Genomic DNA, 54,611 nt, shown 5'->3' with positions numbered 1-54,611 from the left:
TGCAGCGCGCCCGGGTGCAGCACCACGCCGTTGCCGATCAGGCACAGCGCGTCGGGGCGCAGGATGCCGGACGGAATCAGGTGCAGCACGGTCTTCTTGCCGCCGATCACGAGCGTGTGGCCGGCGTTGTGGCCGCCCTGGAAGCGCACGACCGCGCCGATTTCCTCGGTCAGCAGGTCGACGATCTTGCCCTTGCCCTCGTCGCCCCACTGCGCGCCCAGCACCACCACCGACTGACCCATTGCCGCCTCTCCGTTTTCGCTGCAGTTGCGTAGGTTGCGCCCGGCCGCGTGGACGCGCGGCATCGGGGGAGGCGCGGCAGCACGCGCGGTACCGCGTCGCTACGACGCGGACTCCTCCGGCCGGCCCGCCGTGGCGGACCGCAGACACGAGAAAAGCCGGCGGGTGTCCCCGTCCGGCTTTTGTGCATTATCCGGGTTTCCGCGGGCCCCGGCCACCCCGTCCGTCGATCAGAGGCGTACGAGCCACAGCGATCCGAGTCCGGCCAGCACGACGATGGCGCCGAACAGGCGCAGCTGGCCAACGCTGAGCGCGTACAGCCGCTCCGCCGTCCGCTTCCAGCCCTCGGGCGTGAGGAAGAGGAACAGCCCTTCCAGCACCGCCACCAGGCAGAGCGCGGACAGCAGGTCCCGCGCCATCAACGATCGGACTTGAGGTACTGGAGGAACGGGTCGCCCTTGTCGACGACGATCACCGTCTGCCCGTTGCCGAAGGCGCGCCGGTAGGCCTCCAGGCTGCGCTGGAAGGCGAAGAAGCCCGGATCCTTCTGCGCGGCCTCGGCGTAGAGCCGCGCGGCCTCCGCATCGCCCTCGCCGCGCAGCTGCTGCGCGTCGCGCTCGGCCTCGGCGACGATCACGGCGCTGTCGCGATCGGCGTCCGCACGGATGCGCTGGGCCTGCTCCGCACCTTCCGCACGCAGCTGGCTCGCCACCTGCTGGCGCTGCGCCCGCATGCGGCTGTAGACGTCGCCGATCACCCGGCTGTCCGTCGGCAGGTCGAGCTGCTTGATGCGCAGGTCGAAAATCCGCACGCCGAGCGTCGAAGCGCCCTTGTTGATGGTGGCCAACTGCTTGGCGACGATCCGGCTGCGGTCGCCCGACACCACTTCCGACAGCGTGCGCGCGTTGATCTCGTTGCGCAGCGCGTCCTTGATGATCGGCGCGAGGCGGTCGATCGCGACGCTCTCGTCGCCACCGGTCGCGCGATAGAAGGCGCGCAGGTTCTCGATCCGGCCGACCGCGAAGAAGTCGACGCTCACGTCCTTGCGCTCGGACGTGAAGTAGCGCTCGGGCTCGGCGGGCAGCACGTCGAGGCGGCGGTCGAAGACGCGCGCGGACTCGACGAGCGGGAACTTGAAGTGCAGGCCGGGGCCGAGGTCGGTGCGCACGAGGCGGCCGAGGTTGAGCACGATGGCGCTGTGGCCTTCGGGCACGACGAAGACCGAGCCCGTCAGCGCGATCAGGGTCGCGACCACCAGGGCGATCAGGGCGGGAAATCTCATCGTTCGTCTCCTCCGCTACGCGGCGCACGCGGCCCGCGCGGCCCGCGACCGCTCGACTCGGTCGCACTGACGGTGGGCAGCAGGTCCGGCACCAGCGCCGGTGCGGCCTGCGGCTGCGCCGGCGACAGCAGAGGCGGCGCCGCAGTGCCCGCCGCGGCCTGCGGCGGCCCCATCGGCACGTAGATCAGCTGGCGCGAGTCGCCGCCGACGATCGTGCGGTTCTCGGCGAGCACCTGCTGCACGGTCTCCAGCCACAGGCGCTTGCGGGTGACGTCCGGGGCGGCCTTGTACTGCTCGACGAGCAGCGAGAACCGCTGCGCGTCGCCGGTCGCACGCGCGATCGCCGTCGCGCGCTCGCCCTCGGCGGTCGCACGGATGCGCGAGGCCCGGCCACGCGCTTCCGGCACCACCTTCGCGGCGTCCGCGCGTGCCTCGCTGATCAGGCGGTCCTTGTCCTGCTGCGCGCTGTTGAAGTCGTCGAACGCGGGCTTCACCTCTTCGGGCGGGCGCGCGTTCGGCAGGTTGAGCTCGGTGACCGACAGGCCGGTGCTGTAGGCGTCGAGCAGGCGTTGCAGCTCGACCTTCGCCTGGTCGGCCAGTCGGCTGCGCGCACCCAGCACGGTGTCGAGCTTGGAGCGGCCCACCATCTCGCGCACCGTCGACAGCGACGCCTCCTTCAGCACCTCGTCCGCATTGCGCGTGCCGAACAGGTATTTCTCCGGGTCGGAAACGCGGTACTGCACGTTGAGCTCGACCGAGACGATGTTCTCGTCCGCGGTGAGCACGGGCACCGTCGTCGCGTAGTTCTCGATCCGCGTGGCGTTGACCTTGATGACGCGCTCGAACGGCCACGGCATCTTGAGGTTCGGACCCGGGGTCAGCACGCGCACGAACTGGCCGAAGCGCAGCACGACGCCCCGCTGCTGCTCGGACACCAGGACGAACGAGGTGAACACCAGCCAGAGGCCGAGGAGGAGCGGGATCCAGCGCAGCGGGCTGCCGCCGTCGAGCATGTTGCGGAGGCGGTCGACGAGATCGGCGGGGCCGAAGCCGCGTCCTCCCTTGCGGGGGCGGCGGTCGCCGTCGCCGTTGTCACTGCCGGGCGTGTTCCAGGCCATGCGGGCTCCTGAGGGGGCGCGGTGCCACCGCCGCCGGGCGCGCGCGAGCGGCCTTCGCGGGTCGGCGTCGCCGGCGCGGGATTGTCCGGATTCTAGGTGGGGGGTCCTGCCGCCTCAACCAAGGGGCGCAGGCTCATCCGGCGGCAAGAGCGGTGCGAGGACGTGGCCACCGGCGCCCGCCGCCATGCGATAGGCGTCGGAGCGGGCCAGGTCGAGGTCCAGCCACCAGCCGTCCTCTTCCGCCCGCTCGGCGCGGATCGCGCCGATTTCGTAGAGCCGGCCCCGCAGGCGCGCGGCCTCGCTCGGCAGGTGGATGCGTCCGGTCACGCGCTCCAGCCCCAGCATCTGGCCCAGCGCCTCGCGCAGCAGGTCGAGGCCCGTGCCGTCGCGTGCCGAGAGCCAGACGCGCGGGCGCTCCTCCACGAAGCGATCGTGGCGGGGCGCGGTGTCTTCCAGGCGGTCGATCTTGTTGAAGACCAGCAGCTGCGGGATCTCGCTCGCGCCGATGTCCTTGAGCACGGCATCGACCTGCGCGATCCGGTCGGTACGGAGCGGATCGGCGGCGTCGACGACATGCAGCAGCAGGTCCGCCTCGCGCGCTTCCGACAGCGTCGATCGGAACGCGGCGACGAGCTCGTGCGGCAGGTCGCGCACGAAGCCGACGGTATCGGCCAGCACGACGCCGCCGCCCGGCAGGTCGATGCGGCGGACGGTGGGATCGAGCGTTGCGAACAACTGGTCGGCGGCGTAGGCCGCGGCACCGGTCAGCGCATTGAACAGCGTCGACTTGCCGGCATTGGTGTAACCCACCAGCGCGACGCGCGGCAGCTCGCCCTTCAGGCGCGCGCGGCGCATCTGAGTGCGCTGCACCTCGACCTTGTCGAGCTTCTTCGACAGCTGCTCGAGGCGCTTCTGCAACAGGCGACGGTCGGTCTCGAGCTGCGTTTCGCCGGGGCCGCGCAGGCCGATCGCACCGCCGCGCTGGCGCTCGAGGTGCGTCCAGCCGCGCACGAGGCGCGTCGCCATGTGCTTGAGCTGCGCGAGCTCGACCTGCAGCTTGCCTTCGTGCGACCGCGCGCGCTGCGCGAAGATGTCGAGGATCAGGCCCGTGCGATCGACGACGCGGCGCTTGAGCACGCGCTCGAGGTTGCGCTCCTGGCCGGGCGACAGAGGATGGTTGACGAGGATCAGGTCGGCGCCGCTGGCTTCGGCGGCGGCCTGCACTTCCTCGAGCTTGCCGCTGCCGATCAGCGTGGCGGCATTCGGACGATCGATGCGTGCGGTGAGCACGGTGGCGACGGTCGCGCCCGCCGAGCGCGCGAGTTCCTGGAACTCCTCCAGCACCGTCTCGTCGAGCGGGCCGGCATGCGGCTGGATCAGGAGCGCGTGTTCGCCCTTGCGGGAGCGTTCAAACACCGTGCACCTCCCGCCGCGGGCGCATCATTCGGGAGCGACCTCCGCCCCACCCTCGCCGTCGGCCGGCTGCACGAAGCCGCCGCCCGGTCCCACGCGCACGTTGCGCGCCGGCACCACGGTGGAGATCGCGTGCTTGTAGACCATCTGGCTCACGGTGTTGCGCAGCAGGACCACGAACTGGTCGAAGGACTCGATCGTGCCCTGCAGCTTGATGCCGTTGACGAGATAGACCGACACCGGCACGCGCTCGCGGCGCAGTGCGTTCAGGAAAGGATCCTGCAGAGATTGCCCCTTCGACATCGCGTGTTCCCCACCTTTGCTCTTGTTCTCGTTATGGGCGGCCACGGGCATGCCGGGCCGTGTCGCCGCGGCTGTCCCCACGGCAGCGACGGCCCGATGGTATCGCAAAGTGGCTGATTTCCCGTGGTCGCGGCGTGCAGGCCGGGATCAACGCGGGCCTGCGAAACCCGTCACGATCCGTTCGAGACGATCGCGTTCCGAGAGCGGATCGGCGCCGATCGCATCGAGCTCGCCACGCAGCCACGTGATCTGCCGCTTCGCCAGTTGGCGCGTCGCATGGATGCCCCGTGCGCGGAACGTGGCCGCGTCGGTCGCCCCGTCGAGATGCTCCCACGCCTGCCGGTAGCCGACCGCCCGGATCGCCGGCAGGTCGAGCGGGCGCGGATGCCCGGCGAGTTCCGGCCGCGCGCGCAGCCGGCGCACCTCGTCGAGGAAGCCCGCCTCGAGCATCGCGTCGAACCGACGCTCGATGCGCGCATGGAGTTCCGCTCGGGACGTCGGCGCGAGGACGAGCCTGAGCACGCGGCACGGGAAGCGGTGCGCCGGGCGTTCGCGCCGCCAATCGCTGATCGTGCGTCCGCTGATGCGCCAGACCTCGAGCGCGCGCTGGATGCGCTGCGCGTCGGTGGCGTGGACGCGCGCTGCAGCCTCGGGGTCGACGCGTGCGAGTTCGACGTGCAGCGACGCCCAGCCGCGCTCGCGGGCTTCGGCCTCGATCGCGGCTCGCACGTCGGCATCCGCTTCGGGCATCGGCGCCAGGCCCTGCAGCAGCGCGCGGAAATACAGCCCCGTGCCGCCGGCGAGGATGGGCATCCGCCCCCGCGAGAGGATGGCGTCGACCGCCACGCGCGCGTCCACGGCGAATTCGGCGGCGGAGTACCGCTGCCACGGCTCGCGGATATCGATGAGGTGATGCGGCACGCCGTCGCGCTCGGCGGCATCGGGCTTGGCGGCGCCGATGTCGAGCCCGCGATAGACGAGCGCGGAGTCGACGCTGAGGACCTCGCCGCCGTAGCGCTTGGCCCACTCGACCGCGAGCGCCGTCTTGCCCGACGCGGTCGGGCCCATCAACGCGATCGCGACGGGGCGGCTATCCGCCGACACGCCTCAGTAGCCGTTGGCGTCGAGCGCGGCCCGCACCTGCAGGTGGCGTGCGTGCATCGCCTGCGACGGCGCGCGGTCGAGCAGGCTCGCCACCACGATCGCCACCAGGCTCACGGCGAAGCCCGGCACCATCGAATACAGCCCGGTGGGCGCGGAGAGGAACATCTCCCACAGGATGACGGTGACGGCGCCGGCGACCATGCCTGCCAGCGCGCCGTTGCGCGTCATGCGCGCCCAGACCAGCGACACCAGGACCACCGGGCCGAAGGCGGCGCCGAAACCGGCCCAGGCGTAGGACACGAGCCCGAGCACGCGGCTCTCCGGGTCGCGTGCGATGGCGATGGCCAGCAGTGCGACGCCGAGTACCGCGGCGCGCCCCACCCAGACGAGCTCGCGCTGCCCCGCGCGCGGACGCAGGAACCCGCGATAGAGGTCCTCGGTCAGCGCGCTGGAGCAGACCAGCAACTGGCAGGACAGCGTGCTCATCACCGCGGCGAGGATGGCCGACAGCAGTACGCCCGCGATCCACGGATTGAAGAGCTGCTGCGCGAGCGCGATGAACACGCGCTCGGGGTTTTCGGTCACGGGCCCGACCAGCGCCGGATGCTGCGCGTAGTAGGCATTGGCGAAGAAGCCCACCGCCATCGCGCCGCCCAGGCAGAGGACCATCCAGGTCATGCCGATCCGGCGCGCCTTGGGAATCGTCTGCAGGCCGTCCGCCGCCATGAAGCGCGCGAGGATGTGCGGCTGCCCGAAGTAGCCGAGGCCCCAGGCGAGCAGCGAGACGATGCCGACCGCGCCGAGCGAGCCGCCACGGAACGGATCGAGCTTCGCCGCGTCCATCTGCTCGACCAGCGCGAGGCTCGCCTGCGCGCCACCGGTCGCGAGCACGACCACGACGGGCGTCAGCACCAGCGCGAAGATCATCAGCGAGGCCTGGACCGTATCGGTCCAGCTCACCGCGAGGAAACCACCCACCAGCGTGTAGAGGATCGTGGCCGCCGCGCCCCACCACAGCGCCTGCGCGTAGGGAACACCGAAGACGCTCTCGAACAGGCGCGCGCCTGCGACGATGCCGCTCGCGCAGTAGACGGCGAAGAAGACGAGGATCACCAGCGACGCCAGCACGCGCAGTACGCGGCGCTGATCCTCGAAGCGATGGGTGAAGTAGTCGGGCAGCGTCAGCGCGTTCTGCGTGCGCTCGGTGTAGACGCGAAGCGGGCCCGCCACGTACTTCCAGTTGGCCCACGCGCCGGCGACCAGCCCGAGTGCGATCCACCCCTCCGACACGCCGCCCAGGTAGAGCGCGCCCGGCAGGCCCATCAGCAGCCAGCCGCTCATGTCGGACGCGCCGGCCGACAGCGCGGTGACCAGGCTGCCGAGCGAGCGGCCGCCCAGGATGTAGTCGTCGAAGCTGCGCGTGGCGCGCCATGCCAGGAAGCCGATCAGCACCATGGCGGCGAGATAGAGCCCGAACGTGACGACGAGCGGCGTACTGGCGGTCATGCGCGATCCTGCGTGGAGTCCCCGCCGCACTTTACCTGTCCGGGCGGTCGAGGCCGGCGGCGAAATTTTCGCCAGACCGACGGCCGCGCCCGGCGGGCCGTGTCCGCCGGGAGTTATCCACACCTCCACCCGCGCGGTTATCCACAGCACCTGTCGATAACCGCCGGACGGCCGCCGGTCCTCCGCCACGCACGGTAGATTGCCCCGATGCCGCTCTGGAAACGCCTCGGCTTCCTCTTCGTCTTCGTGGTCCCGGCCCTGATGCCGGTCGCCGCGGCGCTCGGTCGTGCCAGCGGCCATGCCGATGCGATGGCGTGGTTCCCGCTCGCATTCCTGTTCGTGCTGCTGCCCCTCGCCGACTACGCGCTCGGGCACGATCCCGACAATCCGGCCGAGCCGGCGCGCCTGGAGCAGGACCGGTGGTTCCCCGCGCTCACCCTGCTCGCCCTGCCCGTGCAGATCGTGCTGCTCGCCTGGTCGGCACGCTGGTTCGCGCAGGCCCCGCTCGCACCCGTCGGGATGCTGGGCTGGCTGCTGTCGCAGGGCGTAGTCAGCGGCGTGCTCGCGATCAACACGGCGCACGAGCTGATCCACAAGGACACGCGGCTCGAACGCGCCGCGGGCGGAGTCCTGCTCGCGAGCGTCGGCTACCACGGCTTCAAGATCGAGCACGTGCGCGGCCACCACGTGCATGTCTCGACGCCGGAAGACGCGTCGAGCGCACGCTACGGGCAATCGCTGTGGCATTTCCTGCCGCGCGCACTGGTGCGCAATACGGCCAATGCATGGCGGCTCGAGGCCGCGCGGCTGCGACGGCTTGGGCGGCCCGCGCTGTCGGCATCGAACGAGATGCTCGGCTGGACGCTCGCCTGGCTCGCGTCCGCAGTCGCCGCGTGGCTCTGGGCGGGCACGGTCGGGCTCGCCTTCTTCCTGCTGCAGGGGCTGTTCGCTGCGGGTTCGCTCGAGATCATCAACTACATCGAGCACTACGGCCTGGAGCGCCGACGCCTGCCCGACGGTCGCTACGAGCGCACCACGCACCTGCACTCGTGGAACTCCGACTATCGGCTGTCGAATCTGTTCCTGTTCCACCTGCAGCGCCACTCCGACCACCACGAGACGCCACGCCGGCGCTACGCCGCGCTGCTGCACCACCCCGATAGCCCGCAACTGCCGGGCGGTTACGCCTCGATGTTCGTGCTCGCCCTGTGCCCGCCGCTGTGGTTCCGCATCGTGCATCCCGTGCTGGGCCGGTGGCGCTCCAACGTCGGATGACACGCCGCCAGGACGGCGGGGCCGCGTCGTACCTCGCACGGATCGAACCGACGTCGCTCGCACATTGACCGCAGCGCCGCCGACCCGGAGCATGGCGCCTCCGTCGACCATTGGGGAATGGCCGTGTCGCAACACGTCCGTACGTTCGTCGCAGCACTCCTCCTGGGCCTCGCGGCCCCGTCGCACGCGGCGACGCTGGCGACGCAGCAACTCGTGACGCCGCTCATCCCGGGCGCCCACCACAGTGCAACGATCGGCGTGCCGGGCATGGATCCGTCCAGGCCGGTATGGGTCGCATATCGCGTCGTCGGGCTGTCGTCGTCGAAGTCTCCGACGGGCGCGGTGCATTTCTCCAACAGCTTCGACGGCATCGCGCTGCCGGCCACCGACATGATGTGGCGCATGGACGCCACCGACATGCGCAGTGGCGACACCGACTCGCTGCGCACGCAACTGCAGGCACTCGCCGCGCAGCGCAGCGAGCCACAGCTCGCCGCGACACTCGGGCCCGGCATGCACGCTGCCTACAAGGCCGTACTGACCGGCGATGCGTCGAGCGTCGACGGGCGCGCGGTACGCGTGCTGCCGGCACCCGGTCGAAGCGACACCGCACTGGACGTGAGCGTGGAAGGCGCGGAGGGCGTGCAGCCCGTGCTGGTCGCCGTCACGGTGGGCCAGGGCGACGTGCCCGCGGAGTTCGCCACTGCGACGCCCGGCGCGTCGGCCGCATTCGGTCTCGGCAAGGTGCTCTTCGTCCTCATGCTCGCCGGCGCCTTGCTGTGGTGGTGGCGCCGCCGCTAGTCCTCGTCGGGCCAGCGGAGGGCCGGTGCGGCCTCGCGGGCCTTCGGCACGGGCTGGGCGGCCACCGCGTTCCACACCTTGAGCGCGTCGACCGTGGCCGCGACGTCGTGCACGCGGACCAGCATCGCGCCGCGCTGCACGGCAATGAGGTGCGCCGCCACCGAACCCGCGGCGCGGTCGGCGGGCGCCTCGCGGCCCGTGATGTCGCCAATGGTGCGCTTTCGCGACAGCCCGGCGAGCACCGGCACGCCGAGGTCGGTGAACCGGTCGAAGCGCGCGAGCAGTTGCAGGTTGTGCTCGCGGGTCTTGCCGAAACCGAAGCCGGGGTCGACGACGATGCGCTTCTTGTCGATGCCCGCCATTTCGGCGGAGAAGATGCGCTCGGCGAGGAAGCGGTGCACGTCGGCGACGACGTCGTCGTAGCGCGGGTCGGCCTGCATCGAACGCGGCTCGCCGAGCATGTGCATCAACACCACGGGCACGCGCAGGGACGCAGCCGCGTCCAGTGCGCCGTCGCGGCGCAGCCCGTAGACGTCGTTGATCATGCCGGCGCCGGCCGCGACGGCCGCGCGCATCACGTCGGGCTTGGAGGTATCGATCGACACAGGCAGCGACGTCCGCGCCACGAGCGCCTCGATCACCGGGATCACGCGGCGCAGCTCCTCGTCGGCGGACACCTCGTCCGCGCCGGGCCGTGTCGATTCGCCGCCGACGTCGAGCACGTCCGCGCCTTCTTCGGCGAGTCGCAGGCCGTGTGCGATCGCGGCATCGGCGTCGAAGTGATCGCCGCCGTCGGCGAACGAATCGGGCGTGACGTTGACGATGCCCATGACGCGGGGCACGTCCAGCACGAGCCGGCGCCCGGCGCAGTCGAGCACGGGGGAGAGGTCGAACATCAGCGTCGCTCCCGCTTGGCCGCGATCGCCGCGAGCACGAGGCCGAAGGCGACGCCCAGGGCGACACCGACGGCGATGTTGCGCGTCGCGACGCCGATCGCGACACCCGCGCCCGCGCCGATCGCGAGAAACGCCCCTGCCCGATTGCGACGTTGCATGGGAATGCTCCGGAAACGAAAAAGGCCAGAGCAGACTCTGGCCTTCCCGTGTTTCGCTGGCAATGCGCCGATCAGGTGCCGCTGGGCTGCGGCCCGCCGAGCGTGAGGCGCTTCGGCTCCTCGGTCGCGGGGCCACCACGGCTCCAGCCGCTGGGCGGCGGCGGATCGCGGCCTTCCATGATCGCGTCGATCTGCGTCGCGTCGATGGTCTCGTACTCGAGCAGCGCCTTCGCCATCGCGTGCAGCTTGTCGATGTTCTCGGTCAGCAGCTGCGTCGAGCGCGCATACGCACGGTCGAGGATGCTGCGGACGACTTCGTCGATCTTGCGCGCGGTCTCGTCGGACACGTTCTTGTGCTGCGTGACCGAGCGACCGAGGAAGACCTCGTCCTCCTCCTCGCCGAATGTGATCGGCCCGAGTTCCGACAGGCCCCACTTGGTGACCATGTTGCGGGCCATTTTCGTCGCCCGCTCGATGTCGTTCGACGCGCCGGTGGTGACCTTGCCGTCGCCGAAGATCAGCTGCTCGGCCACGCGGCCGCCGTACAGCGAGCACAGCTGCGATTCGATGATCGTGCGGTTGTAGCTGTAGCGGTCGCCCTCGGGCAGGTACATGGTCACGCCCAGCGCGCGCCCGCGCGGGATGATCGTCACCTTGTAGACCGGGTCGTGCTCGGGCACCAGGCGACCGACGATCGCGTGGCCGGCCTCGTGGTAGGCGGTGTTGGTCTTCTCTTCCAGGCTCATCGCCATGGAACGACGCTCGGCGCCCATCAGGATCTTGTCGCGCGCCTTGTCGAACTGCTCCATGTGGACCTGCTTGGCGTTGTCGCGCGCGGCGAACAGCGCGGCCTCGTTGCAGAGGTTCGCGAGGTCGGCGCCCGAGAAGCCCGGCGTGCCGCGTGCCACCACCATCGCGTCGACGTCATCGCCGAGCGGCAGCTTGCGCATGTGCACCTTGAGGATCTGCTCGCGGCCGCGGACGTCCGGCAGACCGACGGTGACCTGGCGATCGAAACGGCCCGGCCGCAGCAGCGCCGGATCGAGCACGTCGGGACGGTTGGTCGCCGCGATGACGATCACGCCCTCGCCGCCCTCGAAGCCGTCCATCTCGACGAGCAGCTGGTTGAGCGTCTGCTCGCGTTCGTCATGACCGCCGCCGAGGCCCGCGCCGCGATGGCGACCGACCGCGTCGATCTCGTCGATGAAGATGATGCAGGGCGCGTGCTTCTTGGCCTGGTCGAACATGTCGCGCACGCGGCTCGCGCCGACGCCGACGAACATCTCGACGAAGTCCGAACCGGAGATCGAGAAGAACGGCACCTTGGCTTCGCCGGCGATCGCGCGGGCGAGCAGCGTCTTGCCCGTACCGGGCGGGCCGACCATCAGCACGCCGCGCGGGATCTTGCCGCCGAGCTTCTGGAAGCGCGACGGGTCGCGGAGGAACTCGACGAGCTCGCCGACTTCCTGCTTGGCTTCGTCGCAGCCGGCGACGTCGGCGAGCGTGACCTTGACCTGGTCCTCGCCCTGCATCTTGGCGCGCGACTTGCCGAAACTCATGGCGCCCTTGCTGCCACCCTGCTGCATCTGCCGCATGACGAAGATCCATGCGCCGACGATAAGGAGGATCGGGAGGAAGTTCAGCAGGATCGCCCAGAACGACGGACCGCCCTGCGGCGGGCGCTGCACGACCGACACCTTGTGGTGCATGAGGTCGTACATCATTCCCTGGTCGTCGGGCGCGTAGGTCACGAACTCGGAGCCGTCCTTGCGCTTGCCGCTGATCGTCGTCTTGTCGTTCTCGATCACGACGTTCTGCACGCGGTCGGACTGCACCTGCTGGATGAACTGGTCGTAGGCCAGCGTTTCCGTGGGCGCACTGCGCGGCCCGAAGGCCTGGAAGACCACCATCAGCACGACGGCGACCACCACCCACAGCAAAAGATTCTTGGCCAAGTCGTTCATCTTCATACCTTGTGACCCCATTGAAGCACGTACAGCCTGTACGACCCTTCAAGAAGCGTGCCGGAATCCGGCGCACCGATGCGACGGCCGCTTCGCGGCGCCGCACCTGCCGCCCGGGCGGGGCGGACCCGGCCCGCCACCGGCTGGTGGCGGCAGGCCGTTACTTCGTTTCGGCCCGACGTCCCAGCGCGAGCGCATAGACCTCGGGGGACCGCTTGCGGGACGCCGCCGGCTTGCGGATGACGACCTTGTCGTAGTGCCGACGCAGCTCCTTCACGTACTCGTCGAAGCCGACGCCCTGGAACAGCTTGATCAGCATGGTGCCGCCGACCCGCAGATGGCGGTCCGCGAAATCCATCGCGAGCTCCGCCAGGTGCATCGCACGCGGCAGGTCCACCGCGTCCATCCCACTCATGTTGGGGGCCATGTCGGACAGCACAAGGTCCACGTGCTGGTCGCCGAGCGCGGCTTCCAGTTGCGATAGGACGGCATCCTCCCTGAAATCGCCATGAAGGAATTCGACGCCGGCGAGCGGGGGCATCTCGAGGATGTCGAGGGCGATGACGCGACCGGAGCTCCCCAGCGCCTGCCGGACCCACTGCGACCAGCCGCCGGGCGCGGCGCCGAGGTCGACGACGACCATGCCGGGCTTGAGCAGGCGGTCGCGCTCGACGAGTTCCTCGAGCTTGTACGCGGCCCGCGAGCGCAGGCCCTCGGCCTTCGCCTTCTTCACGTAGGGATCGGCGAAATGTTCCTTGAGCCAGCGTTGGCTGGACTGGCTGCGCTTGGGCATCGGCATCTGTGCACGCACCGGGAAAGGCGGCGCGGACCTGCATGGTAACCTGCGCCTCCCCACGCTCCCCGGACATCCGCTTGACCGCGCCCAGCCTCACCAACGCCCAGATCCGTTTCCTCCGGGGCCAGGCCCACGGGCTCAAGGCGATGCTGCAGGTGGGCGGCAAGGGCGTGACGCCGGCGCTGGTCACCGAGGTCGGCCAGGCGCTGGAAGACCACGAGCTGATCAAGGTGAAGGTCGCGGCCGACGATCGCGAGGCGCGCAATGCGCTGATCGACGAGCTCGCGGCGCAGGCCGGCGCGGCGCTGGTGCAGCGCATCGGCCACACGGCGGTGTTCTACCGCCCGAGCCGCGACAAGCGGCAGATCGTCCTGCCCCGCCCCTGAGTCCGTCGTCCGCGAGGCCGGCATGCAGCTCACGCTCGAAAACCCGGGACACGCCTACGTGCTGCGCGGTGCCGACGGCGCGTCCGCGCTGGTCAACGATCGACGCCTGACCCGCAGCTTCGTCGTCTCCACCGATGCGCTGGTCGAGGACTGGGCGGCGACCGACGTCCGTACGCTGACCCCCGAACTGCTCGCCCCGTTGCTGGCGCTCGAACCGGACGTCGTGCTCATCGGCAGCGGCGCGAAGCAGGCGTTCGCACCCGCGGCGACGCAGGCCGCCTGCCTGCAGGCCGGCGTCGGCTTCGAAGTGATGGCGAACGATGCGGCGGCGCGCACCTTCAGCGTGCTCGCGGGCGAAGGCCGGCGCGTGGCGGCGGGCTTCATCCTCGGCTGAGGTCCCGTCCGGCGCGCGTGTGCACGCGGCCGATCGACGCGGGCCTTTCTCAGCGCGACGGCAGGTACAGCAAGGGGTCGACCGGCCGGCCCGCGTAGCGGATCTCGAAGTGCAGCATGTCGCGCGGCGCGCCGCTGTGGCCCATCTCGGCGATGGCATCGCCGGCCTTGACCACCTGCCCTTCGTTCACGAGCCGCTTGCGGTTGTGGCCGTAGGCCGAGAGCCACTGGTCGCTGTGCTTGACGATCACGAGCTCGCCGTAGCCGACGAGGCCCGAACCCGAATAGACGACGGTGCCGTCGGCGGCCGCGCGCACCGGCGCGCCCTCGCTGCCGGCAATGTCGATGCCCTGTTTGGTCGGCTCGCCGGAGACAAAGCGGCCGATTACCGCGCCGTCCGCCGGCCAGCGCCAGGCGAAGCTGCTCACCGGCGGCGCGACCACGACGGGCGGTGGCGCGGGGCGACTGTCGCGCGGCGCGGGCGTCGACGGGGTGGACGGTCGCGCCACGCGCGGCGGTGGCGGTGCAGGCCGCGCGCCGCCCGGATACAGCCGCAGGCGCTGCCCCGGGTAGATCGTGTACGGCGGCGCCAGTCCGTTCCACTGCGCAAGGTCGAGCACGCTGATGCCGTTGCGCGTCGCGAGCGAATACAGCGTGTCGCCGCGCGCGACGGCGACGGTGGCGCCCGGCCGCGGCGTCGACGGGCGCGAGGCAGACGGCCGCGCCGGCCCGGGCTCGCGCACGACGGTGCTCGAACAGCCCGCGAGGATCGCCGAGGCCGTGCAGGCCGATACGACGAGCGTCCGGAGCGTGGGCCGCGTCATGCGCCGTGCGACCTCAGCACGAGCCACGCCACCACGCCGGCGACGAGGAACATCGCGACCCAGCCGATCGGCTCGATGTAGCGTCGAAGCGCCGCCTCGGCGCGCTCGCCGCCCGCGCGGATCACCGCCGCCAGCAAGTAGACGCGTTTGCCGCGCCCGACCGCCATGGCTAGAAAGTACGGCAGCAGCGGCACGCCGACGATGCCCGACGCCCAGGTGAAGATCTTCATCGGGATCGGCATGAAACCGCCGAGCACGAGGAACCAGAACACCGCCCACGGCGACTCGGCCATCTTCGACTGCACGGTGGCGATACCCGACTCGATGCCCGGAAGCATGCCCATCGCCGCGAACATCGGCTTGAGCGCTTCGAAGGCGAAATGGCCGAGCGCGTAGCCGACGAGCGAGCCCAGCATCGAGAACGCGAGGCTCACCGAGGCGAAGCGGAACGCCCGGCGCGGCTGCGCGACGCACATCGGCGCGAGCATCACCTCAGGCATCACCGGGAAGATAATCGCCTCGACGAAGCTCAGCCCGGCGAGGATCCGTTCGGCATGCCGGTGGCGGGCCCAGCCGATGGCGCGGTCGTACAGCGGGGCGAAAAGCTTCAAGCCGATCTCCGGTTAATCGAGGATGCCCGACAGCAGCGGCACGAAGACGACGGGCGCGAGCACCGCCTCGTCGAATCCGCCGTCCTCGCGCTGCGAGAGTCGCACGAGCGACTGCGCGTTCGCCGGCCCGACCGGCGCGATCAGCACGCCACCGGGCGCGAGCTGCGCCTTCAGCGCATCGACGAGCGCCGGCGCGGCCGCGGTGACGAGGATCGCATCGAACGGCCCGTTCTCGGCCCAGCCCGCGCGGCCGTCGTCGTGCTTGGTGCGCACCGTGAGCCCGAGCGTGCGGAAGCGCTTGCGGGCGATGCGGAGCAGCTCCCCGATGCGCTCGACCGTGTGGACCTCGAGGCCGAGTGCGGCGAGCACCGCGCCCTGGTAACCCGAGCCCGTGCCGATCTCCAGCACCTTCTTCGGTTCCGAGGCCATCAGCGCCTCGGTCATGCGCGCAACGACCCACGGCTGCGAGATCGTCTGGCCGTGGCCGATCGGCAACGCGGTGTCCTCGTAGGCGCGCGAGGCGAGCACCTCGTCAACGAACAGGTGGCGCGGCACGGTGCGGATCGCGTTGAGCACGCGCTCGTCGACGATGCCGTTCGCGCGCAGCCGCTCGACCAGACGATCCCGCACGCGCTGCGACGTCAGGCCGCTGCCCGCCGCCTCGGGCTTGATGTGCCTCAGCACCGTCAGGCTCCGCGCCGCAGCTGCAGGCTGTCGGCGAGCCCGCCCACCCAGCCGGCCACCTGCTCGAGCGCCTGGTAGCGCGTCAGGTCGACGTGGATCGGCGTGATCGCGACGCAGCCGCGACGCACCGCATGGAAATCGGTGCCCGGCCCGGCGTCCTGCTCCGCACCGGCCGCGCCGATCCAGTACCACTGGCGACCGCGCGGATCGACCTGCGGGACGCAGGCCTCGGCACGATGTCGATTGCCCAGCCGGCCCACCTCGACCCCCTGCAACGCCTTCCACGCCACGTCGGGCACGTTGACGTTGAGGATGGTGTCCGCGGGCAGCGGGTCGACCATCAGCCGCGCCACCAGCTCCACCGCGGCACGCGCGGCGGTGTCGTAGAAGCGGCCGACGTGGTCGGCGGTCGCGAGCGACACGGCGATCGCCGGCAGCCCGAGCCCGCGGCCTTCCATCGCCGCGGCGACAGTGCCGGAATAGATCACGTCGTCGCCGAGGTTCGCCGTGTTGTTGATGCCCGAGACGACGATGTCCGGCAGCTCGTCGAGCAGGCCGGTCAGCGCGACGTGCACGCAGTCGGTCGGCGTGCCGAACACGCGGTAGGTCTGCGCGTCCTGGCGGATCACGCGCACGGGCATGTCGAGGGTCAGGGAGTTGCTCGCACCGGACCGGTCGCGGTCGGGCGCGACGGTGATGACCGAATGGCCGGCGCCGCGCAGGTGCTCCGCGAGGACGCGGATGCCGGGCGCGTCGACGCCGTCGTCGTTGCTGATCAGGACTCGCATGGGGCTCGTGGCGCCGGGTGGAGGGCACCGCCGGCGTCGGCGGGGGGCCATGATAGCCGAAGCCCCGGCCGCCTCTTTCGCGGCATGACGACGCCTTCGCCCCGTCACACGGCCGAGCAGCTACGCTCGTGGAATGGCCGAGCACGAACCGCCCGAGGACGACCTGGAACTGTTCCGGCAGGCGGTCGGGCCCGTGCGGCCGGTCGATGCACCGCCGCTACCGCCGCAGGCCCCGAAACCCCGCCCCCGGGCCCGGATGCGCGAGCAGGACGAAGCCGCCGCGGCGAGCGAGTTCCGCCTCGCGCTCGACGAGCAGCTGCTGGGCGCGGGCGATCCCCTGAGCCACCGCACCGAGCGGCTGCCGCCGTCGACGTTCCAGCGCCTCAAGCGCGGCGAATTGTCGGCGCAGGAGGAGCTCGACCTGCACGGCCTCACTGCGACGCAGGCCCAGTCGCTGCTGCGCGAATTCCTCGCCGACGCGAAGAAGCACGGCATCGGCTGCGTGCGCGTCGTGCACGGCAAGGGCCGCGGCGCCGCCGAGCTCGACAGCAGCGGCGCGCCGGTCCTCAAGAACCTGGTCGACCGCGTGCTGCGCCAGCGCGCCGACGTGCTCGGCTTCCACTCCGCGCCGCCCGCGCAGGGCGGGACGGGCGCGGTGATCGTGCTGCTGGCGAAGCGCTAGCGCGGCGTGGACGCGATGCGCGTGCGCTTGTGCGGCGGGTTGACCCACGTCACCCCGATGCCGCGCGAACGCGCCTGCTGCTCGACGCGCTGGATGTAGAGCGCCGAGGCATCGTCGGTATCGCGGTTCGCCGGAGCGGACGCGGTGGCGACGCTGGGGTCGCGCATGCTCGCGCAGCCCGTGGCGAGCACGGCGGTCGCGAGGACGAGGACGAATCGAAGGTTCATGGCCGTCTCCTGAGTCGGGAATCGGGCGGCGCCCGCATCGGGCGCACTTCCGCTTATACGCCCGTCCCACGCCGCGGAATGCGACGCCCGGCGCGCTCCGACGTGCGGTCAGTCGAGCGTACGGACGGCCGTCGTGACGTCGCCCAGCGCATCCAGCACACAGGTGGCGTAAGTGCCCGGGGGCAGCTCGAAGCGCAGCTCCAGCACGTCGTCCGCCGGCCGCGATGCGGCAAGCCCCGCGGGGCGCAGGCGCAGCCCGCGACGCTCCTGTTCGAGACCGGCCTTCTCGAGCCCGTGGCGGAGCGCGACCGCGTCCTCCGCACCGAGCACCGCGTCTTCCAGCGCGCGACAGTCGCCCGTGGTGCGCGGCTCGCCCCGACCCCAGAGCGGGCCGGTGGGATGGATGTCGAACGCGGCGAGACGCTGCTCGAGCTCGGGCGTGGCGGGCTCCGGCCCGAACACGCTGCGGCGGCCGTCGAGCATCCAGACCTCGCCGTCCAGACCGGTGTCCCAGCAGCCGCGCGTCACGCGTTCGGCGAGGACGCGGTTGAAGAGTTCCGAGCGCGCGGCCGACAGCAGCATGCTGCGTTCCTCCCGGCGCACGCGGCGTCCCGCGAACATCGCGATCGCCTGCTCGACGTTGTCGCCCGCGCGGCCGAAGCGCTGTTCGCCGAAATAGTTCGGCACGCCCCGTGCCGCGATCGCCGCGATGCGCGCGTCGATCGCACGGCGGTCGCCCTGCACGCCGCGCAGGGTCAGGATGAAGCGATTACCCGCGAGCCCGCCGCGCGGCAGCTTGCGCGAGTGCCGGGTCGAGGCGAGGACGCGCAGCGACGGGCTGTCCAGCAGCACGAGGTCGGGCGCCTCGCGCCCGGGCAGGTGCACGCTAAAGCGCTGGCGCGTCACCGCGTGCCGGTCCTTGAGCCCCGCGTAGCCGATCGCGACCTCCTTCACGCCCGCCCAGGCCGCGATGCGGCGGCCGGCGAACACCGTGTTCATGCCGCGCTTCTCGACATCCAGAAGCAGGTGCTCGCCGCTGCCGCTCGGCTCGAAGCCGGCGATCTCCTCGACGATGAAATCCTCCGGACGCTCGCGGAAGGTCGCGGCCAGCACCGCCGGGCCGTGCGCGCGCGGCAGCGTCATGCGCGACGCTCGAGCAGGCAGACAGCGAGCGCGGCGATGCCCTCTTCCCGGCCGGTGCAGCCGAGGCGCTCGGTGGTGGTCGCCTTGACGCTGACCGCATCGACATCGATGCCGAGGTCGGCCGCGATCGCCGTGCGCATCGCCTCCGCATGCGGGCCCACCTTCGGGCGCTCGGCGACCACCGTCGCGTCGACGTTGACGACTCGCCAGCCCGCATCCGCCGCGAGTTCGCGGCAGTGGCGCACGAACGTGCGACTGTCGGCATCGCGCCAGCGCTCGTCCGACGGAGGGAAATGCCGTCCGATGTCGCCGAGCGCGAGCGCCCCCAGCACCGCGTCGCAGATGGCGTGCAGCACGACATCGCCGTCGGAGTGCGCGAGCACGCCGCGCGTGTGCGGAACCCGCACCCCGCCGAGCATCACGTGGTCGCCGTCGCCGAAGGCATGGACGTCGAAGCCCTGGCCGATGCGGATGCTCATGCGTTCTCCGAAAGCGTCCTGCTTCGCAGCAGGAACGTGGCGACCGCGAGGTCCGCGGCCGTCGTGATCTTGAGGTTGTCGTCGCGACCCTCGACCAGCACCGGGCGACGCCCGGCGTGCTCCAGCGCCACGGCTTCGTCGGTGACAGGCAGGCCCGCCGCGAGCGCACCGCGCAAGGCGTCGCGAAGCACGCCCAGGCGTGCCGCCTGCGGCGTGAATGCGCGCCACAGCGATTCGCGCGAGACTGTGCCGGCGCTGCGGCGGCCCAAGTCGACGCGTCGCAGCGTGTCGCGCACCGGCGCGCCGAGCACGGCGCCGTCGTCGCAGGCGAGCGCAGCGTCGATCAGACGCGCAAGGTCGGCGGCATCGAGATGCGGCCGCGCGGCGTCGTGCACCAGCACCAGCGCATCGTCGCCGGCCTCCCGCGCCAGCGCGTCGAGCGCGGCCAGCACCGAGTGCGCGCGCTCCGCGCCGCCGATGCAGGTGCGCACGGGACGAGCGCCGCGCGCCGTCCAGCCCGGCCAGCACGGGTCGTCGGCGGCGAGCGCCACCATCGCGCCGTCGACGCGGGGATCGGCGAGCGCGGCATCGAGCGAATGCGCGATGACCGGTTGCCCGGCGATGTCGAGGTACTGCTTGGGCGTCGCGCCACCGAAGCGGCGCCCGGCACCGGCGGCAGGCAGCACCGCCCAGACGCCGCTCACGGCGCGGCGCCGTCGGCCGGCTCGGGCGCGGCGACCGGTGGCCGTGTGTTCTCGACCACGCGATAGAAGACTTCGCCGGGCTTGATCATGCCGAGCTCGCTGCGTGCGCGGTCCTCGACCGCGGCCTCGCCCGACTTCAGGTCCTGCACCTCGGCGGCGAGCGCGGCATTGCGCTGGCGAAGGCCGCCGTTCTCGCGAGCCTGCGCATCGACCTGCCGCTGCAGCGCGTCGACGGCCTCGCGACCGCCCTCGCCCCGCCACAGCCGCGTCTGCAGCACGGCGAGCAGCATCGCCAGCGCGGCGAGCAGCACGTACAAGCCGTAGCGCGGTCGCGCCATCGATCAGCGCTTCAGCGAGACGAACGCATCGCGGCCGGCATAGCGCGCGGCGGCGCCCAGCTGCTCCTCGATGCGCAGCAGCTGGTTGTACTTCGCGACGCGATCGCTGCGGCAGAGCGAGCCGGTCTTGATCTGCGTCGCGGTGGTCGCCACGGCGATGTCCGCGATCGTGGTGTCCTCGGTCTCGCCCGAACGATGCGAGACGATGGCCGCGTAGCCGTTCGCATCGGCCATCGCGATGGCTTCCAGCGTTTCGGTCAGCGTGCCGATCTGGTTGACCTTGATCAGGATCGCGTTCGCGACGCCCTGGTCGATGCCCTCGCGGAAGATCTTCGGATTGGTGACGAACAGGTCGTCGCCGACCAGTTGCACCTTGTTGCCGATTCGATCGGTGAGCAGCTTCCAGCCCGCCCAGTCGTGCTCGGCCATGCCGTCCTCGATCGTCACGATCGGGTAGCGCTGCGTCCAGTCGGCGAGGAAGTCGACGAACTGCTCGCTCGTCAGGCGCTTGCCTTCGCCGGTGAGGTTGTACTTGCCGTTCTCGAAGAACTCGCTCGACGCGACGTCGAGGCCGAGAAGGATGTCCTCGCCCGCCTTGTAGCCGGCGCGGCCGATCGCTTCGAGGATGGTCTCCAGCGCTTCCTCGTTGCTGCGCAGGTCGGGCGCGAAGCCGCCCTCGTCGCCCACCGCGGTGCTGAGGCCACGGCCCTTCAGCACGCCCTTGAGCGCGTGGAAGATCTCGGTGCCGGCGCGCAGCGCCTCGCGGAAGCTGTCGAAGCCCACCGGCAGCACCATGAACTCCTGCAGGTCGACGTTGTTGTCGGCATGCGCACCGCCGTTGATGATGTTCATCATCGGCACCGGCAGCGCCGCTTCGCGACCGTTCGCGAGGTGCTGCCACAGCGGCATCTTCTTCGACGCCGCGACGGCGTGCGCGTTCGCCATCGAGACGCCCAGCAGCGCGTTCGCGCCGAGGCGACCCTTGTTGTCCGTACCGTCGAGGTCGATCAGGCGACGGTCGAGGCCGGCCTGGTCGGCGGCGTCGAATCCCGCGAGCGCCTGCGCGATCGTCGTGTTGACGTTCTTCACCGCCTGCGTGACGCCCTTGCCGAGGTAGCGCGTCTTGTCGCCGTCGCGCAGTTCGACCGCTTCCTTCGTGCCGGTGGACGCGCCGGACGGCACCATCGCGCGGCCGAAGCTGCCGTCGGCGAGCGTGACCTCCGCTTCGAGCGTGGGGTTTCCGCGGCTGTCGAGGATTTCGCGGGCGTGGATCGAGGCGATCGTGGTCATCGGAGGAACGTCGTCCTTAAACAGTGGATTCGAGGAAACCGTTGCGCTTGGTCACGTCGTCGAGCGCCTTCAGCGTCTCGAGCAGCGCGCGCATCTTCGGCAGCGGCCAGGCGTTCGGGCCGTCGGACAGCGCCTTCGACGGGTCGGGATGCGTCTCCATGAAGATGCCGTCGATGCCGACCGCGATCGCCGCACGCGCGAGCACCGGCACGTGCTGGCGCTGGCCGCCGCTCGACGTGCCCTGCCCGCCCGGCAACTGCACCGAGTGCGTGGCGTCGAACACGACCGGGCAGCCCGTCTCGCGCATGACCGCGAGCGAGCGCATGTCGCTGACGAGGTTGTTGTAACCGAAGCTCGCGCCGCGCTCGCAGACCATGATCTGCGTGTTGCCGGTCGAACGCGCCTTCTCGACCACCGGCTTCATGTCCCACGGCGCGAGGAACTGGCCCTTCTTGATGTTCACCGGCTTGCCGGCGCTGCAGACCTTGGTGATGAAGTCGGTCTGGCGCACGAGGAAGGCCGGGGTCTGCAGCACGTCGACCACGCTCGCGACCTCGTCGATCGGCGTGTACTCGTGCACGTCGGTGAGCACCGGCACGCCGAGCTGGCGCTTCACTTCCGCAAGAACCTTGAGGCCTTCCTCGACACCCGGGCCGCGGAAGCCGTTGAGCGAGGTGCGGTTCGCCTTGTCGAAGCTCGACTTGAAGATGAAGGGAATGCCGAGCTCGGTGGTGATCTCCTTGAGCCTGCCGGCGGTCTCCATCTGGAGTTCCATCGACTCGATCACGCAGGGGCCGGCGATCAGGAAGAACGGCTTGTCGAGGCCGACCTCGAATCCGCAGAGGTTCATCGATTGCTCCGGGACGCGCGCCCGGCGCGCGTCGAAAGGGAAAGGGCGGACGCGCCGCCCATCAGGCGCGCGCTTCCTTCAGCAGGCGGCCGCCGGCCTGCGCCTTGTGCTCGCGCGCGGCGCGGATGAAGCCGATGAACAGCGGATGCCCGTCGCGCGGCGTCGAGAGGAACTCCGGATGCGCCTGGCAGGCGAGGAACCACGGATGCGCGCTGCGCGGCAGCTCCACCATCTCCACCAGCAGGTCGTCCATCGACTTGGCGGCGATGACGAGCCCCGCGTCCTCGAGCTGCGTGCGGTAGCGGTTGTTGAATTCGTAGCGGTGGCGATGGCGCTCGCCGACCACCGTCGCACCGTAGACCTCGTGCGCGAGGGTGCCGGGCTTGATGCGCTGGTCCTGCAGGCCCAGGCGCATGGTGCCGCCGAGGTCGCTCTCCTCGGTGCGGCGCTCCACGTCGCCCGTCTGGGTGCGCCACTCGGTGATCAGGCCGATGACCGGATGCGGCGAGTTCTTGTCGTTCTCGGTGCTGTTCGCGCCCTCGAGCCCGCAGATGTTGCGGGCCACGTCGACCACCGCCGCCTGCATGCCGTAGCAGATGCCGAAGTACGGCAGGCCGGTCCCGCGCGCGAACTTGGACGTGAGCACCTTGCCTTCGAAGCCGCGGTCGCCGAAGCCGCCGGGCACCAGCACGCCGTCGACGCCGTCGAGCATCGAGACGCCCTGCTTCTCGATGTCGGTCGACTCGATCCACTTGAGCTTGACGCGCGTGCGCTGGCGGATGCCGCCGTGCTTCAGGGCCTCGGCCACCGACTTGTAGGCGTCCTGGTGATCGACGTACTTGCCGACCACGCCGATCGTGACCTCGTCGACGGGATGCTGGCTCGCGTCGAGCACCGCGTCCCACTCGGACAGGTCCGCCTGGCCCGCCTGCAGGCCGAGGCGGCGGATCACGATGTCGTCGAGGCCCTGCTCGTGGAAGAAGCGCGGCAGCTTGTAGATGTCGTCGAGGTCGATCGCCGAAATGACGGCGCGCTCGGGCACGTTGGTGAACAGCGCGATCTTGCGTCGGTCGGAATCCGGCAGCGGCTGCTCGCTGCGACAGAGCAGCACGTCCGGCTGGATGCCGATCGAGCGCAGCTCCTTGACCGAATGCTGCGTCGGCTTGGTCTTGAGCTCGCCGGCTGCCGCGATCCACGGCACCAGCGTGAGGTGCATGAACAGCGTCGACTCCGGGCCGCGCTCGCTGCGCAGCTGGCGGATCGCCTCGAGGAACGGCAGCGATTCGATGTCGCCCACGGTGCCGCCGATCTCGACGAGGCCGATGTCGAAGCCGTCGGTCGCGTCGACGATCGCGCGCTTGATCTCGTCGGTGATGTGCGGGATCACCTGCACGGTCCCGCCCAGGTAGTCGCCGCGGCGCTCCTTGCGGATCACCGACTCGTAGATCCGGCCGGTGGTGATGGAGTTCTTGCGGGACAGGCGCGTGCGGACGTAGCGCTCGTAGTGGCCGAGGTCGAGGTCGGTCTCCGCGCCGTCGTCGGTGACGTAGACCTCGCCGTGCTGGAACGGGCTCATCGTGCCCGGATCGACGTTGATGTACGGGTCGAGCTTCATCATCGTCACGCGCAGGCCGCGCGATTCGAGGATGGCGGCGAGCGAGGCCGCCGCGATGCCCTTGCCGAGCGAGGACACCACGCCGCCGGTGACGAACACGAGCGGCGTTACATGGCTTGGCGAAGTCATGGGCAAGGGGGTCGCTGGAAACCCGTAGTTTACCGGGCCGGGGCCGCCGGGGCGAATCCGACGGCCGGAAAAAGCGACGCCCCGGAGGTTCCGGGGCGTCGTCGTGCTGCCGAATGCGCGATTACTTGCGCTTGTGCGCGTCACGCTTGCGCTTGCGGGCCTCGGCGGCGGCCTTGCGGTCCTCGAGCGTGTCGCCGGACGCCTGGTCCTGGCCGGTGCCGGCGAGGTCATCGTCGGTCGGCGTCGTGCCGGTGGTCGTGCCGGTGGTGGCGGTCACGGCGGAACGCTCGGCGGCGCGGGCATTGCCGGAGACGGCTTCGATCGCGCGCTCGGACGCGTTCGCCGCGCCCTGCGCGCCGGCGCGCACGGGCACCGTCGCCGTCGTGCCGGTCGCCGTGCTGCTGGTGGTGCCGGTGGTGGTGCCCGTCGGGGTCGTGGTCGCCGTCACCGCCGAGTTCGCCTTCGCCGTGTCGTTGCCCGAGATGGCCGTCGCCGCGCGTGCATTGGCCTTGGTGGCGCCCTTGGCGCCGGTGCGCGCCGTGTCACGACGGGTGGTTCCGGTAGCGTCGGCGTCCACGGTCGTGCTGGTGTCGACCGCGGTCGTGGTGCCCGTGTCGGTGCTCGCACCGGCCGTCACGGCCGAGTGGGCCGCCGCGGTCGGGTTCTTCGACACCGCCTCGACGGCACGGTCGCTCGCGCGCGGCGTGGCCGCGGTCGGCGGGGTCACGGGCGCCGTCGGCGGCAGCCGCGGAGGCGTCGGCAGCGTCACGGCGTGCGCCGTCGGCGGAAGCGCCGGGGCGCCGTGGATCGCCTGCGCGTAGGCCGTCGGGATCGACAGGACCGCGACGAGGGCGGCGGTCAGGATGCGCGTCTTCATGGAAGTTCTCCTGAGGGAATGGAGGGAGTCGGCCGAGTGGGAGCCTCGCCGGATCTCGCAGCGGGACCCTACCGACCGCCGCCGTACCGTCCGCGTGAACGATCCGTGCGCCTTCCGTCATGCACGGCCGCACCCTGAACGCAGCATTCAGCGGCCGCCAGTCCCAGCCGCTGCGACGGCGTCTGTTAGCATTTCGACTAATGAACAAGCGATACAACGCCGCCGACATCGAGGTGCTCTCCGGGCTGGACCCGGTGAAGCGCCGCCCGGGCATGTACACGGACACCGCCCGCCCGAACCACCTCGCCCAGGAGGTCATCGACAACTCCGTCGACGAGGCGCTGGGCGGGCATGCCAAGACCATCGAGGTCACGCTGCACACCGACGGCAGCTGCTCGGTGTCGGACGACGGCCGCGGCATGCCGGTCGACATCCATCCCGAGGAGAAGATCCCGGGTGTCGAGCTGATCCTCACCCGGCTGCATGCGGGCGGTAAGTTCAGCGGCAACAACTACACGTTCTCCGGCGGCCTGCACGGCGTCGGCGTCAGCGTGGTCAACGCGCTGTCGACCCTCGTCGACGTGCGCATCAAGCGCGACGGCAACGAATACCGGATGACGTTCAAGGACGGCTTCCGCGATTCGGCGCTGGAGGTGATCGGCTCGGTCGGGAAGAAGAACACCGGCACGCGCGTGCACTTCTGGCCGGATCCGAAGTACTTCGACACCTCGAAGTTCAACGTGCGCGCGCTGCGCCATCTGCTCCGCGCCAAGGCGGTGCTGTGTCCGGGGCTCACGGTGCGCCTGCTGGACGAGGCGACCGGCGAGCGCGACCAGTGGTACTTCGAGAACGGGCTGCGCGACTACCTGCGCGGCGAGCTCGGCGAGCGCGAAGTGCTGCCGCCACAGCTGTTCGTCGGCTCGCTCACGAAGGAGACCGAGGTCGTCGACTGGGCCGCGGCCTGGGTGCCGGAAGGCGAGCTGGTGCAGGAGAGCTACGTCAACCTGATTCCTACGGCCCAGCACGGCACGCACGTCAATGGCCTGCGCACCGGCTTCACCGATGCGCTGCGCGAGTTCTGCGACTTCCGCAACCTGCTCCCGCGCGGCGTGAAGCTCGCGCCGGAAGACGTCTGGGACCGCGTCGCGTTCGTCCTGTCGATCAAGATGACCGACCCGCAGTTCTCGGGCCAGACCAAGGAACGCCTGAGTTCGCGCCAGGCCGCGGGCTTCGTCGAATCGGCCGCGCACGATGCCTTTTCGCTCTGGCTCAACCAGCACGTCGACCTCGGCATGCGCATCGCGCAGCTCGCGATCGAGCGGGCGGCGGCGCGCCTCAAGACCGAGAAGGTCGTCCTGCGCAAGAAGGTCACGCAGGGGCCCGCCCTGCCCGGCAAGCTCGCCGACTGCGCCTCGCAGGACCTCTCGCGCACCGAACTGTTCCTCGTCGAGGGCGACTCGGCCGGCGGCAGCGCGCGCCAGGCGCGCGAGAAGGACTTCCAGGCGATCCTTCCGCTGCGCGGCAAGATCCTCAACACATGGGAAGTCGCCTCGAGCGGTGTGCTCGCGTCGCAGGAAGTGCACGACCTCGCGGTCGCGATCGGCTGCGATCCGGGCCGCGACGACATCACCGGCCTGCGCTACGGCAAGGTGATCATCCTCGCCGACGCGGACTCCGACGGCCTGCACATCGCCACGTTGCTGTCGGCGCTGTTCCTCAAGCATTTCCCGGCGCTCGTGGCGGCCGGCCACGTCTTCGTGGCGATGCCGCCGCTGTTCCGCGTCGACGTGGGCAAGACGGTGTTCTACGCGCTCGACGAGGAGGAGAAGCGCATCCTCATCGACCGCATCGAGCGCGACCGCGCCGCCAAGAAGAAGGGCACGCCCACCGGCGCGATCTCCGTCACCCGGTTCAAGGGCCTCGGCGAGATGAATCCCGAGCAGCTGCGCGAGTCGACGATGCATCCGGACACGCGCCGCCTCGTGCAGCTCACCGTCGACGATGCCGACGCGACGTCCGCGCTGATGGACATGCTGCTCGCCAAGAAGCGCGCGGGCGACCGCAAGGCGTGGCTGGAGCTGAAAGGCGATCTCGCCACGCTGGAAGTCTGAGGGTCGCCGGCGGATCGCGCCGGCCGTCGCGTCTCGGAGCCCGGTCGGGTGTTGGCCGCGGCACGGGAGTCCCGCGACGCGCGAACGCACCGCCGCCGGCTGCACAACGAAGAAGGCCCGCCGGAGCGGGCCTTCTTTTTTTTAAGCGACTCAGGGCAGCACGACGAACCTCGACAGGAAGGCGCGTGCGTCCGGCGTGTCCAGCCGGTAGATGACATTCGTGGACTTGCACAGCGAGTCACCGGTGATGGTCGTGCCCGCGAGCGTGGTCGTCTCTGCGGTGCCCGCGCCGATGAAGTTCGGGCCGCCCGAATCGCCGTAGCAGGTGCCGCCGTTGCCGGTCGCCGCATTCTGCGACAGGCGCAGCCACGCGGGGTTGATGGCGCTGAGCGAGCTGACCGCGTACTCGCGCACGTCGTAGTACGGGTTCACCGGCCCGCCCGGCTGGTTCACCACTTCGCCGCTGCCGTAGCCCGAGGCGGTGAACTTCGCGCCGACCGCGAACGCGCCGAGGCTGCCGGCCTTCGGCAGCTTCGCGGGGGTGATGCCCTTCACCGGCCGGTCGAGGACGACCACGGCGATGTCGTGCGGATCGCTCTGGACCTGGTCGTAGCGCGGATCGGCGTAGTAGGTGCCGGCGAGCAGCGTCGACGAGCCCGTGATCGCCGGGTCACACGAGACAAAGACGCGTGCATTGCCGAGGTCGCAGTGCGCGGCCGTGAGGAAGACGGTAGGCGAGATCAGCGTGCCCGAGCAGTACGGGTACGTGCCCGAATCGAAGTGCCCGACCAGCGCGCCGGTCTGCGGATGGCGTTGGCCGTCGAGCGTGCCGTACGTGATCGCGGCGGCCGGCAGGGCGAGGGCCAGCAGGGCGGTGGCGAGGATCCTCTGTCGCATGTGCATCCCCATGTCGGGGGAGCCGCCAGTCTGCACCGGCTGTGCAGTGCACCACGCCGTCACTGGCCGATCCGGCGCCTGAACGACGTTCTCGTCGGCTGGCCCTCCTGTACCACCTCGTCATCCGGCTGCGCCCACTCTCGGCGCATGAAAGCGCGCCCTGCCCCGACCCTGCACGCCCTCGACGTCGTCCGCGGCAACGCTCGCGCGTCCGCCGAGGCCCTGGCGCTCGACGCGCGGCGTGCGGCGACCGGGCTCGGCCTCGATGCCGAGGCGCTGGGCCCGACGCTCGACGTCGATCCGCCGACCGCTGCCGGGATTCTCGCCGGCGACTCCCGGATCACGCCGGGAAGCGACCTTGCCGAACGTACGCTGCTGCTCGTCCGGTTGCACCGCGCCCTGGGCGACGTCTACGGCTCGACCGAGCTCGTGCATCGCTGGCTCGATGCCGAGGAGCCGGAGCTCGGCGCGCGGCCGCGCGACCTGCTGCGCTCCACCGACGGCCTGCGCCGCGTCGTGGCGCACATGGAGCATCACTGCAAGGACTGCCTCTGGTGAATCAGCCGCCGAGCGCCGCGCGCAGCAGGCGCTCCAGAAGCGGCTGCAGCCGCGCGGCCCGGTTGTCGTCGTAGGCGGCCGTCGCCTCGTCCATGTAGGCGCGCTGGCTGGTTTCGAGTTGCACCGCGTCGACGCCGGCCTCCGGCCGGCCGTAGTGGCGCGTGATGTAGCCCCCCTTGAAGCGGCCGTCGACCACCCAGTCGTACTCGCCCTGCCCGGCCAGCACGCCTTCGAGCGCGACGCGCACGCCGGGGCTGCAGCTCGCGCCGCTGGACGTCCCGACGTTGAGGTCCGGCAGGCGGCCGTCGAACAGGAACGGCAGGTCGCTGCCGCGAATCGAATGCCCTTCCCACAGCAGCACGCGTCCGTGCGCGACGCGCAGGCGGTCGAGCTCCGCGGCCAGCGCATCGTGGTACGGCCGCCAGTAGCGCGCGATGCGGGCGTCGATCTCGGCCGCCGTCGGCTCGTGGCCATCGACATAGACGGGCTCGCCGCTGAAGCGTCGCACCGGGCACAGGCCGGTGGTGTTCTGCCCCGGATACAGCGACGTGTCGTCCGGCGGCCGGTTGAGGTCGACCACGTAGCGCGAATGCTTGGGCACGAGCAACGACGCACCGAGCACGTCCCGCGCGAAGCAGTACAGGCGCGAAACGTGCCAGTCGGTGTCCGGCGCGCATCGCGCTTCGGCCGTCATGCGCCGCGCGAGTTCGGGCGGGATCGCACTGCCGTCGTGCGGCAGGCTCACCAGCAGCGGCGCGTGGCCGCGGTGCAGCGTGTAGGTCTCGGTTTCGACGACGTCGGTCATGCGGGCCGCGTGCTCAGCGCATCAGCACGACTTCCTCGGCACTGGTGGGGTGGATCGCGATCGTATCGTGCAGGTCGTCGAGCGTGAGCCCGCGATGCATCGCGACGGCGAAGCCCTGCAGCATCTCGTCGGCCGCGTCGCCGAGCAGGTGGAGGCCGACGACGCGGCTGTCGTCGCCGACGCAGACGATCTTGAACAGGCTGCGGTGCGGCGATCCCGACAGCGCATGCAGCATCGGCCGGAAGCCCGCGCGCAGCACGTGCACGTCGTCGCCATGCACCGCGCGCGCTTCGGCTTCGGTCGGCCCGATGCGGCCGATCGGCGGGTGGGTGAAAACGACGGTGGGCACGTGGTCGAGCGCCAGCACGTTGCGTTCGCGGCCGCCGAAGACGCGATCCATCAGCCGCCGGGCGACGGCGATCGCGACCGGCGTCAACGCCGGCATCGGCGTGAGGTCGCCGACCGCATACAGGCCATCGACCGTCGTGCGGCCGACCGGATCGACCGGCACGTAGCCGCGTGCGTCCACCGCGACACCCGCCGTGTCGAGCCCCAGTCCCGCCGTGTTCGGCCGGCGGCCCGTCGCGAAGAGCACCTCGTCGACCGGATCGCTCCAGGCGCCCGTCGAATCCTGCAGCCGGAGCCCGCCCTCGATGCGTTCGACGGCCGTCGTCGCGGTGCCGGTGCGGATGTCGACGCCGAGGTGGCGGTAGTCCTCCTGCAACTGCGCGACGATCTCCTCGTCGAAACTGTCGAGCAGGCGCGGTCCGCGCGCGCGCAACGTGACGCGGCTGCCGAGCATCTGCAGCACGCCGGCGAGTTCCACCGCGATGTAGCCACCGCCGACGATCGCGACCGACGGCGGCGCGGCGCGCCAGGCGAAGAAGTCGTCGGAGACGCCGCCGAGTTCGGCCCCCGGGATATCGGGGCGCACGGGATGCCCGCCGGTGGCGAGCAGCACATGGTCGGCGGCGAGCACGACGCCGTCGTCCATGCGGACGCGGCGCGGGCCGACGAGCGTGCCGCGGCTCGGCAGCAGTGCGATGCCCGCGGCCTCCAGCCGGCGGCGGTAGCCCGCGTGGATGCCCTCGATGTAGCGCTCGCGATGGGCGATGAAGGTCGGCCAGTCGAAGGCGCATTCGCTCGCCGCGAAGCCGAGCGCCGCCGCCTGTCGCAACTTGCCGGCGACTTCCGCCGCGAGCCACATCGCCTTCTTCGGCACGCAACCGACGTTGACGCACGTGCCGCCGAGCGCGGCGGGCTCGAGCAGGGCGACGCGCGCGCCGTAGCCGGCCGCGCGGAAGGCGCCGGCCAGGCCGCCGGAGCCGCCGCCGATCACGATCAGGTCGAAGTCGCTGCGTGCGTCGGGCATGGCGGGCTCGGAAGCGGGTATCGCGACATTAGGCCCGCGCATCCGTCATCGCGGCGCGGCGGTGGCGATACGCGGCGTTGCGCGGTCAGCGCACGAAGCGATCGGGCCGGTAGGGCGCGGGATCGATCGCGGGCTCGCGCCCGGCGACGAGGTCGGCGAGCAACTGGCCGGTGCCGGCGCTCATGCCGACGCCCATCATCCCGTGCCCCGTCGCGAGCCACAGGCCGCGTCGCCCCGGCACCTCGCCGATCAGCGGCACGTCGTCGAGCGACATCGGTCGCCAGCCGAACCAGCGCTCGCGCTCGCGCGGGCCCGTCGGTTCGCGCAGGTACTCGGCCGCGCCGCGCTCGAGCGCGCCGAGCCGGCGCGGGTCGAGACGCTCGTCGTAGCCGGCGAATTCCATCGTGCTGCCGAGGCGGTAGCCGCTGGCCCAGGCGGTCACGCAGACCGCGCGCTCGCGCAGCACCAGCGGCCGCCGCGGGGCGAGCGTCGGCGGGTCGTAGGTGATCGAGTAGCCCTTGCCCGGTTGGATCGTGCGTGCGAGCCAGTCGAGGCCGACGGCCCCGGCGAGCCGCGGCGACCAGGCGCCGGCCGCGACCACGACCTCGCGCGCCGCGACGTCGCCCTGCGGCGTCGTGGCGACGAATCGGTCGCGGTCCTGTCGCAGCGATTGCATCGGCCGCTGCTCGTCGATGGCGACGCCGCGTTCGCGCGCGACGCGTGCGAGCTCCGCGACATAGCGGTCCGGGCGCAACGCCGCATCGCCGTCGAAGCGGATCGCCCCGGCGACGCCCGGCCGCATCGCCGGCTCCGCCGTCTCGTAGGCCGTGCCCTCGATCACCTCGACGGCGATGCCGAGCGCGCGCAGCAGCTCCAGTTCGTGCTGGCCCGCCTCGAAGCGTCGCGGATCGCGGAAGACGTAATCCTCGCCGGTGGGGAGGAATTCGCAGTCGAGCCCGTAGTGCGCCACCCACGACTCGAGGCGCTCGCGCGAGTCGTTGAGCAGGGCCGCCTTGGCGTGTGCGCTCTCCCGCCAGTGCGCCGCATTGCAACGGCCGCGGATCGCCCACAACCAGCGCCACAGCGCGGGGTCGAGGCGCGGGCGGATGTACAGCGGCGCATCGGGCGTCAGCATCATCGACAGCGCGCGCAGCACCATGCCCGGCGCGGCCAGCGGCGGCGCATGGCTGGGCGTGATCGTCCCGCAGTTGCCGTGCGAGCTGCCGCCACCGACGCGGCCCGCCTCGAGGACGTGCACCGAACGGCCCGCCTCGGCGAGCGCGAGCGCCGAGGCCAGGCCGACCACGCCGCCGCCGATGACGAGCACGTCGCGGGTGTCGGAGCCGGTCGTGGAATTCACGGGTGTCGGGGCCTTCGCGGTCGGTTCCACGCCCGGGCGGCCGGTCCGGACGTGCGGACTGGGGCGCCCGCCTTCTGCGCGGGAGGCGAAGTTTCGCATGGGGGCGCGGATGGGCGGCGGGGTCTGAAACACCGCGCGACGCCCCCACGGTTCCACCGATGGCGCCACGGGCCATGGCTGCGGCTGGGCATTGGCCGCCGTCGGCCCCTGTCGGCGCGTGCCGATCGAACCACCTCTTATCCACCGACGGATCCGGGTCGCTATCGCAAACCGTCGTGGTGCGGCGCAACAAAACAGCTCATGAACGGGCCATTAGTGTGACTTGCCGCTCACTTCCTGCATGAAGTCCGACTTCACGTGTCCGGTTTTGCCTACGTTCGACCTGCAGCCTGCTGGTCGCATGGATCGCCAGCCGCCGGCGCCCGGATCTTCCGATCCGGCACCACCGGCCATGCCGGGTCCATCGAACCGATCAGGGGTATCCATGTCCATGAAGTCCCGCGTCCTCGCGGTTTCCATCCTCGCCGCGCTCGGCGCCTCCGCGTATTCCGTCGCCGCGTCCAACGCGAACCCGGCCGCCGATCGCGCCCGCGGCCTGCTCGACCGCAGCGCCGCCGAGATCGCCAGCGCGACCGGCGACGGCTTCGCCGTGCGCAACGTGGTCGTCGATGCCGACGGCACCGAGCACGTGCGCTTCACCCGCAGCTACCTCGGCCTGCCCGTCATCGGCGGCGACTTCGTGATGCATTCGCGCAATGGTGAACTGCGCGGCGTGTCGAAGTCCCTCGCGACCCGCGGCCGTCCGGACACCGCCGCGCGCGTGAGCGCCGACGAGGCGATCGTGGCCGCCGGCGCCGAGTTCGGCACCGGCTTCGAAGGCATGCCGACCGCCCGCAAGGTGGTGTACGCCCGCGGCGAGCGCCCGGTGCTGGCATGGGAAGTCGTGATGAGCGGCGCCCGCGCCGACCAGACGCCGACCGAGATGCACTATTTCGTCGACGCCAACAACGCCCGCGTCATCGACGCCTGGGACGGCGTGCACACCGCCGGCGCGACCGGCACCGGCAACTCGCTGACCCTCGGTACCGTCTCGATCAGCACGAACTCGACGGCGACCGGCTACGAGATGCGCGACACGCTGCGCGGCAACGGCACGACGCTCGACAACGCCAACGGCTCGACGACGTCGACCACCGGCACGATCTACACCGACGCCGACAACACCTGGGGCAACGGCAGCAACAGTGACCGCGCGACCGCGGCGGTCGACGCCACGTACGGCGTCGCCGCGACGTGGGACTACTACAAGAACACCTTCGGCCGCACCGGCATCAAGAACGACGGCGTGGGCGCGAAGAGCCTCGTGCACGTCGGCAGCAACTGGGTGAACGCCTCGTGGTCCGACGCCTGCTTCTGCATGCGCTACGGCGACGGCGACGGCGTGACCTACAAGCCGCTGGTCGCGCTTGACGTCGCGGGCCACGAGATGACCCACGGCGTGACCTCGGCGGTCAACGGCCTCGCCTACTCGGCGGACGCCGGCGGCCTGAACGAGGCCTCGTCCGACATCATGGGCACGATGGTCGAGTTCTACGTCAACAACGCCAACGACGCGGGCGACTACGTGGTCGGCGAGAAGATCTACATCAACAATCCGGACCAGACCAAGGGCCTGCGCCGGATGTTCAAGCAGGACATGGACGGCGCGTCGTTCGTCTGCTATCCGAGCCGCGGCTTCTCGCGCCGCAACGATCCGCATTACACCTCGGGCGTCGCGAACCGCTTCTTCTACCTGCTGGCCGAAGGCGCCGTCGTGCCGTCGGGCTTCGGCGCCGGGTCGACCTACAACCTGACCCCGTCGAGCCTGGTCTGCAACGGCAACACCGGCCTCGTCGGCATCGGTCGCGCCAAGGCGGCGGCGATCTGGTACAAGGCGATGGACGTCTACTTCACCTCCAGCACCACGTATCCGCAGGCCCGCGTCGCGACGCTCAACGCCGCGCGTGATCTCTACGGTTCGGGTTCGCCGGAGTACAACGCGGTCGCGGCCGCGTGGAGCGCCACCAGCGTCAACTGACGCCGGCGTCCCCGCTTCACGGAACGGCCCGCCTCGGCGGGCCGTTTCCGTTTAGGGGTCGCGCAATGAAAACGGCCCGCCGAAGCGAGCCGTCGGACGTCCACGGGCGCTCGCGCCTCAGTGGTGGTGGCCGCCCTCGCCGTGCACGTGGCCGTGCTCGAGTTCCTCGGCCGACGCCTCGCGCACTTCGACCAGTTCGATCGAGAAGTGGAGGTCCTTGCCGGCCATCGGATGGTTGAGGTCGACGTCGACGACGGTCATGCCGACCTTCTCGATGGTCACGGCGCGCGGGCCGAAGTTGGTGTTGAGCACGACCTGCATGCCCGGGTGCAGCGGCTGGCCCTCGAAATGCTTCTTCGGCACGCGCTGGGTCAGCCCGTCGCGACGCTCGCCGTAGGCCTGCGCGGCCGGCACGTCGACCTCGAACTTCTCGCCCTGCTCGCGGCCCATCATCGCCTCCTCGAGGCCCGGGATGATGTTGCCGTGGCCGATCAGGATGGCGAGGGGCTCGCGGCCCTCGGACGACTCGATGGACTCCTGGCCCTGTTCGGCGACGGAGTAATGGAAGCGGACGACGCTGTTGTTCTCGATCTTCATGGGGTTCCTGGTGCCGCCGGCGGCGGACTGGGCGGGACCGGCATCACCGCGTCGGGCGCGGCGGCTGGCGGGACCGGCGGCCTTGCCGGCCCGTGAAGGAGCGGTCAAGCTGGCCGACGATGGAAACCGCGCATTATCCCGGCAAGCGATACCGCGCGCCAGCGAGCGTCGCGGCGCTGCTTGCGCTGGCGCTGGCGGGCTGCGGCGGGCCGGCGCCTGCGACGCGACCGGCACGCCCGGTGGCCCGGATCGCGCTGCCGTCGGTCTGGCCCGCGGTTCCACCGGAACGCCCCGACGCCGCGAACGCCGTGCTGATGCGCGCCATCTCGCTGGTGGGAACACCTTATAGGTACGGCGGCAACACGCCCGAGGGCGGCTTCGACTGCAGCGGGCTCGTCGGCTACGTGTTCCGCGACATGCTGGACCGGCCCCTGCCCCGCAGCTCGTCCGAGCTCGCCCGCACGGGTGAACCGGTCGGCCCGATGCGCATGGCAGGCGGCGACCTGGTCGTGTTCGGCGACGGATCGATCGTCAGCCACGTCGGCATCTACGTCGGCGAGGGTCGCTTCGTGCATGCGCCGAGCACCGGCGGCACGGTGCGGCTCGACCGCGCGGACGGCCCGTACTGGGCCGTCCGGTTCGCTGGCGCACGCCGCATCCTGAGGTGAAGGCGCGGTCACGCCCAAGCGGCAGTGGGTACGGCCGCCGTCACGACGCTGAAGCCCATTTCTGGGACACCGACCCCACGAATTAACGGTGGGGTAACGACTTGCTAACCAAACGCCTCCGTCTGGCGGGCATGATGGCCCGGTGACGAAATCGTGAGGTCCCGGTGATGACCGGCAACAAGCTCAACCGCTCTTTCACTCGCGCCGCCCTGGCAGCCCTTCTGGCGCTGGCGGCGCTCCCCGCGTTCGCCGACCCGGTGAACACCGCGGGCATGGGCGCGGACAGCGCCGATACGCCGGCCGACACCCGCGCCGCGCTCCCCGATTCCATGAGCCTGTCCGACCGCGCGCTGATGCTCGCCTCGGACATCAACCGCCTCATCGCGCCGGGCGCCCGCAGCGCCACCGCGACGCAGGGTGCGGCCACGGGCCGCGTGCAGAGCGTGCTGTCCCGCGCCTTCGCGCTGCTGGGCACGCCCTACCGCTGGGGCGGCACCTCGCCGGACGGCGGCTTCGACTGCAGCGGCCTCGTCGGCTACGTCTTCCGCAATGCCCTCGGTATCGAGCTGCCGCGCGTCTCGCGCGAGATGGCGCAGACCGGCGCGCAGGTCGACCGCAACCAGATGACCGCCGGCGACCTCGTGTTCTTCAGCACGCACAGCAGCGGCGTCGACCACGTCGGCATCTACATCGGCGAGGGCAAGTTCCTGCACGCCCCGCGCACCGGCCGCGATGTCACCGTCTCGAACCTCGACACCGGTTACTGGAGCGGCAAGTTCGTGTCCGCCCGCCGCGTCGCCGGCATCTGACCGAGCCGCATCGCGCAGATCGAAGGCCGCCTCCGGGCGGCCTTCCGCGTTTCAGGGGGCCAGCGGGGGGAGGCCTTCGAGCATCGGCTCGATGCCGCGGCTGAGCGTCATGACCTCGCGTGCGTATTCGGCGAGGCGTCGGTCCTGCTCGGACGTGGGCGTCCAGGCCGGCACCGGCACGGGCTGGCCCTCCGGTGCGTCGAGCGCCACGAAGACGATGACGCAGTGCGTGCAGAGGCGGTCGCCGGTGGCCGGATCCTTCGGATCGCGCGCCCGCACCTCGACCGCGAAATGCATGCTGGTGGTGCCCGTATGGACCAGCTTGGCGTGCAGCGTGACCAGGTCGGAGATGCGGATCGGCGCGAGGAAGCGGATGCCGCCCACCGCGACCGTCACCGAGTAATGCCCGCTCCAGGCCACCGCCGCGGCGTAGCCGGCCTGGTCGATCCATTTCATGACCGCGCCACCGTGCACCTTTCCGCCGTAGTTGACGTCGGTCGGCTGGGCCAGGAAGCGCAGGGTGAGTTCGCGGTCGCTCATGGGCGACGGTGTACCACGGGCGCCGTGCTCAGGCCGCTTCCGCCGCTTCGTCCGGCCCGACGTCCGCATGCGCGGCGTTGTAGCGCTCGACGTCGAGCAGGCCGGTTTCGCGCGCCACGAGCACCGGCACCAGCACCTGCCCGGTGACGTTGGTCATCGTGCGCATCATGTCCAGCACGCGGTCGATCGCGTATAGGTAGCCGATCACCTCGAGCGGCAGGTTCGCCGCCGAGAGCACCACCGTCGCCATCACCACCGCGGTGCCGGGTACGCCCGCGGTGCCGAAGCTGCCGAGCACCGAAGCGATCAGCACGATGAAGTACTGGTCGGGCGTGAGCGGCACGCCCGTGTACTGCGATATGAAGATCGCGCACAGCGCCGGATAGATCGCCCCGCAGCCGTCCATCTTGATCGACGCACCGAGCGGCACCGCGAACGCCGCGTAGTCCTTGTCGACGCCGAGGTTGCGGGTCGCCGCATTGAGCGAGGCCGGCATCGCCGCGAAGCTCGACGAGCTGACGAACGCGACCTGCATCGCAGGGAACGCACCACGGAAGAACCGCAGCGGATTGAGCCGGTGCGCGAGCAGCAGGCCGCCGTACGTCAGCACGATGTGCAGGGCGCAGGCGATGTAAAGCGCCAGCACGAAGTTGCCGAGCGGCAGCAGCTTGGAGAAGCCGAATTCGCCGACGAGCGCGGCGATGAGCCCGAACGTGCCGATCGGCGTGACCTCGAGGACGAAGCGCGTGACCTGCACCATCACGTCGCGGCCCTCGCCCATCAGCTCGCGCAGGCGCGGCGTGCGCTCGCCGAGCTTCACCATCGCGATTCCGAGCAGCGCCGCCCAGAAGATCACCGGCAGGATGGAGCCCTTGCCCGCCGCCAGCACCGTCTCGCCCGCGGCGTTCTTCGTCGCGCCGATGCCGGTCATCGCCTGGAAGGGGTTCTCCGGCACCACCGACAGCAGCACCTTCGCCACGCTGGGGACATCGCGCGGCACGAATTCGGGATCGACCGCGAGCCGCGCGACACCGACGCCGGGCTGCATCACCGTGCCGACGCCGAGCCCGATGGCGACCGCGATCACCGCCGTCAGCGCGAACCACAGGAACGTGCGGCCACCGAGCTTCGCCATCGACTTCTGCCCGTGCAGGGCGGACACCGCGTTGACCACCGCGAAGAACACGAGTGGCACCGCGATCATCTTGATCAGGCGCACGTAGAGGTCGCCCAGCGGGCCGAACCACGTCGACGCGGCCGGTCCCAGCGCCCAGCCCGCGAGCGCGCCGAGCGCGAAGCCGAGCAGGACGCGCTTCCAGAACCGGATGCGGAGCCAGGCGTGGACGAGGGACATGGGCGGGGCCGGAAACGGTCGAACCGGCACGATAGCGGAGGGCGCGACGGCGGGCGACGACGCGGCCGTCGCCTCAGCGTCCCGCCGGCGCGACGCAGGGGGCGCATGCGCATCGCGCGGATCCACGGCGCGGCTCGGCATAATCGCCGGCTCCCTGCCCGCCTGCCCGTCCATGTCCCGACTGCCCGTTCCGCTGCTCGCCCTCGCCGCCACCCTGCTGTGTGGCGCCTGCGCCGCGCCGGCGCCGCTCGCCCGCGGCGTCGCGGTGGACGTGCCCGTCGTCGACCGGCCGACCGGCGAATCGAGTGCGTGGTGGTTCCGCGACGGCGCCTCCCAGGCCGCCGCGCGCCGCGCGATGGGCGGGCGAGCGAAGAACGTCATCGTCTTCCTCGGCGACGGCATGAGCCTCACCACGGTGGCCGCCGCACGCATCCTCGAGGGGCAGCGCCAAGGGCATCCGGGCGAGGAGAACCGCCTCGCCTGGGAGGACTTCCCGTCCACCGGCCTCAGCAAGACCTACAACGTCGACTCGCAGACCCCGGACTCGGCCGGCACGATGACGGCGATCGCGACCGGCGTGAAGACGCGCATCGGCGTGATCTCGATCGGACCCGAGGCGCCGCGCGGGGACTGCGCGCAGGCGCTGCGCCATCCGCTCACCTCGCTCTGGGAGCTGGCGGCCGCGGACGGGCTCGATGTCGGCATCGTGACCACCACCCGAGTGACCCACGCCACGCCCGCGGCGACCTTCAGCCACGTACCCGACCGCAACTGGGAGAGCGACGGCGACCTGCCCGCCGCGGCGCGCACGCAGGGCTGCGCGGACATCGCGCGCCAGCTGGTCGAGTCGCCGCATGCGGACCGGATCAAGGTGCTGATGGGCGGCGGCCGCTCGAACTTCATGCCCGCCACGGCCGCCGATCCCGAATACCCGGACAAGACCGGCCGCCGGCAGGACGGCCGCGACCTGGTCGCCACCTGGCGCGGGCGCCACCCGGGCGGCGCGTTCGTCTGGAATGCGCGACAGCTCGCCGACGCACCGTCGATCGCGCCGCTGCTCGGCCTGTTCGAGCCGAGCCACATGCGCTACGAGCACGACCGCCCGACCGACACCGGCGGCGAACCCGACCTGGCGACGATGACGCGCGCGGCGATCGCGCGACTTTCGCAGGGCCGCGACGGCTACGTGCTGCTCGTCGAAGGCGGGCGCATCGACCACGCGAACCACGAGGGCAATGCGTATCGCGCGCTGACCGAGACGATCGCCTTCAGCGATGCCGTGCGCGCGGCGGTGCAGGCGACGTCCGCGGACGACACGCTGATCCTGGTCACCGCCGACCATTCGCACACGCTGAGCTTCAGCGGCTATCCGGTGCGCGGCAATCCGATCCTCGGAAAGGTCCGCGGCACGAGCGGCGAAGGCGATGGCGAGGGCGACTACGCGCTCGACGCGCTCGGCAAGCCGTACACCACGCTCAACTACGCGAACGGGCCCGGCTATGTCGGCGCGAGCGACGCGCAGCCGGAAGGGCCGAAGCGCCATCCGCATGCGACCAAGGGCACGCGCGCCGCGACCGGACGGCCGGACCTCTCGAAGGTGGACACGACCGATCCGGACTACCTGCAGGAGTCGATCGTGCCGATGGCGAACGAATCGCACGGCGGCGACGACGTGGGCATCTGGGCCCGCGGCCCGGGCAGTGAGGCCGTGCGCGGCTCGCTCGAGGAGAACGCGATCTTCCACATCCTGCTGCAGGCGACGCCGCGACTGCGCACCGCGGTCTGCCGCGCCGGCGGCTGCGACGCGAACGGCGTGCCCGTGTCGATGCCCGAATCGTTCCGCGCCGCGCGCTGAGCGCGGCCGGTCAGAACGGCTTGGCGATCACCAGGTAAACGATCGCCACCAGCAGCAGCACCGGGATCTCGTTGACCAGGCGCAGCGTGCGCGACGACGGCAGCGCGCCGCCGGCCGCCGCGCGCTTCAGCCAGCGCCCCGAAACGACGTAGAAGGCGAGCACGAACAGCACGCAGGCGATCTTCGCGTGCAGCCAGCCGCCGGCGATGTGGAAGCCGAACCACAGCGCCAGGCCGAACACGAGCGCGAGGCCGAGCATCACGTGCCCGAAGCGGTAAAGGCGACGGCCCATCAGCACGAGTCGCTCGCGCACGGGCGGCACGTCGCCGGCCTCCACCACATTGACCAGGATCCGCGGCAGGTAGAACACCGCGGCCATCCACGCGATCACGAACACGACGTGGAGGGTCTTGGTCCAGAAATAGGCCATGGCGCGGGCGCTCGGGCAGGCAGGGGCCGGTAGGATGCCACGCGCGCCGCGACGCTCCGACGGCGCTCCGGGGGATCGATGGGCAAGCAGTACGACGAGGACTATTTCCAGCGCTGGTACCGCGACCCGGCCCTGCGCCGCGAAGCGATCGGCGGCGGCGCGCGACTCGCGCGCAAGGTCGCGATGGCCGTCGCCACTGCCGAGTACTGGCTTGAGCGCCCGCTGCGAAGCGTGCTCGACGTCGGCTGCGGCGAAGGCGCCTGGCAGCCGGTACTAAAGAAGCTGCGGCCGAAGGCCACCTACCTCGGCTTCGACAGCAGCGCCTATGCGGTCGAGCGCTTCGGCCGCCGCCGGGGCCTGCACCTCGCGGCCTTCGGCGACTTCGCCGCGCTGCGCCCCTGCCCGCCCGTCGACCTCCTGGTCTGCAGCGACGTGCTGCACTACCTCGACACGCGCGAACTCGACGCGGGCCTGACAGGCCTCGCCGAGCTCTGCGGCGGCATCGCCTTCCTCGAGACCTTCACCCGCGAGGACGCGGTCCAGGGCGATACGGCCGGTTTCCGTCGGCGCCCGGGCCGCTTCTATCGCGAGCGCTTCGAGCGCGCCGGCTTCGCACCGCTGGGCTCCCACCTCTGGCTGGCGCCGGGCCGTGTTGACGAGGCGGCGACACTCGAAACGGCGGGCTGAACAAGGGCGACGGGTTTCACAGCCGGCTGTTTCACGCGGGGAGTATGCTGCGACGCAACAGGACAGGGGGTGTCCATTGCTTTACCAGATGCACGAACTCGGGCGCGCGTGGCTCGCGCCGATGACCTACTGGGCCGATGCGATGAGCAAGGCCTTCGGCGCGCAGGGCAGCTGGCTGTCCTCGGTTCCGGGCGCCGCGCGCGTGTCCGCCGGCTACGAGCTGTTCTACCGGCTCGGCAAGGACTACGAGAAGCCCCGCTTCGACATCGACGCCGTCGAGGTCGACGGTCGCACCTTCGCGGTCGCCGAGCGCGAGGCGCTACGCAAGCCGTTCTGCCGGCTGCTGCATTTCAAGCGCTACGCCGACGACGTCGCCGGCGTGGAACTGCTGTCGAAATCGCCGACCGTGCTGGTCGTCGCGCCGCTGTCCGGCCACCACGCGACGCTGCTGCGCGACACGGTCCGCACGCTGCTGCGCGACCACGACGTCTACATCACCGACTGGATCGACGCCCGCATGGTGCCGGCCGTGGAAGGCCCCTTCCACCTCGACGACTACGTCGTCTACGTGGAGGAGTTCATCCAGCACATCGGCGCGCGCGACCTGCACGTGGTGAGCGTCTGCCAGCCGACGGTGCCGGTGCTCGCCGCGGTTTCGCTCATGGCCGCGCGCGGCGAGCCGACGCCGCGCTCGCTGGTGATGATGGGCGGGCCGATCGACACCCGCGAGAACCCTACGCAGGTCAACGACCTGGCCACGCAGAAGCCGATGTGGTGGTTCGAGACGCAGCTGATCCACCCGGTGCCGCCGCCGTTCCCGGGCGTGGGCCGCCGCGTCTACCCGGGCTTCCTGCAGCACATGGGCTTCGTGGCGATGAACCCGGAGCGCCACTTCCAGTCGCACTGGGACTTCTACGAGAACCTGCTGCAGGGCGACCTCGAGGACGCGGACTCGCATCGTCGTTTCTACGACGAGTACAACGCTGTGCTCGACATGCCGGCCGAGTACTACCTCGACACCGTGCGCATCGTCTTCCAGGAGCACCTTCTGCCGAAGGGCCAGTGGGAAGTGCGCGGGCAGAAGGTCGATCCGTCGAAGATCCGCGACACCGCGCTGCTCACGATCGAAGGCGAGCTCGACGACATCTCCGGGCGCGGCCAGACGCGCGCGGCACACAAGCTGTGCACGGGCATCGATGCGAAGGACAGCCATCACCTCGTCGTCGAGGGTGCGGGCCATTACGGCATCTTCAGCGGCCGCCGCTGGCGGACGCAGGTGTATCCGCAGGTACGCGATTTCTTTGCGAGGTACTCGAAGGACTGATCGCTTCCGCGCAGGCGGACGAACGAAGGGCGCCTCGCGGCGCCCTTCGCGTTTCCGGCGACCGGTCGATCAGCCTGCGTAGGCCGGGCCCGACTTCACGAGCAGGTGTTTGGCGACCTGGCCGTGCAGGCGGCCGACGCCGCGCGCCAGGTGCAGCGTGCCGAACAGCAGCGCCACGCCCGCGGCGAACACGATCGGCAACGCCCAGTAGTCGACGCCGGTGATCTCCACCTGCGACATCGGCGCCCAGCCCATCCAGGCGAACAGCGCGGCGACCGGCGCGACGATGAAGCCGGCCGAGACCGACAGCAGCGTGACCGCGAGCGTGAAGTAGACGATGCCGAGCGGGAGCATCAGCAGCATGTACGCCATCGTTCCCCACGTGCGCGGGTCGGTGAACATCGACTTGATGCGCTCCAGCAGCGGCGCATCGCGCGTCACGTACAGCGGCCGGCGCGGCATGCGCTCGCCGAGCATCACTTCGACCAGCCGGCCCTCGACGAGCGAGAGCACGCGCACCGAGCCGAAGAACAGGATCACGAACGGGATGCCGATGATCAGCACCGAAAGGCCCGCGCTCAGCGACAGCCCGGTCACCACCCACGTGAAGTAGAAGATGCCAGTCGCCAGCGAGAGCAGCATGTAGAACAGCGCGGCGTACGTGCGCGGCTCGGCGGCGACGCCGAAGAAGCGACCCAGCGCGGAACGGCGCACCGGCGCCCTCGGCGGCTGCAGCGCGGTCTGCACGCGCACCTCGGTGTCCCGGTAGATGTCGGCCACTTCGGCGGGTGCGCCGTAGCTGCCGGCCACGTCGGCGATCACCTGCGCCTCCGACTTGCCCGGGTTGGCGGCCATTTCCGAGCGCAGGTAATCCTCGGCATCGTACAGCGCGTCCTGCACGAGCGCGGGGTCCGCGCCCTCCAGCGCGATGCGCAGGCGCTCCAGGTATTCGGCGATGGTCGAGGGCGCGCGCGGCGCGGGGGTGAAGGCGTGGACGGTGTTCATGCGAGGTCTCCCCGGGAGTCGGAGGCGGTGGTCTGGAGGTGTGCGGCGGCGAGCGGGCCGAGCACGGCGTCGACGGAGTCGCGCGTGCCGCGCCAGGCCTCCGCCCAGCGGGCGAGCACGTCGTGGCCGGTGGCGTTGATGCGGTAGTAGCGGCGCGGCGGACCGGAGACCGACGGCTCGACGAAGCTCTCGAGCAGCCCGGCGCCCTCCAGGCCGCGCAGGACCGGGTACAGCGCGCTCTGCTTGCCGGCCAGCACGCCCTCGAGCTGCTCCAGGCGCTTGGCGATCTGGTAACCGTACATGGGCTCGGCGGCCTCGCCGAGGACGGCGAGCAGCGCAAGGGAAACGGTGCCTGCGCTCAGCTCCTTCTGGAACTTCCGCAGGTGCAGGTCGGGATCGGTATCGCTGTCGGGCTGTGCAGCCATGGCGGAGGCTCGTCCTGATGACGAGTTCACTGTAGTGCGAAGTCCGATATACCGAACCTGCCATTGGTCACGGCCGTTGGCGCGCCAGCGACGGGCGGTCGGCTACCAAGGAGGCTCCCCCAACGGAGCGACCGCCATGAGCCAGGGCGACAAGTCCAGCTACACCGACAAGCAGAAGCGCGAGGCACGGCACATCGAGGAGAGCGAGCTCAAGCGTGGCGTGGGCAAGGAGCAGGCCGAGCGCATCGCCTGGGCCACTGTCAACAAGCAGGACGGCGGCGGCAAGAAGTCCGGGTCGGGCCGCACGCATCATTGATCGACGCTGCGGCGCGGCCGGGCATGCGACAGAATCGGGGCACGTCCCCGGGGAACCTGCCATGCCCATGCCGCGCCGCGTGCTTCCGACCTGCCTCGCCCTTGCTTTCGTCGCCACCCTCGCGCAGGCCGCCGCGCCGAAGGCGGCGGCGCCCGCCAAGCCGCGCTCGATGCAGGAGATCCTCGACGCCTCGACCGCGTCCGACTGGCGCCGGCTCGACCCCGCGAACACCCTCTACCTCGACCTCGACGGCGGCCATCGCGTCGTGATCGAACTCGCGCCGGACCTCGCGCCCGCGCACGTCGGGAACGTCCGCACGCTGGCACACGAGGGCTACTGGAACGGCCTGTCGATCGTGCGTTCGCAGGACAACTTCGTCGTGCAGTGGGGCGATCCGGAAGAGGACGCGGCCAAGCGCAAGCCCATCGGTGGCGCGAAGGCCAAGCTGCCGGCGGAATTCACCAGCCGAGCGCCCTCGCTCGCCCGGTCGTGGACGCGCCTGCCCGACATGGACGGCTGGGCGCCGCAGGTCGGCTTCGCGTCCGGCATGCCGGCCGGACGGGATCCGAAGGCCGGCACCTACTGGATGGCGCACTGCTACGGCGCCGTGGGGGCCGGTCGCAACAACGACGCCGATTCGAGCGACGGCACCGAGCTCTACGTCGTCACCGGCCAATCGCCGCGCCAGCTCGACCGCAACATGTCGATGGTCGGCCGTGTCGTCCAGGGCATGGAATGGCTGTCGACGATCCCGCGCGGCACCGGCCCGCTCGGCTTCTTCGAGAAGCCCGAGCAGCGCGTGGCGATCCGCGCGATCCGCCTCGCCGCCGATGTGCCGGCCGCCGAGCGCACCGAGCTCGAACTGATGCGCACCGATTCACCGCGCTTCGTCGAGTTGGTCGAGGCGCGCCGCAATCGCCGCGATGCCTTCTACAAGGTGCAGGCGCACCACATCGACCTGTGCAACGTGCCGCTTCCGGTGCGCGGGGCGAAGCGCTGAGGTTCAGCGACCGATGATCGGCGGCGCCGGCGCTCGCACCGCCGGCTGCGCACCCGACTTGTCGACGATGCCGAGCGCGGCACGGGCCGCGGCTTCGTCGGCGTTCGCCGGCATCGGCATGGCCGGCACCGGACGCTCGGGCGCGACCGGCCGCGGCAACGGTCGCGGATCGGCCGCACGGCCGTCGCCCGCGACGCGCGGCGCATCGGTTTCCGCCGCAGCGCGCTCGGCTTCCTGGCTCAGCACCACGAGCGAGATGCGGCGGTTCTTCGGATCGGCCGGATCGTTGCGGTTGAACGGCACCGACGACGAGAGCCCGACGACGCGCGCGAGCTTTTCCTCGCGCATGCCGCCCTCGATCAGCGCGCGTCGCGCCGCGTTCGCACGCTCGGCCGACAGTTCCCAGTTGCTGTAGCCGATCTTCGCGGCGTACGGCGTGGTGTCGGTGTGGCCCGAGATCGCGACGCGATTGGGCACGCCGTCGATGTACTTCGCCAGCTCGACGAGGATCTGCCGCGTGTAGGGCTTCAGCTCGGGCGATCCCAGGTCGAACATCGGGCGGTTCTGCGCATCGATGATCTGGATGCGCAGGCCTTCGGGCGTGATGTCGATCAGCAGCTGGTCCTTGAACGGCTTGAGCGCCTGGCTCTGGCCGATCGCCTTCTCCAGCAGCTTGCGCAGGATCTCGAGCTTTTCCTTGTCGGCCTTCTCGAGCGCCTTGCGCACGGCATCGTCGTCCGCGGTCTTGCCGTTGCCGAGGCCCGGGATCCTGGCATCGCCCGCGCCCGGCGGATTGCGCAACTGCGAGAACATCTTGATCGGCGTGTCGCCAGCGCCGCCGGGCCCCATCTTGCCCTGCACCGCCGTGCTCGTACGGCCCTGCACGGCGCTCGGGTTCTTGAAGTAGTCGGCGATGCCGCCGAGCTTCTCCTGCGGCATCGTGGCGGCGAGCCACATCACCATGAAGAACGCCATCATCGCGGTCACGAAGTCCGCGTACGCGACCTTCCACGAGCCGCCGTGATGCCCGCCGCCGCCCTTCTTGCGGCGCTTGATGAGGATGATCGGCGCGGGCTGCTGCGCGGCCATCGATCAGCCCTTCGCGGACTTGAGATCCGCTTCGAGGTCCTGGAACGACGGCCGGATGTCGGAGAACAGCAGCTTGCGCGCGAATTCGATCGCCACGCTCGGCGCGTAGCCGCGCAGCGAGGCGATCAGCGCCATCTTCACCACCTCGAACGCCTTGCCGTCCTCGTGTGCGCGGTTTTCCATCGCGCTCGCGATCGGGCCGACGAAGCCGTACGAGATCAGGATGCCGAGGAACGTACCGACGAGCGCCGAGGCCACCTTCTCGCCGATCTCCGACGGCGCCGCGCTGCCGACGATCGACATCGTGTTGATGATGCCGAGCACGGCGGCGACGATGCCGAAGCCCGGAAGCGCGTCGCCCACCTTCTGCATCGAATGCGCCGGCTCCAGCGCCTCGTGGTGGTGCGTCTCCAGCTCGTACTCCAGCAGCGACTCGAGCTCGTGCGGGGCCATGTTGCCGCCGACGATGAGGCGCAGGCAGTCCGTGATGAAGTCCACCATGTGGTGGTCGGCGAGCACCTTCGGATACTTCTGGAAGATCGAGCTCTCGTTCGGCTGCTCGATGTGCGCCTCGATGGCCATCATGCCTTCGCGGCGCATCTTCACCAGCAGCTCGTAGATGAGCTTGAGCAGGTCGACGTAGTCGCCGCGCGTGTACTTGGGCCCCTTCATCACGCCCTTGACGCCGGCGAGCGAGGCCTTGATGACCTTGATGGGCGTTGCGATCAGCCACGAGCCGACCGCCGACCCGACGATCACGATGATCTCGTTGAGGTGCCACAGTGCAAGGATTTTGCCGCCGACCATCATGAAGCCACCGAGCACGCTGCCGATGACGACGACGGCTCCGATGATCAGGTACATCCTTGTGGCTCCAGCGCTGCGGGGGACAGGTCACCCGAACTAACGGCGGCCGGGCCCCGGACTTGAGTTCGCGCGGCGCCAAGCGGCCGTTGGCGAGTCGTCCGCGTTGGCGTGCCGGTCACGGCCGGGGTCCGAGCATCGGGGCTTCGATCCGCAGGAGCCCGACATGAACCGCGAGACCCCGCACCACGGCCCGAACCGCGACGCCGGCGCGCGCCTCTACGAGGACATGCCGTCGGTCACCGACCACGGCGGCGGCCGCTCGCCCCGCGACGATTCCTTTGGCCCGCCCGCAATCGGCGGCCCGCAGGAGCCGCGCTACGGGCAGGACCTGCGCGCCGACGAGTCGCGCGCGCTCGACCTCTCGACCCAACGCGCGATGCATGGCCAGAAGCGTCGTGGGCCGAAGAACGCCACGCGCTCGGACTCGCTGATCACCGAGGAGCTCAACGAGCGCTTCACCGACGACGATCTGCTCGACGCGAGCGAGATCCTGCTGCGCTCCGAGGACGGCCGCGTCCTGCTCACGGGCAATGTTCCCGAGCGCTGGATGAAGCATCGCGCGGAGGACATCGCCGAGTCCGTGCGCGGCGTCGTGGACGTCGAGAACCGGATTCGCGTCGACGACGGCACCGCGTCGATCGGCCCGGGCGGCGCCGTGCGCAGCGGCCTGAACCAGCCCGGCAGCGGCTTCTCGAGCTCGCCGCCGAACGAGGACTGGCAGGCCCGCGACGACCGCGTGGGCTGACACCGACCTACAAACAGGAACGCCCGCATCGCTGCGGGCGTTCTGTCGTGCGGATGCGGCGGATCAGAAGCCCATCCACAGCCTCGCGAAGTACGCCCGGCCGCTGAGGCCGAACTGCACGCTTTCGAAGATGTGGCCGTTGTCGGTCTCGTTCGGATCCTGGCGGCTCGGGAAGACGTCGAACGCGTTCGTGACGCCCAGCGTGAGCTTGGCCTTCGGCGTGAAGCTGTACGTGCCGCTGACGTCGGCCGACGTCTTCGCCGCATAGCGCTGGTTCGGAACGCCCGCCTCCGTGCCGGAGAACGTCCCGAGTTCCTGCGGACCGAAGTGGATGATCTTCAGGTTCGCGTTCCACGGGCCGCCGGTCCAGTCAAAGCCCAGCACGGCCTTGCGGCGCGGCGAGCCGTTTTCGACGAAGAGGCGATCGCGCTCGGGCAGCAGCGCGTCCTCGCGCCCGGCCAGCGAGGCCGGTGCATTGACCTTCGTCACCTCGGTGCGGTTGAAGTTCGCCGCGAAGAACGTATCAAGCGTACCGCCCAGCAGCGCATGTCCGTTCCACGCGGCGGTGAGGTCGAGGCCGGTGGTGCGGGTGTCCACCGCGTTGACGAAGAAGCGCGCCACGCCGATGTCGCGCGCGGCGAGGATCGCGCCGATGTTCGGATCGTCGTTGCCGAACTCGCCGGTCAGGATGATGCGGTCCTGGATGTCGATGCGATAGGCGTCCGCGGTGACGGAGACGGCACGGGACGGCGACCACGTGATGCCGAGCGTGCCGCTGCGCGACGTCTCCTCCTTCAGCGACGGAATGCCCGCCGCGACGGCGAGCGCGCTGTCGTTCGGCGCGATCACGATGTCGACGGGCTGGCCGCTGATGAAGTCGGTGATCGTCGACGAGAAGTACTTCTGCTGCAGCGACGGCGCGCGGAAGCCCGTGTTGAGCGAGCCACGCACCAGCAGCGCGTCGGTGGCGCGGAAGGCCATCGCCACCTTGCCGTTCAACGTCGAGCCGAAGTCGCTGTAGTCCTCCCAACGCACCGCGAAGTCGGTCGTCAGGCGGTCGGTCATGTCCAGCTCGAGGTCGGCGTAGAGCGCGTCGCTCTGCCGCGTGCGGTTGGTCACGTCGACCGGCTGGAAGCCCGGGAAACCCTGGCTGCCGGCGTTGCCGCCGGTGCCGGCGCCGTCCGCATCGATGTACGAGCCGGGTTCGCCCGCGCGGATGCGGTAGCGCTCCTGGCGGTGCTCGGCGCCGAACGCGATGTTCATGCCCTGCAGCACGCCGTCGAAGAAGCGCGAGACGTCGAGGTTGGTGGTGTCCTGCTGGAACGAGAAGCCGCCGGCGTCGAAGCGCGTGGCACTCGTCGCCGGGCGTCCGCCCAGCGCGTTCGCGTTGGCGATCGAGGCGTTGAGCGTGTGGTTGATGTCGTAGCGCAGCTCGTTGTAGCCGTGCGTCTGCGAGACGTCCCAATGCCACAGGCCGATGTCGCCGCGCAGGCCGAGGATGCCGAAGCGGTCCTGCAGATCGCCGTCGATGAACGGCACGAAGCCGTTCGGGTACATCGCCGCGGAGTTGCGCGACGGGATGTCGTCGCTGCCGACGCCGCCCCGCGCGAACGCCGCGGAGGACGCGGCGCGGCTCTGCATGCCCGCGGTGAAGTAGACCGTCGCCGCCTCGCCCAACGGCTGGTCGCCGTTGACGTAGAGCGTGCGGTTGAGCACCTGCGAGTCGCCGATGATGCGCAGCGGGTTCTCGTCCGTCGCGCGGTTGGAGCGGCCGCGGTCCTGCCATTCGCCGGTCACCGCGAGCGTGCCGCCGGTGGCCAGCTTCAGGCCGCAGTACGCGGAGGCCAGCCAGTTTTCGCCGTCGCCGCGCGAGTACTGGCCCCAGCCGAGCGCGGCCTCGCAGCCGGCCTTCCGCTTGAGCGCGATGTTCATGACGCCCGCGATGGCGTCGGAGCCGTACTGCGCGGCGGCGCCGTCGCGAAGGATCTCGATGCGGTCGATCGCCATCACCGGGATCGCGTTGAGGTCGGTGCCGGTGTTGCCGCGATTGCGCGCGCCGTAGATGTTGACCAGCGAGACCGTGTGGTGGCGCTTGCCGTTGACCAGCACCAGCGTCTGGTCCGAGCCGAGCCCGCGCAGCGCGGCGCCGTCGACGAGGTCGGCGCCGTCGGAGCCGGTCTGGCGCGTGGAGATGAAGGACGGCGCGGTCGCCTGCAGCGATTGCGCGAGGTCGAACTGCCCGCCGGTCTCGACCTGGCGCTGCATCGGCAGCACGTCGACGGGCACGGGCGTGGTGGTGTCGGACGCGCGCTGCACGCGGCGCGAGCCGATCACCGCAACCGTGTCGAGCTGCGGCGCGTCGTCGGCCGTCGCGGCGGGCGCGGCGTCCTGCGCGCGGGCCTGCGGCATGGCCGCGAGGGCGAGGGCGAGCGCGACGGCCGAGCACAGCACGGCACGACGCGGATGGTCGATCGAAGGTCCTTGCATCTTTTTCCCCGTTCAGTGGATCCCCGCGGAGGAATCTAAGGGTCGCGGCGGCCCACGTCCATGCGCGTCCGTCGGCGCGCGTCGATGAATCGCTCAGCACGGGTGCGTTTGCCGTCACGCGGCCTATGCCCGCCGCTGCCTAGCCTCGAAATCGCCCCATTTGCAGGAATTCCCCGCCATGCCCGTGATGCGTATGCGAGTGATGGGAAGCGACGACCACGCCCGTGCCATCGGCAACCTGCTGCAGAGCATCGATGGCATCGAGCACGTCGAGGAAGTCGCCGACCTCATGCCCCGGATGGACGACGACTCCAGCTCGGCCGGATTGACCGACGACCAGGGCTCGCCCGTCCACGAGCTCGAAGTCGAAGCGCCGAACGACCTCGCCGTGCAGCGCGTCCGCGACGCCGTGGAGGCGCTGGCCTTCGACCTCGATGTCATGGTCGAGTTCGAGAACGACGCCGACTGGAACAGCTGAGACCGCGGATGCGCCATCGTGCCTGCCCTCCCTCGCTCCTCGTCCGATGCCGTGCAGGCGTCGCGACGGCACGCTGCCGGGCCCGGGGTCGCTGACATGCACGGCCGGCCGCACGAGATGCTGCTGTCGGACCTGACACCGCGGTCCCCCGCCTTCCTCGCGACGACGCCGGCGGTGTTCGGCAGCGGCGTGCCCGCGGTCGACGGCGTGCGCGTCGGCATCGGCGGCTGGACCTACGCGCCGTGGCACCACACGTTCTATCCGAAGGGCCTCGTCGCGCGGCGCGAGCTCGAATACGCGAGCCGGCGCTTCAGCACGATCGAGATCAACGGCACCTTCTACGGCGCGCGCCGCGCGGCGGAATACGCCCAGTGGCGCGAGCAGACGCCGCCGGGCTTCGTGTTCTCGGTCAAGGCGCCACAGCACGTCACCCAGCGCGGCGCGCTCGCGAAATGCGGCAAGGCCGCCTGGGCCTTCCTCAACGGCGGCCTCGCCGAGCTCGGCGATCGGCTCGGGCCGGTGCTGTGGCACATGCCGCCGAGCCGCACGTTCGATGCCGACGACCTCGCCGCCTTCCTCGACCTGCTGCCGCGCACGCTCGACGGCCGGCCGCTGCGGCATGTCATCGAGCCGAGCCATCCGAGCTTCCTCGACCCGCGCTACGTCGAAGTCGCGCGCGCGTTCGGCGCCGGTACCGTCTGCACCGACGCACCCGACATGCCCGCCTTCGGCGGCGTGACCGGACAGACCGTCTACGTGCGGCTCATGCGCTCACGCGTGGACGTGCCCGAGGGCTACGCCCCCGAGGAGCTCGACGCGTGGCTGGAGCGCGCGCGGCTGTGGTCGTCGGGCGGCGAGCCCGACGACGTGCCGCGGCTCGTCGAGCCGGTCGCCCCGCTGCGGCCACGCGAGGTGTTCGTGTATTTCATCGGCGGTGCCAAACAGCGCAACCCGGCGGCTGCCATGGGGATGATCGCCCGCCTGCTGCGCCGATGACGGCGAAGCAGTGCTCCGCCATTTCGGCGGTGCCAAGCAGCGCAACCCGGCAGCTGCGATGGGAATGATCGCCCGCCTGCTGCGCCGATGACGGGACGCATCAACTCGCGGTGAGGCAGCCGCCTCGACCGCGAACCCGGCACCCGCTCGTGGCGCGTTGCCAAACCCCCGGCCGTCTCCAACTCTCGACTGGACGCTTCGCCCAACGACCCATCGGCCCGCGTGTCGTGCCCTACTTCGCCCGCTGGCTCAACGCCACGCTGCCGAGGATCAGTGCCGCCGCGATCGACATGCGCAGCGTCGGCGCCTCGCCCAGGAGCCACCAGGCCCACGCGACGCCGAACAGGGGCACGAGGTAGGTGACGGTCGACGCACGGCCCGCGCCGATGCGCGCGATGAGCCGGTAGTACATGACGAAGGCGATGCCGGTGCACATCACGCCGAGCAGCGCGACCGACAGCCACGCGCGCGGCGATGGCGACGTCTCCGGCCATTGCGCAATGGCGAACGGCAGCACCATCAGCGCGGCGCAGGCCAGGGTCGCGGGCGCGACGGCGCTGGCGGGCAGGCCGGACAGGTGGCGACGCACGAGGTTGATGCCGAGTCCGTAGAGCAGCGCGGCACTGGCGCCGGCCGCGACCGCCGGCCCGATCGCGGCTCCGGCGACACGACCGCTCGCGAGCACGACCACGCCGGCGAAGCCGACCGCGAGGGTCGCACTGCGCGCCCAGCCGATGCGTTCGCCGAAGAACATCGCGCCGACGAGCGCGGTGAACAGCACCGTCATCGCATTGCAGATCGCACCGACGCCGGCCGGCGCCCGCTCGGCGCCCCAGGCGAACAGCAGGAAGGGCACCGCCGAGTTGATCGCGCCGATCAGGGCGAGCTTCGGCCACAGGCGCAACGGGAACGACGCCCGGGCACGCCAGAGGAACGGCAGCAGCACGATGGCGCCGAGGGCGAGCCGCACCTCCACCAGCGCAGCCGGGCCGAACTCGGACGCGGCGACGCGCATGAAGAGGAACGAGGCACCCCAGATCGCGCCGAGCACGGCGATTTCGAGCGGCGTGATCCAGCCGCGGGCCTCGGGTGCTGCGAGCGGCGTGGCGGGGACGTGGGCGGCCATGAAGCACTCTCCGATGAAGCCGACGCGGCCGCCGGATGCGCGGCATCGAGGCCGTTCGCATCCACCAGCCGTGAGCGAGGTTGGGGACAAGGCGCATTGTCCGCACAGGCTCGGCCCCCGCAAGCGCATACTTTCGACGTCACCCACGAATCTGGCTTGAGGCTGCATGGGCACCCGCGCGGAATGGCTCTCGGCGATCGCTGCGTTCGAGGCGGCCGCGCGCCACCAGAACTTCGCCCATGCGGGCGAGGAGCTGCATCTCACCTCGAGTGCCGTGAGCCACCACGTGCGCAAGCTGGAAGCGCGGATCGGGCTGCCGCTGTTCCAGCGCCACGCCCGCGGCGTCGCGCTCACCGCCGCGGGCCGCCAGCTCGCGGACGCCGCGAGCACGTCGCTCGCCGATCTCGAGGACGTGCTGCGGACGCTGAAGTCGGCGAGCCAGGAGCTCGACACCGTGCGCGTCGCCACGCTGCATTCGTTCACCTGCGCCTGGCTGATGCCGCGCCTGCGCGCGTTCACCGCCGCGCACCCGGGCATCCGCCTGAGCATCGAGACCGGCTTCGCCCTCGCCCGCTTCGACGACAGCGGCCCGGACGTGGCCATCCGCCACGGCCCCGGGCAGTGGCCCGGGGCGCAGGCGACCTTGCTGATGGACGAGCAGCTCTTCCCGGTGGCCGCGCCGGACATGCCCGGGTTCGCGGAGGTGCGGACGACCCGCGACGTCGCCGCGCTGCCGCTGGTGGCGGACAACGCCCGCCAGGGCTGGCCCGACTGGTTCCGCGCGGCCAAGGTGCGCGGCGTGGTGCCCGACGAGCGGCTGCGCTTCACCGATTCGACCGGCGCGCTGGAAGCGGCGGCCGCGGGCCTGGGCGCCGTGCTCGCACGCGAACGCATCGTCGCGCCCTACCTCGCCGACGGCCGCCTCGTGCGCCTGCCCGGCCCGGCGATCCGCGCGCGCTGGTCGTACTACGTCGTGGAGCCGACGCACCGCCACCTGCGCCCTGCGGCCCGCACCTTCGTCGACTGGGTGCTCGAGGCGGCGCGCGACGGCGCGCACTGATCGCACGCCACGGCCGCCTGCGTCGCGACACATGGCGATCGCCGATAATCCTTCGATGTCGACGCCCGAAACCCGCCGCGCCTTCCTGCAGATCCACGTATGCGTGGTGCTGTGGGGCTTCACCGCCATCCTGGGCAAGCTGATCAGCCTGCCCGCGTTGCCGCTCGTGTGGTGGCGCATGCTGTTCGTCGTCGCCGTGCTCGCGCTGGTGCCGCGCGTCTGGCGCGGGCTGCGGGCCATGCCCGGCCGCATCGTGCTGGCGTATTCGGGCATCGGCGCGCTGGTCGCGCTGCACTGGCTGACGTTCTACGGCTCGATCAAGTTGTCGAACGCCTCCGTCGGCGCGACCTGCATCGCGCTCGGCACCGTATTCACCGCGATGGCCGAGCCCTGGCTCGCGAAGACCCGCTTCCAGCCGCGCGACTTCCTGCTCGGGGTGGCCGTGCTGCCCGGCGTCGCGCTCGTGGTCGGCGGCATTCCCGCCGGCATGCGCGCCGGCGTCGCGGTCGGCACGCTGTCGGCGATCTTCGTGGCGCTGTTCGGCTCGCTCAACAAACGCTTCGTCGAGCACGGCGACGCGCTCACCATCACCGCGATCGAACTCGGCGCGGGCACGCTCATGCTCACCGTGCTGTCGCCGCTGATGGCGCTGCTGTGGCCGGGCGAAGCCCTGTCGTTCTCGCTGCCGGGGGCGCGC

General features: G+C 70.8%; 58 protein-coding genes and 1 pseudogene (2 of these 59 cut by a window edge). 20 read left to right on the top strand and 39 right to left on the bottom strand.

The features are described from left to right. The 8 genes and pseudogenes from ACY35P_RS02490 to putP form a co-directional block, all read right to left on the bottom strand. Nucleotides 1-242, bottom strand: a pseudogene (locus ACY35P_RS02490) (adenylosuccinate synthase); its annotated part reaches 958 nt to the left of the window's first position; the annotation flags it as partial. 228 nt (nt 243-470) lie between these two features. Beyond that, nucleotides 471-659 (bottom strand): DUF2065 domain-containing protein, encoded by a 189-nt coding sequence (locus ACY35P_RS02485; protein WP_462114241.1) that lies wholly within the window; start codon nt 657-659, stop codon nt 471-473. Then, nucleotides 659-1,522, bottom strand: coding sequence for a protease modulator HflC (gene hflC / locus ACY35P_RS02480; RefSeq protein WP_462114240.1), 864 nt, complete (start codon nt 1,520-1,522; stop codon nt 659-661). The genes ACY35P_RS02485 and hflC overlap by 1 nt, the downstream gene beginning before the upstream one ends. Beyond that, nucleotides 1,519-2,640: an FtsH protease activity modulator HflK gene (gene hflK, locus ACY35P_RS02475; protein ID WP_462114239.1), complete on the bottom strand. Its 1,122-nt coding sequence runs from the start codon at nt 2,638-2,640 to the stop codon at nt 1,519-1,521. The genes hflC and hflK overlap by 4 nt, the downstream gene beginning before the upstream one ends. A gap of 114 nt (nt 2,641-2,754) precedes the next feature. Further along, the gene (gene hflX / locus ACY35P_RS02470; protein ID WP_462114238.1) at nt 2,755-4,056 is read right to left on the bottom strand and encodes a ribosome rescue GTPase HflX; all 1,302 of its coding nucleotides are present in this window, start codon (nt 4,054-4,056) and stop codon (nt 2,755-2,757) included. A gap of 24 nt (nt 4,057-4,080) precedes the next feature. Beyond that, nucleotides 4,081-4,356, bottom strand: a complete 276-nt coding sequence (gene hfq / locus ACY35P_RS02465) for an RNA chaperone Hfq (protein ID WP_462114259.1) — start codon at nt 4,354-4,356, stop codon at nt 4,081-4,083. A gap of 147 nt (nt 4,357-4,503) precedes the next feature. Further along, complete coding sequence (miaA, locus tag ACY35P_RS02460; RefSeq protein WP_462114237.1) at nt 4,504-5,460, bottom strand: tRNA (adenosine(37)-N6)-dimethylallyltransferase MiaA; 957 nt, start codon at nt 5,458-5,460, stop codon at nt 4,504-4,506. 3 nt (nt 5,461-5,463) lie between these two features. Then, complete coding sequence (gene putP, locus ACY35P_RS02455; protein WP_462114236.1) at nt 5,464-6,966, bottom strand: sodium/proline symporter PutP; 1,503 nt, start codon at nt 6,964-6,966, stop codon at nt 5,464-5,466. 207 nt (nt 6,967-7,173) lie between these two features. On the opposite strand from putP, the gene ACY35P_RS02450 reads away from it, so the two are divergent. Next, nucleotides 7,174-8,241: an alkane 1-monooxygenase gene (locus ACY35P_RS02450; RefSeq protein WP_462114235.1), complete on the top strand. Its 1,068-nt coding sequence runs from the start codon at nt 7,174-7,176 to the stop codon at nt 8,239-8,241. A 123-nt stretch (nt 8,242-8,364) separates the two neighbouring features. Further along, on the top strand, nt 8,365-9,042 hold the full coding sequence (locus ACY35P_RS02445) for a hypothetical protein (protein ID WP_462114234.1): 678 nt from the start codon (nt 8,365-8,367) through the stop codon (nt 9,040-9,042). On the opposite strand, the gene folP is transcribed toward ACY35P_RS02445, so the two are convergent. From folP to rlmE, 4 genes are all read right to left on the bottom strand, one after another. Next, a complete protein-coding gene (gene folP / locus ACY35P_RS02440; protein WP_462114233.1) occupies nt 9,039-9,938 on the bottom strand; it encodes a dihydropteroate synthase in 900 nt (299 codons plus the stop codon). The two genes, ACY35P_RS02445 and folP, sit on opposite strands and share 4 nt — an antisense overlap. Further along, the gene (locus ACY35P_RS02435; RefSeq protein ID WP_462114232.1) at nt 9,938-10,096 is read right to left on the bottom strand and encodes a hypothetical protein; all 159 of its coding nucleotides are present in this window, start codon (nt 10,094-10,096) and stop codon (nt 9,938-9,940) included. Before ACY35P_RS02435 ends, folP begins: the two co-directional genes overlap by 1 nt. 71 nt (nt 10,097-10,167) lie before the next feature. Next, on the bottom strand, nt 10,168-12,060 hold the full coding sequence (gene ftsH / locus ACY35P_RS02430) for an ATP-dependent zinc metalloprotease FtsH (protein WP_462114231.1): 1,893 nt from the start codon (nt 12,058-12,060) through the stop codon (nt 10,168-10,170). A gap of 160 nt (nt 12,061-12,220) precedes the next feature. Next, nucleotides 12,221-12,853 (bottom strand): 23S rRNA (uridine(2552)-2'-O)-methyltransferase RlmE, encoded by a 633-nt coding sequence (rlmE, locus tag ACY35P_RS02425; protein WP_462114258.1) that lies wholly within the window; start codon nt 12,851-12,853, stop codon nt 12,221-12,223. Between the two features lie 80 nt (nt 12,854-12,933). Between rlmE and yhbY the strand changes: the two genes are divergently transcribed. Together yhbY and ACY35P_RS02415 are read left to right on the top strand one after the other, a co-directional pair. Then, a complete protein-coding gene (yhbY, locus tag ACY35P_RS02420) occupies nt 12,934-13,242 on the top strand; it encodes a ribosome assembly RNA-binding protein YhbY (protein WP_462114230.1) in 309 nt (102 codons plus the stop codon). 22 nt (nt 13,243-13,264) lie between these two features. Then, a complete protein-coding gene (locus ACY35P_RS02415) occupies nt 13,265-13,636 on the top strand; it encodes an Mth938-like domain-containing protein (protein WP_462114229.1) in 372 nt (123 codons plus the stop codon). A gap of 49 nt (nt 13,637-13,685) precedes the next feature. Here the strand turns inward: ACY35P_RS02415 and ACY35P_RS02410 are convergent, their stop codons facing one another. The 4 genes from ACY35P_RS02410 to surE are packed head-to-tail and all read right to left on the bottom strand — an operon-like array spanning nt 13,686 to nt 16,542. After that, the gene (locus ACY35P_RS02410; protein ID WP_462114228.1) at nt 13,686-14,459 is read right to left on the bottom strand and encodes a peptidoglycan DD-metalloendopeptidase family protein; all 774 of its coding nucleotides are present in this window, start codon (nt 14,457-14,459) and stop codon (nt 13,686-13,688) included. Beyond that, nucleotides 14,456-15,070: a YqaA family protein gene (locus ACY35P_RS02405; protein WP_462114227.1), complete on the bottom strand. Its 615-nt coding sequence runs from the start codon at nt 15,068-15,070 to the stop codon at nt 14,456-14,458. Before ACY35P_RS02405 ends, ACY35P_RS02410 begins: the two co-directional genes overlap by 4 nt. A gap of 12 nt (nt 15,071-15,082) precedes the next feature. Next, on the bottom strand, nt 15,083-15,754 hold the full coding sequence (locus ACY35P_RS02400; RefSeq protein WP_462114226.1) for a protein-L-isoaspartate(D-aspartate) O-methyltransferase: 672 nt from the start codon (nt 15,752-15,754) through the stop codon (nt 15,083-15,085). A gap of 2 nt (nt 15,755-15,756) precedes the next feature. After that, the gene (gene surE, locus ACY35P_RS02395) at nt 15,757-16,542 is read right to left on the bottom strand and encodes a 5'/3'-nucleotidase SurE (RefSeq protein ID WP_462114225.1); all 786 of its coding nucleotides are present in this window, start codon (nt 16,540-16,542) and stop codon (nt 15,757-15,759) included. Between the two features lie 133 nt (nt 16,543-16,675). Between surE and ACY35P_RS02390 the strand changes: the two genes are divergently transcribed. Then, a complete protein-coding gene (locus ACY35P_RS02390) occupies nt 16,676-17,224 on the top strand; it encodes a Smr/MutS family protein (protein ID WP_462114224.1) in 549 nt (182 codons plus the stop codon). Here the strand turns inward: ACY35P_RS02390 and ACY35P_RS02385 are convergent. The 9 genes from ACY35P_RS02385 to ACY35P_RS02345 form a co-directional block, all read right to left on the bottom strand. Next, on the bottom strand, nt 17,221-17,451 hold the full coding sequence (locus ACY35P_RS02385) for a hypothetical protein (RefSeq protein ID WP_462114223.1): 231 nt from the start codon (nt 17,449-17,451) through the stop codon (nt 17,221-17,223). The two genes, ACY35P_RS02390 and ACY35P_RS02385, sit on opposite strands and share 4 nt — an antisense overlap. A gap of 108 nt (nt 17,452-17,559) precedes the next feature. Next, nucleotides 17,560-18,594 carry a tRNA pseudouridine(13) synthase TruD gene (truD, locus tag ACY35P_RS02380; protein ID WP_462114222.1) on the bottom strand — a complete coding sequence of 345 codons (1,035 nt, stop codon included), beginning with the start codon at nt 18,592-18,594 and terminating at the stop codon, nt 17,560-17,562. Then, nucleotides 18,591-19,073, bottom strand: a complete 483-nt coding sequence (gene ispF / locus ACY35P_RS02375; RefSeq protein ID WP_462114221.1) for a 2-C-methyl-D-erythritol 2,4-cyclodiphosphate synthase — start codon at nt 19,071-19,073, stop codon at nt 18,591-18,593. Before ispF ends, truD begins: the two co-directional genes overlap by 4 nt. Continuing rightward, on the bottom strand, nt 19,070-19,777 hold the full coding sequence (ispD, locus tag ACY35P_RS02370; protein ID WP_462114220.1) for a 2-C-methyl-D-erythritol 4-phosphate cytidylyltransferase: 708 nt from the start codon (nt 19,775-19,777) through the stop codon (nt 19,070-19,072). Before ispD ends, ispF begins: the two co-directional genes overlap by 4 nt. Further along, nucleotides 19,774-20,115 (bottom strand): cell division protein FtsB, encoded by a 342-nt coding sequence (ftsB, locus tag ACY35P_RS02365; RefSeq protein ID WP_462114219.1) that lies wholly within the window; start codon nt 20,113-20,115, stop codon nt 19,774-19,776. The genes ispD and ftsB overlap by 4 nt, the downstream gene beginning before the upstream one ends. A gap of 3 nt (nt 20,116-20,118) precedes the next feature. Beyond that, entirely contained in the window at nt 20,119-21,405 is a 1,287-nt protein-coding gene (gene eno, locus ACY35P_RS02360) for a phosphopyruvate hydratase (protein WP_462114218.1), read from the bottom strand. Between the two features lie 16 nt (nt 21,406-21,421). Further along, nucleotides 21,422-22,255: a 3-deoxy-8-phosphooctulonate synthase gene (kdsA, locus tag ACY35P_RS02355; RefSeq protein WP_462114217.1), complete on the bottom strand. Its 834-nt coding sequence runs from the start codon at nt 22,253-22,255 to the stop codon at nt 21,422-21,424. A gap of 61 nt (nt 22,256-22,316) precedes the next feature. Beyond that, on the bottom strand, nt 22,317-23,999 hold the full coding sequence (locus tag ACY35P_RS02350; RefSeq protein WP_462114216.1) for a CTP synthase: 1,683 nt from the start codon (nt 23,997-23,999) through the stop codon (nt 22,317-22,319). A 121-nt stretch (nt 24,000-24,120) separates the two neighbouring features. Beyond that, nucleotides 24,121-24,876: a hypothetical protein gene (locus tag ACY35P_RS02345; RefSeq protein WP_462114215.1), complete on the bottom strand. Its 756-nt coding sequence runs from the start codon at nt 24,874-24,876 to the stop codon at nt 24,121-24,123. 200 nt (nt 24,877-25,076) lie between these two features. Here ACY35P_RS02345 and parE point away from each other — a divergent pair, with 200 nt between their 5' ends. After that, a complete protein-coding gene (gene parE, locus ACY35P_RS02340; protein ID WP_462114214.1) occupies nt 25,077-26,987 on the top strand; it encodes a DNA topoisomerase IV subunit B in 1,911 nt (636 codons plus the stop codon). A gap of 150 nt (nt 26,988-27,137) precedes the next feature. Here parE and ACY35P_RS02335 read toward each other — a convergent pair whose 3' ends face one another. Further along, a complete protein-coding gene (locus ACY35P_RS02335; protein ID WP_462114213.1) occupies nt 27,138-27,884 on the bottom strand; it encodes a trypsin-like serine protease in 747 nt (248 codons plus the stop codon). A gap of 147 nt (nt 27,885-28,031) precedes the next feature. Here ACY35P_RS02335 and ACY35P_RS02330 point away from each other — a divergent pair, with 147 nt between their 5' ends. Further along, a complete protein-coding gene (locus ACY35P_RS02330) occupies nt 28,032-28,442 on the top strand; it encodes an antitoxin Xre/MbcA/ParS toxin-binding domain-containing protein (RefSeq protein ID WP_462114212.1) in 411 nt (136 codons plus the stop codon). 1 nt (nt 28,443) lies between these two features. Here ACY35P_RS02330 and hutG read toward each other — a convergent pair whose 3' ends face one another. From hutG to ACY35P_RS02315, 3 genes are all read right to left on the bottom strand, one after another. Next, nucleotides 28,444-29,247: an N-formylglutamate deformylase gene (hutG, locus tag ACY35P_RS02325; protein ID WP_462114211.1), complete on the bottom strand. Its 804-nt coding sequence runs from the start codon at nt 29,245-29,247 to the stop codon at nt 28,444-28,446. A 13-nt stretch (nt 29,248-29,260) separates the two neighbouring features. Continuing rightward, nucleotides 29,261-30,619 (bottom strand): glutathione-disulfide reductase, encoded by a 1,359-nt coding sequence (gene gorA, locus ACY35P_RS02320; protein WP_462114210.1) that lies wholly within the window; start codon nt 30,617-30,619, stop codon nt 29,261-29,263. A gap of 85 nt (nt 30,620-30,704) precedes the next feature. Further along, nucleotides 30,705-31,979, bottom strand: coding sequence for an NAD(P)/FAD-dependent oxidoreductase (locus tag ACY35P_RS02315; RefSeq protein WP_462114209.1), 1,275 nt, complete (start codon nt 31,977-31,979; stop codon nt 30,705-30,707). Nucleotides 31,980-32,469: 490 nt separating this feature from the next. Between ACY35P_RS02315 and ACY35P_RS02310 the strand changes: the two genes are divergently transcribed. Continuing rightward, nucleotides 32,470-34,056 (top strand): M4 family metallopeptidase, encoded by a 1,587-nt coding sequence (locus ACY35P_RS02310; RefSeq protein ID WP_462114257.1) that lies wholly within the window; start codon nt 32,470-32,472, stop codon nt 34,054-34,056. 117 nt (nt 34,057-34,173) lie between these two features. On the opposite strand, the gene ACY35P_RS02305 is transcribed toward ACY35P_RS02310, so the two are convergent. Next, nucleotides 34,174-34,653 carry an FKBP-type peptidyl-prolyl cis-trans isomerase gene (locus ACY35P_RS02305; protein ID WP_462114208.1) on the bottom strand — a complete coding sequence of 160 codons (480 nt, stop codon included), beginning with the start codon at nt 34,651-34,653 and terminating at the stop codon, nt 34,174-34,176. Between the two features lie 119 nt (nt 34,654-34,772). On the opposite strand from ACY35P_RS02305, the gene ACY35P_RS02300 reads away from it, so the two are divergent. Both ACY35P_RS02300 and ACY35P_RS02295 read left to right on the top strand, forming a co-directional pair. Beyond that, on the top strand, nt 34,773-35,321 hold the full coding sequence (locus ACY35P_RS02300; RefSeq protein ID WP_462114207.1) for a C40 family peptidase: 549 nt from the start codon (nt 34,773-34,775) through the stop codon (nt 35,319-35,321). A gap of 167 nt (nt 35,322-35,488) precedes the next feature. After that, nucleotides 35,489-36,130 (top strand): C40 family peptidase, encoded by a 642-nt coding sequence (locus ACY35P_RS02295; protein ID WP_462114206.1) that lies wholly within the window; start codon nt 35,489-35,491, stop codon nt 36,128-36,130. Nucleotides 36,131-36,181: 51 nt separating this feature from the next. Here ACY35P_RS02295 and ACY35P_RS02290 read toward each other — a convergent pair whose 3' ends face one another. Beyond that, complete coding sequence (locus tag ACY35P_RS02290; RefSeq protein ID WP_462114205.1) at nt 36,182-36,670, bottom strand: acyl-CoA thioesterase; 489 nt, start codon at nt 36,668-36,670, stop codon at nt 36,182-36,184. A 28-nt stretch (nt 36,671-36,698) separates the two neighbouring features. After that, on the bottom strand, nt 36,699-38,024 hold the full coding sequence (locus tag ACY35P_RS02285; protein WP_462114204.1) for a dicarboxylate/amino acid:cation symporter: 1,326 nt from the start codon (nt 38,022-38,024) through the stop codon (nt 36,699-36,701). Between the two features lie 172 nt (nt 38,025-38,196). Here ACY35P_RS02285 and ACY35P_RS02280 point away from each other — a divergent pair, with 172 nt between their 5' ends. Then, nucleotides 38,197-39,879, top strand: coding sequence for an alkaline phosphatase (locus ACY35P_RS02280; protein WP_462114203.1), 1,683 nt, complete (start codon nt 38,197-38,199; stop codon nt 39,877-39,879). 10 nt (nt 39,880-39,889) lie between these two features. Here ACY35P_RS02280 and ACY35P_RS02275 read toward each other — a convergent pair whose 3' ends face one another. Next, nucleotides 39,890-40,309, bottom strand: coding sequence for a CopD family protein (locus ACY35P_RS02275; RefSeq protein WP_462114202.1), 420 nt, complete (start codon nt 40,307-40,309; stop codon nt 39,890-39,892). A gap of 78 nt (nt 40,310-40,387) precedes the next feature. On the opposite strand from ACY35P_RS02275, the gene ACY35P_RS02270 reads away from it, so the two are divergent. Further along, on the top strand, nt 40,388-40,996 hold the full coding sequence (locus tag ACY35P_RS02270) for a class I SAM-dependent DNA methyltransferase (RefSeq protein WP_462114201.1): 609 nt from the start codon (nt 40,388-40,390) through the stop codon (nt 40,994-40,996). An 88-nt stretch (nt 40,997-41,084) separates the two neighbouring features. Further along, nucleotides 41,085-42,320: a polyhydroxyalkanoate depolymerase gene (locus ACY35P_RS02265; protein ID WP_462114256.1), complete on the top strand. Its 1,236-nt coding sequence runs from the start codon at nt 41,085-41,087 to the stop codon at nt 42,318-42,320. A 69-nt stretch (nt 42,321-42,389) separates the two neighbouring features. Here the strand turns inward: ACY35P_RS02265 and ACY35P_RS02260 are convergent, their stop codons facing one another. Together ACY35P_RS02260 and ACY35P_RS02255 are read right to left on the bottom strand one after the other, a co-directional pair. After that, nucleotides 42,390-43,325, bottom strand: a complete 936-nt coding sequence (locus tag ACY35P_RS02260) for a sensor domain-containing protein (RefSeq protein WP_462114200.1) — start codon at nt 43,323-43,325, stop codon at nt 42,390-42,392. Next, nucleotides 43,322-43,750, bottom strand: a complete 429-nt coding sequence (locus ACY35P_RS02255) for a PadR family transcriptional regulator (protein WP_462114199.1) — start codon at nt 43,748-43,750, stop codon at nt 43,322-43,324. The genes ACY35P_RS02260 and ACY35P_RS02255 overlap by 4 nt, the downstream gene beginning before the upstream one ends. Nucleotides 43,751-43,886: 136 nt before the next feature. On the opposite strand from ACY35P_RS02255, the gene ACY35P_RS02250 reads away from it, so the two are divergent. After that, on the top strand, nt 43,887-44,066 hold the full coding sequence (locus tag ACY35P_RS02250) for a hypothetical protein (protein ID WP_462114261.1): 180 nt from the start codon (nt 43,887-43,889) through the stop codon (nt 44,064-44,066). Between the two features lie 67 nt (nt 44,067-44,133). Next, nucleotides 44,134-45,066 (top strand): peptidylprolyl isomerase, encoded by a 933-nt coding sequence (locus ACY35P_RS02245; protein WP_462114255.1) that lies wholly within the window; start codon nt 44,134-44,136, stop codon nt 45,064-45,066. Nucleotides 45,067-45,069: 3 nt separating this feature from the next. On the opposite strand, the gene motB is transcribed toward ACY35P_RS02245, so the two are convergent. Both motB and motA read right to left on the bottom strand, forming a co-directional pair. Beyond that, a complete protein-coding gene (gene motB / locus ACY35P_RS02240) occupies nt 45,070-46,155 on the bottom strand; it encodes a flagellar motor protein MotB (RefSeq protein WP_462114198.1) in 1,086 nt (361 codons plus the stop codon). Between the two features lie 3 nt (nt 46,156-46,158). Next, nucleotides 46,159-47,019, bottom strand: a complete 861-nt coding sequence (gene motA / locus ACY35P_RS02235) for a flagellar motor stator protein MotA (protein WP_462114197.1) — start codon at nt 47,017-47,019, stop codon at nt 46,159-46,161. Between the two features lie 166 nt (nt 47,020-47,185). Between motA and ACY35P_RS02230 the strand changes: the two genes are divergently transcribed. Then, a complete protein-coding gene (locus tag ACY35P_RS02230) occupies nt 47,186-47,767 on the top strand; it encodes a BON domain-containing protein (protein ID WP_462114196.1) in 582 nt (193 codons plus the stop codon). Nucleotides 47,768-47,830: 63 nt separating this feature from the next. Here the strand turns inward: ACY35P_RS02230 and ACY35P_RS02225 are convergent, their stop codons facing one another. Then, a complete protein-coding gene (locus tag ACY35P_RS02225) occupies nt 47,831-50,254 on the bottom strand; it encodes a TonB-dependent receptor plug domain-containing protein (protein WP_462114195.1) in 2,424 nt (807 codons plus the stop codon). A 178-nt stretch (nt 50,255-50,432) separates the two neighbouring features. Between ACY35P_RS02225 and ACY35P_RS02220 the strand changes: the two genes are divergently transcribed. Continuing rightward, on the top strand, nt 50,433-50,732 hold the full coding sequence (locus tag ACY35P_RS02220) for a hypothetical protein (protein WP_462114194.1): 300 nt from the start codon (nt 50,433-50,435) through the stop codon (nt 50,730-50,732). A gap of 96 nt (nt 50,733-50,828) precedes the next feature. Further along, nucleotides 50,829-51,728: a DUF72 domain-containing protein gene (locus ACY35P_RS02215; protein ID WP_462114193.1), complete on the top strand. Its 900-nt coding sequence runs from the start codon at nt 50,829-50,831 to the stop codon at nt 51,726-51,728. Nucleotides 51,729-51,960: 232 nt separating this feature from the next. Here the strand turns inward: ACY35P_RS02215 and ACY35P_RS02210 are convergent, their stop codons facing one another. Further along, nucleotides 51,961-52,854, bottom strand: coding sequence for a DMT family transporter (locus ACY35P_RS02210; RefSeq protein WP_462114192.1), 894 nt, complete (start codon nt 52,852-52,854; stop codon nt 51,961-51,963). Between the two features lie 166 nt (nt 52,855-53,020). Here ACY35P_RS02210 and ACY35P_RS02205 point away from each other — a divergent pair, with 166 nt between their 5' ends. Together ACY35P_RS02205 and ACY35P_RS02200 are read left to right on the top strand one after the other, a co-directional pair. After that, the gene (locus ACY35P_RS02205) at nt 53,021-53,914 is read left to right on the top strand and encodes a LysR substrate-binding domain-containing protein (RefSeq protein WP_462114191.1); all 894 of its coding nucleotides are present in this window, start codon (nt 53,021-53,023) and stop codon (nt 53,912-53,914) included. Between the two features lie 55 nt (nt 53,915-53,969). Further along, nucleotides 53,970-54,611, top strand: partial view of a DMT family transporter gene (locus ACY35P_RS02200; RefSeq protein ID WP_462114190.1) — the 5' portion only. Its footprint extends 303 nt past the window's final position; 642 of the gene's 945 nt are visible here — the first part of the coding sequence; the start codon lies at nt 53,970-53,972; the stop codon falls past the right edge of the window.

The sequence above is a fragment of the Lysobacter xanthus genome (assembly GCF_047159895.1).
Note: the sequence above shows the minus strand (reverse complement) of the source record. Positions and strands in the feature narration are given on the sequence as shown.

Coding starts and splice junctions, on each gene's coding strand:
- ACY35P_RS02485 (WP_462114241.1), bottom strand. CDS start 659: ATGGCGCGGGACCTGCTGTCCGCGCTCTGCCTGGTGGCGGTGCTGGAA.
- hflC (WP_462114240.1), bottom strand. CDS start 1,522: ATGAGATTTCCCGCCCTGATCGCCCTGGTGGTCGCGACCCTGATCGCG.
- hflK (WP_462114239.1), bottom strand. CDS start 2,640: ATGGCCTGGAACACGCCCGGCAGTGACAACGGCGACGGCGACCGCCGC.
- hfq (WP_462114259.1), bottom strand. CDS start 4,356: ATGTCGAAGGGGCAATCTCTGCAGGATCCTTTCCTGAACGCACTGCGC.
- putP (WP_462114236.1), bottom strand. CDS start 6,966: ATGACCGCCAGTACGCCGCTCGTCGTCACGTTCGGGCTCTATCTCGCC.
- ACY35P_RS02450 (WP_462114235.1), top strand. CDS start 7,174: ATGCCGCTCTGGAAACGCCTCGGCTTCCTCTTCGTCTTCGTGGTCCCG.
- folP (WP_462114233.1), bottom strand. CDS start 9,938: ATGTTCGACCTCTCCCCCGTGCTCGACTGCGCCGGGCGCCGGCTCGTG.
- ACY35P_RS02435 (WP_462114232.1), bottom strand. CDS start 10,096: ATGCAACGTCGCAATCGGGCAGGGGCGTTTCTCGCGATCGGCGCGGGC.
- ftsH (WP_462114231.1), bottom strand. CDS start 12,060: ATGAACGACTTGGCCAAGAATCTTTTGCTGTGGGTGGTGGTCGCCGTC.
- rlmE (WP_462114258.1), bottom strand. CDS start 12,853: ATGCCCAAGCGCAGCCAGTCCAGCCAACGCTGGCTCAAGGAACATTTC.
- ACY35P_RS02415 (WP_462114229.1), top strand. CDS start 13,265: ATGCAGCTCACGCTCGAAAACCCGGGACACGCCTACGTGCTGCGCGGT.
- ACY35P_RS02410 (WP_462114228.1), bottom strand. CDS start 14,459: ATGACGCGGCCCACGCTCCGGACGCTCGTCGTATCGGCCTGCACGGCC.
- surE (WP_462114225.1), bottom strand. CDS start 16,542: ATGCGAGTCCTGATCAGCAACGACGACGGCGTCGACGCGCCCGGCATC.
- ACY35P_RS02390 (WP_462114224.1), top strand. CDS start 16,676: ATGGCCGAGCACGAACCGCCCGAGGACGACCTGGAACTGTTCCGGCAG.
- ACY35P_RS02385 (WP_462114223.1), bottom strand. CDS start 17,451: ATGAACCTTCGATTCGTCCTCGTCCTCGCGACCGCCGTGCTCGCCACG.
- truD (WP_462114222.1), bottom strand. CDS start 18,594: ATGACGCTGCCGCGCGCGCACGGCCCGGCGGTGCTGGCCGCGACCTTC.
- ispF (WP_462114221.1), bottom strand. CDS start 19,073: ATGAGCATCCGCATCGGCCAGGGCTTCGACGTCCATGCCTTCGGCGAC.
- ftsB (WP_462114219.1), bottom strand. CDS start 20,115: ATGGCGCGACCGCGCTACGGCTTGTACGTGCTGCTCGCCGCGCTGGCG.
- eno (WP_462114218.1), bottom strand. CDS start 21,405: ATGACCACGATCGCCTCGATCCACGCCCGCGAAATCCTCGACAGCCGC.
- kdsA (WP_462114217.1), bottom strand. CDS start 22,255: ATGAACCTCTGCGGATTCGAGGTCGGCCTCGACAAGCCGTTCTTCCTG.
- ACY35P_RS02350 (WP_462114216.1), bottom strand. CDS start 23,999: ATGACTTCGCCAAGCCATGTAACGCCGCTCGTGTTCGTCACCGGCGGC.
- ACY35P_RS02345 (WP_462114215.1), bottom strand. CDS start 24,876: ATGAAGACGCGCATCCTGACCGCCGCCCTCGTCGCGGTCCTGTCGATC.
- parE (WP_462114214.1), top strand. CDS start 25,077: ATGAACAAGCGATACAACGCCGCCGACATCGAGGTGCTCTCCGGGCTG.
- ACY35P_RS02335 (WP_462114213.1), bottom strand. CDS start 27,884: ATGCGACAGAGGATCCTCGCCACCGCCCTGCTGGCCCTCGCCCTGCCG.
- ACY35P_RS02330 (WP_462114212.1), top strand. CDS start 28,032: ATGAAAGCGCGCCCTGCCCCGACCCTGCACGCCCTCGACGTCGTCCGC.
- hutG (WP_462114211.1), bottom strand. CDS start 29,247: ATGACCGACGTCGTCGAAACCGAGACCTACACGCTGCACCGCGGCCAC.
- gorA (WP_462114210.1), bottom strand. CDS start 30,619: ATGCCCGACGCACGCAGCGACTTCGACCTGATCGTGATCGGCGGCGGC.
- ACY35P_RS02310 (WP_462114257.1), top strand. CDS start 32,470: ATGAAGTCCCGCGTCCTCGCGGTTTCCATCCTCGCCGCGCTCGGCGCC.
- ACY35P_RS02305 (WP_462114208.1), bottom strand. CDS start 34,653: ATGAAGATCGAGAACAACAGCGTCGTCCGCTTCCATTACTCCGTCGCC.
- ACY35P_RS02300 (WP_462114207.1), top strand. CDS start 34,773: ATGGAAACCGCGCATTATCCCGGCAAGCGATACCGCGCGCCAGCGAGC.
- ACY35P_RS02295 (WP_462114206.1), top strand. CDS start 35,489: ATGACCGGCAACAAGCTCAACCGCTCTTTCACTCGCGCCGCCCTGGCA.
- ACY35P_RS02290 (WP_462114205.1), bottom strand. CDS start 36,670: ATGAGCGACCGCGAACTCACCCTGCGCTTCCTGGCCCAGCCGACCGAC.
- ACY35P_RS02285 (WP_462114204.1), bottom strand. CDS start 38,024: ATGTCCCTCGTCCACGCCTGGCTCCGCATCCGGTTCTGGAAGCGCGTC.
- ACY35P_RS02280 (WP_462114203.1), top strand. CDS start 38,197: ATGTCCCGACTGCCCGTTCCGCTGCTCGCCCTCGCCGCCACCCTGCTG.
- ACY35P_RS02275 (WP_462114202.1), bottom strand. CDS start 40,309: ATGGCCTATTTCTGGACCAAGACCCTCCACGTCGTGTTCGTGATCGCG.
- ACY35P_RS02270 (WP_462114201.1), top strand. CDS start 40,388: ATGGGCAAGCAGTACGACGAGGACTATTTCCAGCGCTGGTACCGCGAC.
- ACY35P_RS02265 (WP_462114256.1), top strand. CDS start 41,085: ATGCACGAACTCGGGCGCGCGTGGCTCGCGCCGATGACCTACTGGGCC.
- ACY35P_RS02260 (WP_462114200.1), bottom strand. CDS start 43,325: ATGAACACCGTCCACGCCTTCACCCCCGCGCCGCGCGCGCCCTCGACC.
- ACY35P_RS02255 (WP_462114199.1), bottom strand. CDS start 43,750: ATGGCTGCACAGCCCGACAGCGATACCGATCCCGACCTGCACCTGCGG.
- ACY35P_RS02250 (WP_462114261.1), top strand. CDS start 43,887: ATGAGCCAGGGCGACAAGTCCAGCTACACCGACAAGCAGAAGCGCGAG.
- ACY35P_RS02245 (WP_462114255.1), top strand. CDS start 44,134: ATGCCGCGCCGCGTGCTTCCGACCTGCCTCGCCCTTGCTTTCGTCGCC.
- motB (WP_462114198.1), bottom strand. CDS start 46,155: ATGGCCGCGCAGCAGCCCGCGCCGATCATCCTCATCAAGCGCCGCAAG.
- motA (WP_462114197.1), bottom strand. CDS start 47,019: ATGTACCTGATCATCGGAGCCGTCGTCGTCATCGGCAGCGTGCTCGGT.
- ACY35P_RS02230 (WP_462114196.1), top strand. CDS start 47,186: ATGAACCGCGAGACCCCGCACCACGGCCCGAACCGCGACGCCGGCGCG.
- ACY35P_RS02225 (WP_462114195.1), bottom strand. CDS start 50,254: ATGCAAGGACCTTCGATCGACCATCCGCGTCGTGCCGTGCTGTGCTCG.
- ACY35P_RS02220 (WP_462114194.1), top strand. CDS start 50,433: ATGCCCGTGATGCGTATGCGAGTGATGGGAAGCGACGACCACGCCCGT.
- ACY35P_RS02215 (WP_462114193.1), top strand. CDS start 50,829: ATGCACGGCCGGCCGCACGAGATGCTGCTGTCGGACCTGACACCGCGG.
- ACY35P_RS02210 (WP_462114192.1), bottom strand. CDS start 52,854: ATGGCCGCCCACGTCCCCGCCACGCCGCTCGCAGCACCCGAGGCCCGC.
- ACY35P_RS02205 (WP_462114191.1), top strand. CDS start 53,021: ATGGGCACCCGCGCGGAATGGCTCTCGGCGATCGCTGCGTTCGAGGCG.